This window comes from Shewanella sp. SM21 (assembly GCF_025654335.1).
In the GTDB taxonomy this organism is placed as follows: Bacteria; Pseudomonadota; Gammaproteobacteria; order Enterobacterales; family Shewanellaceae; genus Shewanella; species Shewanella oncorhynchi.
In genome coordinates, this window is record NZ_JAKKRL010000001.1 from 57672 (window position 1) to 115342 (window position 57671).

General features: G+C 46.1%; 47 protein-coding genes (1 of these 47 only partly in view). 14 read left to right on the plus strand and 33 right to left on the minus strand.

Annotated features, from left to right (window positions below; genetic code table 11):
- Positions 1 to 796 carry the 5' portion of a phenylalanine 4-monooxygenase gene (gene phhA / locus L5L94_RS00260; RefSeq protein ID WP_212600043.1) on the minus strand. The gene continues 5 nt to the left of window position 1, outside the view, so 796 of the gene's 801 nt are visible here — the first part of the coding sequence; the start codon lies at positions 794 to 796; its stop codon lies off the left edge, out of view.
- 321 nt (positions 797 to 1117) lie between these two features.
- Here phhA and galU point away from each other — a divergent pair, with 321 nt between their 5' ends.
- From galU to L5L94_RS00290, 6 genes are all read left to right on the plus strand, one after another.
- Positions 1118 to 2026, plus strand: a complete 909-nt coding sequence (gene galU, locus L5L94_RS00265) for a UTP--glucose-1-phosphate uridylyltransferase GalU (RefSeq protein ID WP_263160644.1) — start codon at positions 1118 to 1120, stop codon at positions 2024 to 2026.
- Positions 2026 to 3039, plus strand: a complete 1014-nt coding sequence (gene galE / locus L5L94_RS00270) for a UDP-glucose 4-epimerase GalE (RefSeq protein ID WP_263138117.1) — start codon at positions 2026 to 2028, stop codon at positions 3037 to 3039. The genes galU and galE overlap by 1 nt, the downstream gene beginning before the upstream one ends.
- Before the next feature lie 92 nt (positions 3040 to 3131).
- Positions 3132 to 3614, plus strand: a complete 483-nt coding sequence (napF, locus tag L5L94_RS00275) for a ferredoxin-type protein NapF (protein WP_263138116.1) — start codon at positions 3132 to 3134, stop codon at positions 3612 to 3614.
- 112 nt (positions 3615 to 3726) lie between these two features.
- Positions 3727 to 4176: a polymer-forming cytoskeletal protein gene (locus L5L94_RS00280; protein WP_263160646.1), complete on the plus strand. Its 450-nt coding sequence runs from the start codon at positions 3727 to 3729 to the stop codon at positions 4174 to 4176.
- Between the two features lie 318 nt (positions 4177 to 4494).
- Complete coding sequence (locus L5L94_RS00285) at positions 4495 to 5469, plus strand: LysR family transcriptional regulator (protein ID WP_113938944.1); 975 nt, start codon at positions 4495 to 4497, stop codon at positions 5467 to 5469.
- Between the two features lie 477 nt (positions 5470 to 5946).
- Positions 5947 to 8244: an OmcA/MtrC family decaheme c-type cytochrome gene (locus tag L5L94_RS00290; RefSeq protein WP_263138114.1), complete on the plus strand. Its 2298-nt coding sequence runs from the start codon at positions 5947 to 5949 to the stop codon at positions 8242 to 8244.
- 107 nt (positions 8245 to 8351) lie between these two features.
- On the opposite strand, the gene L5L94_RS00295 is transcribed toward L5L94_RS00290, so the two are convergent.
- From L5L94_RS00295 to L5L94_RS00330, 8 genes are all read right to left on the minus strand, one after another.
- Entirely contained in the window at positions 8352 to 9035 is a 684-nt protein-coding gene (locus L5L94_RS00295) for a DUF2982 domain-containing protein (protein WP_212600041.1), read from the minus strand.
- A gap of 71 nt (positions 9036 to 9106) precedes the next feature.
- Positions 9107 to 9808: a YdcF family protein gene (locus tag L5L94_RS00300; protein WP_263160919.1), complete on the minus strand. Its 702-nt coding sequence runs from the start codon at positions 9806 to 9808 to the stop codon at positions 9107 to 9109.
- 218 nt (positions 9809 to 10026) lie between these two features.
- On the minus strand, positions 10027 to 10944 hold the full coding sequence (mak, locus tag L5L94_RS00305; protein WP_212600040.1) for a fructokinase: 918 nt from the start codon (positions 10942 to 10944) through the stop codon (positions 10027 to 10029).
- A 61-nt stretch (positions 10945 to 11005) separates the two neighbouring features.
- Positions 11006 to 11812, minus strand: coding sequence for a 3'(2'),5'-bisphosphate nucleotidase CysQ (gene cysQ, locus L5L94_RS00310; RefSeq protein ID WP_263160647.1), 807 nt, complete (start codon positions 11810 to 11812; stop codon positions 11006 to 11008).
- Between the two features lie 357 nt (positions 11813 to 12169).
- A complete protein-coding gene (gene rfbD, locus L5L94_RS00315; protein WP_263160649.1) occupies positions 12170 to 13297 on the minus strand; it encodes a dTDP-4-dehydrorhamnose reductase in 1128 nt (375 codons plus the stop codon).
- Positions 13298 to 13303: 6 nt separating this feature from the next.
- Positions 13304 to 14068 (minus strand): phosphatase, encoded by a 765-nt coding sequence (locus L5L94_RS00320; RefSeq protein ID WP_263160650.1) that lies wholly within the window; start codon positions 14066 to 14068, stop codon positions 13304 to 13306.
- Positions 14069 to 14118: 50 nt separating this feature from the next.
- On the minus strand, positions 14119 to 17340 hold the full coding sequence (locus L5L94_RS00325; RefSeq protein WP_263160652.1) for a DEAD/DEAH box helicase: 3222 nt from the start codon (positions 17338 to 17340) through the stop codon (positions 14119 to 14121).
- A gap of 263 nt (positions 17341 to 17603) precedes the next feature.
- Positions 17604 to 19463, minus strand: a complete 1860-nt coding sequence (locus L5L94_RS00330) for a DUF885 domain-containing protein (protein ID WP_263160654.1) — start codon at positions 19461 to 19463, stop codon at positions 17604 to 17606.
- A gap of 566 nt (positions 19464 to 20029) precedes the next feature.
- On the opposite strand from L5L94_RS00330, the gene L5L94_RS00335 reads away from it, so the two are divergent.
- A complete protein-coding gene (locus tag L5L94_RS00335; RefSeq protein WP_006080998.1) occupies positions 20030 to 20239 on the plus strand; it encodes a cold-shock protein in 210 nt (69 codons plus the stop codon).
- Between the two features lie 110 nt (positions 20240 to 20349).
- On the opposite strand, the gene L5L94_RS00340 is transcribed toward L5L94_RS00335, so the two are convergent.
- Positions 20350 to 22296 carry a monovalent cation:proton antiporter family protein gene (locus tag L5L94_RS00340; protein ID WP_263160656.1) on the minus strand — a complete coding sequence of 649 codons (1947 nt, stop codon included), beginning with the start codon at positions 22294 to 22296 and terminating at the stop codon, positions 20350 to 20352.
- A 170-nt stretch (positions 22297 to 22466) separates the two neighbouring features.
- On the opposite strand from L5L94_RS00340, the gene L5L94_RS00345 reads away from it, so the two are divergent.
- Positions 22467 to 23357 carry a GGDEF domain-containing protein gene (locus tag L5L94_RS00345; protein ID WP_105249714.1) on the plus strand — a complete coding sequence of 297 codons (891 nt, stop codon included), beginning with the start codon at positions 22467 to 22469 and terminating at the stop codon, positions 23355 to 23357.
- Positions 23358 to 23497: 140 nt separating this feature from the next.
- Here the strand turns inward: L5L94_RS00345 and tilS are convergent, their stop codons facing one another.
- The 17 genes from tilS to rpsB form a co-directional block, all read right to left on the minus strand.
- Complete coding sequence (gene tilS, locus L5L94_RS00350; protein WP_263160658.1) at positions 23498 to 24937, minus strand: tRNA lysidine(34) synthetase TilS; 1440 nt, start codon at positions 24935 to 24937, stop codon at positions 23498 to 23500.
- A 41-nt stretch (positions 24938 to 24978) separates the two neighbouring features.
- Complete coding sequence (dnaE, locus tag L5L94_RS00355; RefSeq protein ID WP_263160660.1) at positions 24979 to 28452, minus strand: DNA polymerase III subunit alpha; 3474 nt, start codon at positions 28450 to 28452, stop codon at positions 24979 to 24981.
- A gap of 150 nt (positions 28453 to 28602) precedes the next feature.
- The gene (rnhB, locus tag L5L94_RS00360) at positions 28603 to 29235 is read right to left on the minus strand and encodes a ribonuclease HII (RefSeq protein WP_263160661.1); all 633 of its coding nucleotides are present in this window, start codon (positions 29233 to 29235) and stop codon (positions 28603 to 28605) included.
- Positions 29235 to 30413, minus strand: coding sequence for a lipid-A-disaccharide synthase (gene lpxB / locus L5L94_RS00365; protein WP_168823178.1), 1179 nt, complete (start codon positions 30411 to 30413; stop codon positions 29235 to 29237). Before lpxB ends, rnhB begins: the two co-directional genes overlap by 1 nt.
- Before the next feature lie 241 nt (positions 30414 to 30654).
- Positions 30655 to 31425 carry an acyl-ACP--UDP-N-acetylglucosamine O-acyltransferase gene (gene lpxA, locus L5L94_RS00370; protein ID WP_263160663.1) on the minus strand — a complete coding sequence of 257 codons (771 nt, stop codon included), beginning with the start codon at positions 31423 to 31425 and terminating at the stop codon, positions 30655 to 30657.
- Complete coding sequence (fabZ, locus tag L5L94_RS00375; RefSeq protein ID WP_006080990.1) at positions 31422 to 31886, minus strand: 3-hydroxyacyl-ACP dehydratase FabZ; 465 nt, start codon at positions 31884 to 31886, stop codon at positions 31422 to 31424. The genes lpxA and fabZ overlap by 4 nt, the downstream gene beginning before the upstream one ends.
- 31 nt (positions 31887 to 31917) lie before the next feature.
- On the minus strand, positions 31918 to 32943 hold the full coding sequence (lpxD, locus tag L5L94_RS00380; protein WP_105249717.1) for a UDP-3-O-(3-hydroxymyristoyl)glucosamine N-acyltransferase: 1026 nt from the start codon (positions 32941 to 32943) through the stop codon (positions 31918 to 31920).
- A 3-nt stretch (positions 32944 to 32946) separates the two neighbouring features.
- Entirely contained in the window at positions 32947 to 33444 is a 498-nt protein-coding gene (locus L5L94_RS00385; RefSeq protein ID WP_028760600.1) for an OmpH family outer membrane protein, read from the minus strand.
- A gap of 64 nt (positions 33445 to 33508) precedes the next feature.
- Complete coding sequence (bamA, locus tag L5L94_RS00390) at positions 33509 to 35989, minus strand: outer membrane protein assembly factor BamA (RefSeq protein ID WP_131523800.1); 2481 nt, start codon at positions 35987 to 35989, stop codon at positions 33509 to 33511.
- Positions 35990 to 36020: 31 nt separating this feature from the next.
- On the minus strand, positions 36021 to 37391 hold the full coding sequence (gene rseP, locus L5L94_RS00395; RefSeq protein ID WP_028760602.1) for a sigma E protease regulator RseP: 1371 nt from the start codon (positions 37389 to 37391) through the stop codon (positions 36021 to 36023).
- Between the two features lie 39 nt (positions 37392 to 37430).
- Positions 37431 to 38621 carry a 1-deoxy-D-xylulose-5-phosphate reductoisomerase gene (ispC, locus tag L5L94_RS00400; RefSeq protein ID WP_263160664.1) on the minus strand — a complete coding sequence of 397 codons (1191 nt, stop codon included), beginning with the start codon at positions 38619 to 38621 and terminating at the stop codon, positions 37431 to 37433.
- Between the two features lie 4 nt (positions 38622 to 38625).
- Positions 38626 to 39483, minus strand: a complete 858-nt coding sequence (locus L5L94_RS00405; RefSeq protein ID WP_263160666.1) for a phosphatidate cytidylyltransferase — start codon at positions 39481 to 39483, stop codon at positions 38626 to 38628.
- Positions 39484 to 39503: 20 nt separating this feature from the next.
- Positions 39504 to 40331: an isoprenyl transferase gene (locus tag L5L94_RS00410; RefSeq protein WP_028760605.1), complete on the minus strand. Its 828-nt coding sequence runs from the start codon at positions 40329 to 40331 to the stop codon at positions 39504 to 39506.
- 81 nt (positions 40332 to 40412) lie between these two features.
- A complete protein-coding gene (gene frr / locus L5L94_RS00415; RefSeq protein ID WP_012088724.1) occupies positions 40413 to 40970 on the minus strand; it encodes a ribosome recycling factor in 558 nt (185 codons plus the stop codon).
- Positions 40971 to 40991: 21 nt separating this feature from the next.
- Complete coding sequence (gene pyrH, locus L5L94_RS00420) at positions 40992 to 41729, minus strand: UMP kinase (RefSeq protein ID WP_006080981.1); 738 nt, start codon at positions 41727 to 41729, stop codon at positions 40992 to 40994.
- 68 nt (positions 41730 to 41797) lie between these two features.
- The gene (tsf, locus tag L5L94_RS00425; protein WP_028760606.1) at positions 41798 to 42649 is read right to left on the minus strand and encodes a translation elongation factor Ts; all 852 of its coding nucleotides are present in this window, start codon (positions 42647 to 42649) and stop codon (positions 41798 to 41800) included.
- Between the two features lie 120 nt (positions 42650 to 42769).
- On the minus strand, positions 42770 to 43498 hold the full coding sequence (rpsB, locus tag L5L94_RS00430; RefSeq protein ID WP_028760607.1) for a 30S ribosomal protein S2: 729 nt from the start codon (positions 43496 to 43498) through the stop codon (positions 42770 to 42772).
- Between the two features lie 283 nt (positions 43499 to 43781).
- Between rpsB and map the strand changes: the two genes are divergently transcribed.
- Genes map through dapD form a run of 3 tightly spaced genes read left to right on the plus strand, consistent with a single transcriptional unit; the run spans position 43782 to position 48077 of the window.
- Entirely contained in the window at positions 43782 to 44612 is an 831-nt protein-coding gene (gene map, locus L5L94_RS00435) for a type I methionyl aminopeptidase (protein ID WP_226058787.1), read from the plus strand.
- Positions 44613 to 44645: 33 nt separating this feature from the next.
- Complete coding sequence (gene glnD, locus L5L94_RS00440) at positions 44646 to 47231, plus strand: bifunctional uridylyltransferase/uridylyl-removing protein GlnD (RefSeq protein ID WP_168823186.1); 2586 nt, start codon at positions 44646 to 44648, stop codon at positions 47229 to 47231.
- A gap of 21 nt (positions 47232 to 47252) precedes the next feature.
- Positions 47253 to 48077: a 2,3,4,5-tetrahydropyridine-2,6-dicarboxylate N-succinyltransferase gene (gene dapD, locus L5L94_RS00445; RefSeq protein ID WP_028760609.1), complete on the plus strand. Its 825-nt coding sequence runs from the start codon at positions 47253 to 47255 to the stop codon at positions 48075 to 48077.
- A gap of 133 nt (positions 48078 to 48210) precedes the next feature.
- Here the strand turns inward: dapD and L5L94_RS00450 are convergent, their stop codons facing one another.
- From L5L94_RS00450 to L5L94_RS00465, 4 genes are all read right to left on the minus strand, one after another.
- Positions 48211 to 50142, minus strand: coding sequence for an HD domain-containing phosphohydrolase (locus L5L94_RS00450; protein WP_263160668.1), 1932 nt, complete (start codon positions 50140 to 50142; stop codon positions 48211 to 48213).
- Between the two features lie 172 nt (positions 50143 to 50314).
- Positions 50315 to 51181, minus strand: a complete 867-nt coding sequence (purU, locus tag L5L94_RS00455) for a formyltetrahydrofolate deformylase (RefSeq protein WP_113938988.1) — start codon at positions 51179 to 51181, stop codon at positions 50315 to 50317.
- A gap of 165 nt (positions 51182 to 51346) precedes the next feature.
- Complete coding sequence (locus tag L5L94_RS00460; protein ID WP_173245852.1) at positions 51347 to 52828, minus strand: PTS transporter subunit EIIC; 1482 nt, start codon at positions 52826 to 52828, stop codon at positions 51347 to 51349.
- Entirely contained in the window at positions 52780 to 53244 is a 465-nt protein-coding gene (locus L5L94_RS00465; protein WP_212600026.1) for a flavodoxin, read from the minus strand. The genes L5L94_RS00460 and L5L94_RS00465 overlap by 49 nt, the downstream gene beginning before the upstream one ends.
- A gap of 121 nt (positions 53245 to 53365) precedes the next feature.
- Here L5L94_RS00465 and L5L94_RS00470 point away from each other — a divergent pair, with 121 nt between their 5' ends.
- Positions 53366 to 53560, plus strand: coding sequence for a hypothetical protein (locus tag L5L94_RS00470; protein WP_105249725.1), 195 nt, complete (start codon positions 53366 to 53368; stop codon positions 53558 to 53560).
- Between the two features lie 121 nt (positions 53561 to 53681).
- On the opposite strand, the gene truC is transcribed toward L5L94_RS00470, so the two are convergent.
- A complete protein-coding gene (gene truC / locus L5L94_RS00475) occupies positions 53682 to 54527 on the minus strand; it encodes a tRNA pseudouridine(65) synthase TruC (protein WP_263160669.1) in 846 nt (281 codons plus the stop codon).
- A complete protein-coding gene (locus tag L5L94_RS00480; protein ID WP_263160670.1) occupies positions 54514 to 54834 on the minus strand; it encodes a YqcC family protein in 321 nt (106 codons plus the stop codon). The genes truC and L5L94_RS00480 overlap by 14 nt, the downstream gene beginning before the upstream one ends.
- A gap of 163 nt (positions 54835 to 54997) precedes the next feature.
- Here L5L94_RS00480 and L5L94_RS00485 point away from each other — a divergent pair, with 163 nt between their 5' ends.
- Together L5L94_RS00485 and L5L94_RS00490 are read left to right on the plus strand one after the other, a co-directional pair.
- Positions 54998 to 56011, plus strand: a complete 1014-nt coding sequence (locus L5L94_RS00485; RefSeq protein WP_263160671.1) for a DUF3549 family protein — start codon at positions 54998 to 55000, stop codon at positions 56009 to 56011.
- Positions 56008 to 56394, plus strand: coding sequence for a DUF3301 domain-containing protein (locus L5L94_RS00490; protein WP_105249728.1), 387 nt, complete (start codon positions 56008 to 56010; stop codon positions 56392 to 56394). The genes L5L94_RS00485 and L5L94_RS00490 overlap by 4 nt, the downstream gene beginning before the upstream one ends.
- The last annotated feature ends 1277 nt before the right edge of the window (positions 56395 to 57671 follow it).

Genomic DNA, 57671 nt, shown 5'->3' on the forward strand with positions numbered 1-57671 from the left:
TCGCCTTGGCTTTGGGAGGATATTTAGGAGCAAATAAACCTAACTGACGTGCCTTAGTGACATAACTCATGATGTCCATTTTGGCAATTTCATCAAGCATATCAATGTGCTCAATCACATAATAAATCGGCTGCATAATGTCGATGCGATATGGGGTTCGCAGCACATTCAATAAATCAAAAGGCTGACGTTCTGGCACGTCACTTTCCATTGCATATAAAGTTTCACCAGGTGAGCTTAAAATACCGCCACCATAGATACACAAGGGGCCATCTTTAGGCTGTAGCAAGCCAAACTCAACCGTAAACCAGTATAAACGCGCTAAAAACACCCTTTCTTCTTTGCTGGCATTTAAACCTAATTGGCCATACATATGTGAAAAATTGGCAAATGAAGGGTTGGTGAGCAAAGGGCAGTGACCAAAAATTTCATGAAAAATATCAGGCTCTTGAAGGTAATCAAACTCTTCCTTACGGCGAATGAATGTCGCCACAGGAAACTCTTTATTGGCCAGTAGTTCAAAGAAACGGCCGAAGGAAATAAGCGCAGGTACGGCTGCCGTTTTCCAGCCGGTGGTAGCTTGCAATACAGTATCAATTTCAGTAAGTTGCGGAATACGATTCTTTGGCAAAGCCAAGGCATCTAGCCCTTGCAAATACTCCTTACAGGCACGGCCAGGCAGGTTTATCGCTTGACGGGCATAAAGCTGGCTCCAAATCTCATGTTCTTCTTGCGGGTAGTTGATAAACCCTGTGTCATCAGCTCTGTGAGCGATGTACTCTGTTCCTTTCGTCATAGTCTTCACTTAGTGGCTAGCGCTCATGGAACCATAGTGATCTAAGCCTTTAAATTTGTTAACTCCCTCACACTTTATTCTTGCACCACCACTGTGACGTAAACGTAAAGCAAATATTACAAGGGTATTAAAAACGCCATGCAATTGCACATCACCCATGCTGGATGAGATGCTCTGTGCTACCTTTGCTAAAACTTACGTCGACTTCGCTGTAAAAATACTTAAATATCCTAAGTTTTCAGCGTTTCTAAATAGCTTTTCTGTGCAGGTCATTTACAATATTGGCCATTAACCGCATCTCCTTGACCTAAAAGGTTCGCAATGAAACAACATCAAATTCGTAAAGCCGTTATTCCTGTCGCAGGCCTAGGCACTCGTATGCTTCCAGCGACCAAAGCAATTCCAAAGGAAATGTTACCCGTTGTCGATAAGCCATTGATTCAATACGTAGTAAGTGAAGCTATTGCGGCTGGGATCAAAGAAATTGTACTCGTGACCCACGCCAGTAAAAACTCTATCGAAAACCATTTCGATACCAGTTTCGAATTAGAAGCCCAATTAGAACGCCGCGTTAAACGTCAGTTACTTGAAGCCGTACAATCTATTTGTCCTAAAGATGTAACAGTGATCAGCGTGCGCCAATCTCAAGCTAAAGGCTTAGGTCATGCGATTTTGTGTGCTAAATCCGTCGTCGGCGATGCACCATTTGCCGTATTGCTACCGGATGTGATCATAGATGAAGCCAGCTGTGACCTTCGTAGCGATAACTTAGCCGCTATGGTTGCCCTGTTTGATGAAACCCAAGTCGGTCAAATCATGGTGGAAGGCGTGCCACATAACGTCGTCAACCAATACGGTATTGCCGATGTGAATGGTCATGATTTACAACCGGGTGAATCTGAGCCATTAGTCGAACTAGTTGAAAAACCCTCTGTAGATGAAGCTCCTTCTAATTTAGCCGTTGTAGGCCGTTATGTGTTACCTGCCACCATTTGGCCACTACTGGCTAAAACCCCTGCGGGCGCAGGCGATGAAATTCAATTAACGGATGCGATTGCGATGTTAATGAAGCAAGAAACCGTAAATGCTTACTACATGGAAGGTAAGAGCCATGACTGTGGTAACAAGCAAGGTTATATGCGTGCTAACGTTGAATATGCCCTGCGCCACAGCGAAATCGGTGAAGATTTTGCGCACTATTTAAAAACCGTTGTAAAAGGAATTAAGTAATGACGATTTTAGTGACCGGTGGTGCTGGCTATATTGGCACCCACACAGTAGTAGAACTGCTCAATGCTGGTAATGATTTGATTGTATTGGACAACTTGTCTAATTCAAGCATAGAAGCCTTAAACCGAGTCGAGCGGATCACTGGTAAATCGGTTACTTTCTATCAAGGCGATATTCTCAATAAAGCGTTATTGCAGAAAGTGTTTAACGATCATGCTATTAATTCAGTTATCCACTTTGCAGGATTAAAAGCGGTGGGAGAATCCGTCGCAAAACCCCTGAAGTATTATGAGAATAACGTTACGGGTACGCTTATCCTTTGCCAAGTCATGGCAGAATTTAAGGTAAAAAATCTCGTGTTCAGCTCATCGGCAACAGTGTATGGCGATCCCGCAAGTTTACCGATCACCGAAGACTTTCCCACAGGGGCAACAAACCCTTATGGTCAGTCTAAGTTGATGGTTGAACATATACTGGCAGATGTACACAATGCCGATCCGAGCTGGAATATCGCCCGTCTGCGCTATTTTAATCCGGTTGGCGCCCATGCCAGTGGTTTAATCGGCGAAGATCCTAACGATATCCCTAACAACTTGATGCCCTTTATTGCGCAGGTTGCCGTGGGTAAACGCACCGCCTTGAGCGTGTTTGGTAATGATTATCCGACTCACGACGGTACCGGCGTGCGTGACTATATCCATGTCGTGGATTTAGCCAATGGCCATTTAAAAGCGCTTGCAAAATTGGCCACTAAACCTGGTCTAGTGACCTATAACTTAGGCACAGGCCAAGGATATAGTGTATTAGACATGGTTAAGGCCTTTGAAAAAGCCTGTGGTAACACCATTGCCTACCAAATTGCGCCACGTCGCCCAGGGGATATTGCCGCCTGCTACGCCGATCCAACCCACGCAAGGGAAGATCTTGGCTGGCAAGCGACTCATACCCTAGAAGATATGGCCAACAGTAGCTGGCATTGGCAATCAACCAATCCCAATGGTTATAACGGCTAATAACTTGAATGGCTTGTGGAAATCTCCCAAGCCATTTTTCTTTATCCCTCTAAATACCGTCGCTTTACATCATTAACCACCCGAGGAGCAACATGACTCAAAGTATTAATCACAGCCGTCGCAGCCTCTTTCGCCGGCGTAAAGATAATGCGATAAGGCCGCCTTGGGTACGTGATGATATCGAGTTCACCGATGTGTGTACCCGTTGTTCCGCCTGTCTTGAGGTTTGTGAAACTCACATTATCATCAAAGGTGATGGCGGATTTCCTGAAGTCTCCTTTAAGGACAATGAGTGCACATTTTGTACCCTGTGTGCTAAGGCTTGCCCTGAAAATATTTTCGATTTGACTCAAGCACCTTGGCAATACCAAGCCCATGTTCAAGAAAGCTGCTTAACCTTTCAAGGGATCTGGTGCCAAAGTTGTAAGGATGCCTGCGAACCAAGAGCCATCAGCTTTGTGCTCAGTATTGGTCAGGCTCCGAGCCCCAAAATAGACCTTGATCTTTGTACTGGATGCGGTGCCTGCGTAGCTCCTTGCCCTAGCAAAGCCATTGAGATAAAACGACCAACTTGATAGAAACACTGTAATTGCATTAACACATGCCGAGCTGTGCTTCTCCTGGATTTTAAGCTAGTATCGCGCCTCTGTTGAACTCAGTTAATCCCTTCTCGAATTAAGTTAATTTATGATGATGTTTGTAAAAAAACTGTTTTTCCCGCCTAAAAAAAGTACCTCTTTTAGCTTTATTGCTCGAGGCACTAAACTCACGGGAAATATCGAATTAACAGGCGACGTGCTTGTTGGCGGTGATATCCAAGGTCAGCTGCTTTCTGAGGCCAATATCACCATAGAACAAGGCGGTATAATTCAAGGTGAAGTAAAGTGCCATGAATTTATCGTCGATGGGCACTTCAAAGGCAGACTCATTTGTGAGCGTTTAGTGATCCAACGTAATGGTGTTGTCGACGGCGAAGTGGCAAGTACCTCAATGCAAATCCTTGAGGGTGGCCAATTTATCGGGATGCGGATTAAAGAAGATGCACCAACCATTTATTCCCATGCAATAGGCCATACCCCAACAGCAGATCCACTCAACTTACCGTCCGTGCAAAACGACGTCATAGAATCTCATTAATCCGAAATGCATCACTATCGTTTGCTCGCCGCCTTAGGTGAGCAGACTTTGACTCACTCTTTTAGCTCAATCATTCCTTATCGCTCGACGCTAAACATAGCGCCTACTCATCTAACTCTCCCCAACTCTCCCCTTTACAATGGTTAAATAATTGTTATTTTGCCGAGAGGGATCACAGTTAATCCGCATGCTGAATGTTAATCTTGGCAGTTAGTATCCATGATATTTGATCGCGGTGGTTCGGGTAATCGCAAGGACACAGAACTCCCCTAATAGCGCCGCAAAAACATTTAAGACTCATACAGGGCAAAATACAAAATGAGCAACTTATTACTAAAACAGATCTGTGAACTCGATGTTTTTACCTTGCTTGTATTTAAAAGTATTTTCGACACTGGGCACGCAAATAGCGCGGCCAAAGCGCTAGATGTTTCTGCACCCAAAATAAGCCGCTGCCTCAATGCATTACGCCTAACCTTTAACGATGAACTATTTTATCGTCGTCAACAGGGGCTTAAACCGACGCCTTTAGCAGAAAGTCTCTACGTTGCTATTTGCCAGTTTACTGAATCGGTTTATCACCTCGAACAATCTGCGATCCAGATACAAAATGCGGCCATCAATACCGACTTACCGCTGCATATCGCTGCTTGTAATGGCCTGCTAAGCTTTTTAGCGCCTCAGTTAAGTACTCCTGAACTTGCCCAAAAGCTAGGACAAATACGCTTACATAAATGGCAGGAAAATAGCGCTGAGTTGATCCACGCAGGTGCGCTTGATTTTGGGATTACGTTTGAAAGTGCTGAAAATAAAGAATTAAGTTACACCAAACTTGGCTCAATCAATGGCATTTATATCGTTGCAGCCAAGCAACACCCACTTTGGGACGTTGAGACGAATATTACCTTAGAGCAAATTTGTCGCCATCCGTTTCTATTTCAAGAACTCAAGGGCTTTAACAGTAAAATCGATCCCTTAGAATTATTTTGCCAGCGCCAAGGTATCTTACTGCCTACAGTAGAGAAAGTGATAGACAGGGAGGAATGGTATGCCCATCTATTAACCATGAAGAGTGTGGCTTTTTGTTCCAGCATTGATATGCACACAGTTAAACATATGCCCGGATTACATCTCGAGCGCCTTAGCGACACAGAGCTTAATAGACTCCACGAAACTATGATGGCGCCACATTATTATCTGATTGAGAAACCTGCAGTTCATCGGCGTTACAGCCAAAGCCAGTGTGATCTCGTCGTGCGCTCCTTACTTGCCGCACTCGAACCAGCACACTAATACAAAAATAGATTACACACTAAGTTCATCAACCTAGCTTACGTCATGGATGTTAAGTGGGTTAAGTGGGTTTACTGGGCTATGGCTTCTATTTATCAAAGGCACAATTCAATCACTTTAAAATGCCATATCGTCCCCCTATCCTCGCTCTCTTATCCCATTGCTTTTGTGCTCAAAACCTTAAGATAACGACTTAAGATTTAGGCTCTTTTAACATCGTTCATTTTGCTTAACCGAAAATGAATTCATCATTTCGACCTAAGTTTAAAGATTGAAATTGTGATACACATCATAGGCTAACAGCTTAATTTCACTATTTAAAATATCAAAATGCAAAGTTTAGAATTACCATTCACGGGTGTTAAATCATCGTTCACATATCAGATACAAATTTGCAAATACCACTTTATAAGTAGATGAATCCTCCTATATTAGAGGCACTGCACACGCAGTCTTATAGATAGAAAAAGGGACGCGATGATGAAAAACTACAATAAATCTCTACTGGCACTGGCTCTCGTCAGTACCTTAAGTCTTACCGCCTGCGGGGACGGAAGCGATGGTCAAGATGGGGCACCTGGCACACCAGGTACACCCGGAACACCAGGCACTCCCGGAACACCAGGTACACCCGGAGCCCCTGCGGGTTCCTTCGCAACGACAGCTCAATCCATTACAGATCTGGCATTCACGTTAAGTCCTGCTGACATTAAAGTGACCAGCAGTGAAGGCTTCAGTGTTAAATTTACTGTTACGGGTAAAAATGCAGGCAAAGTAGTCCCTTTCAAAGGACTGGATAAAATTGCAATTTATTCTTTAACAGCAAATGAAAACACCTCAGGTACTGGCGCGCCGATTGAGTGGCAAAATAATGCCACGGCAAATGCCGCTGGCACTTCGTTAACTTGTACTCTAAACGGCCTGAACGGAACTAAAAACGCTTGTACTTTAACCGAAGATACAGCGACGCCAGGCACTTACACAGCAACTTGGACTTATGGTGGCGCAGCGCCAATCATTAATCCAAATGATAATCCAAACGCAGTACACAGAGTCTTTTTACGTGCTTACAACATCGCCGATAGTACTGGTGTTGTCCTATCTGACAAGATTTTGTCTGTACCCGTTGATTTTATCCCTGCAACAGATGAATTAGGTGTATCGGGTAAAGACACAGTATCTAGTGCGGCATGTAAAAACTGTCACGGTGAAGTAGACGGCCATATCGCGAAGATTGAAGCCCATCATAACTACCAAGATGTTAAAAACTGCGTAACTTGTCATAACCCTGATCTCGTTCCAAGTGACGCACAACTGGCCGAAGGTTGGGTATTTGATTTTGCTCCCATGATCCATAGGATCCACGCAGGTCATCACATCAGTGACAGCTTAAGTGGCGAAGCAAAAGAATATTTCGGTGAAGTTGGTTTCCCATCTGATTTGAAAGAATGTAAATCTTGTCATGATGGTGCACCAAGTTATAACACCAATATTTATGCGCAAGCTTGTGTGGGTTGTCATATCAATGTGAACTTCACCACTGGCGAAAACCATTCAGAATTTGGTTTAGCCCAAGCTGATGATACTCAATGTAAATCTTGCCATGGCAGCGGTAGCTTAACACCTGAAGCTGTACACAGTGTCGGTAAACGCGCTGAGTATGCAAGCCTATTCAAAGTTGACTTTACCAGTGCAGCAGTAGTGACTTCAGCAACACCTGGAATGAAAACATTGACATTAAAAGCCAATGTGACCATGAATGGCGCTGCAATTCCTAACGGAACCGATTTAAAAGTGTATAACGCGACAACTAACCCTACTGGTATGTTTGTGGCTAACGGCTTATTACTGGGTAACGTAACCACTGATGGTACTGTTTATGCTTGGAGAGATGTCAAACCAACAGCAATAGCTCTTAAGCTTGAAAATGGTACGCTGGCCGATGGTGTATTAACCTTCGTAAAAGATATTCCCGATGCCCAAGCTGTTGGTACTATCTACGTCAGTTCAGAAGCCAACGTCTGTATCAAAGCAGGTAAAGTGAGTAGCTGTAATGCCACAGGACTTGAATTTGGCCCAACAAATCCAATTGGTAACACTGCTCCTGTTAAATTCTATAGCTTAGATGCTTCTGCAGTAGTTAAAGCTCGAATGACAGATCCTGCTCGAATTACCGTAGAAGAAGCAAAATGTAACGCCTGTCACGGCACCTTAGATTATATCAAGGGCACCAGACACGGAACTTACACTTTTGATCAATGTATGAACTGTCACAACGATACAACAGGTGCATCAGGCCATAAAACAGTGGTTTCTAAAGGTGAAGACGGTAGCAAAGTCATTAATCCAGAAGTCACTTTCAATAACAAAGACTTATTCACCGTCGCCCACCGCTTCCACAGTGGTAACTTTGATGTTATCGCAGGGATCTTCCGCGATGCCAATGGTGAATTAGTCGGTTATCCATCACCAGAAACTGCATGTTCTGCATGTCACAAAGATGATGCAAAACTGTTTGCGACTGACGGTGGTTTAGCCTCTGAGAAACGTTCAATCAAAGTGGGTAGCAACTACATTAGCCCAGTAGCTGAATCATGCCGTAGCTGTCACGCTCACTCTGATGCAGCGGCTGTCGCTCACTTTAGAAGCAACGGTGCTGTGGTTGAAGCTGATGCAATGACAGATCCTAACTTACCAGTAGAATCTTGCGCAACTTGTCATGCTGAAGGTAAAACCTACGGTGTAGATAAGGTACACGCAGAGGTAGCACACTAGTACCTTTGGGTTGCCCCTGCACAACCCAAACTTTAATCTCTGCAACTCATTGGGGACCCTAGGGTCCCCTTTTTTATTGCTGATGATCTTCAATTGAGATTGTAGATTTAACCAGCTGAGCGGCTACATTGTGCAATACGTTGTCTAAGTAACTTAATAAAGTCCTTAGGTTCCCTATCTAAACTGTCATGGGGAATATACAAGTGATACCCTAAACGCGTATCTAACATCACGCAGCGATGCCCAAACATAGCCAATACGCCACGATAACGATCCCCTTCTATCACTAAAGGGCCAAACTCAGCGCCGAGATAAGTTTCTAAAGTCGCTAAATCTGCATCTTGAGAGGCAGCCGTCACCAGCAAAGGTCGCTGTTCAGTTAATAATCCTGTTGCTAGACGCAGGGAAATATTATCGAGAATGGGATTTAAATGTTTCAGTTTAATGCCTAAATAAGATAACTCTATAGTATCTAAACCATTAGTCACCCGCGGAATATCGACCCGCTGAATATTATCCCAATCGATAGCCACTTTGCCGCGGCGATGAAAATAGGTCAGCCCCTTGTCATCTAGTGCTAGAGTCGTTTCCGGCTCATACACCTTGGCTAAACCGAGAATGAGTGAAATAGCGCCCAAACTAAAAAACATCAAACCGACAGCAAACAAGGCCGGCCACGTCAGAAACAGTCCCAAACCCAGCACCAGACTTAAGCCTCCCAGCCAAGTTAAGGTTAACCCATTTCGTTTCGATAAAGGACGCACAGATACTATTTCTGACTCAATTGTCATTGTTCATCTTCCTGTTAAAACTCACTATCTTTAGACTGAACTTGGCAAACCACACCCTTAACTTGCCATCTTTAACTTACGGCCTTTATCCATAACCACAAACGGCCAATGTATTCGTGAATCGCCCGTTGAGAAGCCACTAAATTATCGGCGGTTAACCGCCACCAAAAATCATCTCGGCCAATAAAATCCGTTGGGGCAGCATCGGGGTGTAAGCCTTTAGCGGCGAAAATAGCCATCGCCCTTGGCATATGAGTGGCCGATGTGACTAAGCGAAAGGGCTCCTCCCCTAACTCCCACTTTAAGTATTGCGCTTCTTCTATCGTATCGCGCGCCAGTGGAAATTGAATAATTCGGCTTTTATCAACACCTAGCTCTACCGCGGCTTTAGCCATCATTTCAGCATGGGAAAATTGAGTGAGTTCACCACCCCAGCCGCTGACGATCAACATACACTCTTGACCCAACTTAAGTTGCCGAATTCCTTCAGTTAACCTTGTAAGGGCGACGTCCGATAAGGATTGCACCGCCGTCGCTCCCGCTATATCAGCATGCCCTGAACCTAATACCATCACAAAACAAGCGCCTGCGATGGGCGTGGAATTAATCGGGTAAGCTGATTCTAACGGCCGCACTAAGGTATTCACACTCAGTTGACTGCTTAAAAACAGTAAGAGAAAAAAAGCGCAGGATACTAAGTATTTCGCCATACTGCGACGGCGCCATACTAGAAAAGAAATCAGTAATAACAATAGGATAAAGGGAATCGGCATCATCCCCTGTGAAACAACTTTCTTAACCCAAAACATGATGTCCATGCCAAGCAATCCAAAGGAGCGCAATCATAGCATCAAAATACGGGGGGAATACATCGCACATAAAGCTAGCCCAGCGTTTTACTGGGCTATTGTTTACAAGACTCTGATATCACTAGACGTTGATTTCATAGCGTAATGAGTTCACTGGTGGAGTTTATATCCTCAATAATGGATCACTTTTCCCACAACCAAGCGGCACCGCGCACTCCCGATGAACAACCGTATAGATTCTGCACCACAGGCGTATGACACTCACGTCCCACCACATAATGGGCCAGCAATGCCGGTAATCTTGGGTAAATCGCCGCGACATTCGACATTCCGCCGCCCAACACTATGGCATCGGGATCGAGCATATTGATCACATGGGCGAGTGAACGAGCGAGTCTATCCATATAACGATCAAATGCAGCAACCGCAATGGCGTCACCTTCATCGACTAATAACATAATATCGGCACCTGATTTGGCAGCAGCGCGCACGGTACCCGCTGCAGTCAAAGCCGCATTATAATCACGCACAAAGCCAGTACCTGAAATAAAGGTCTCGATACAATCGGGATTACCACAGAAGCAACGGGTGGTATTGAACTCTTCCTTAGTCATCCAAGGCAGAGGATTATGACCCCATTCACCGCCGATACCATTACCACCACCGTGAACTTTGCCGTTAATTGCCACACCCGCGCCGCAGCCAGTACCAATAATCACGCCAAACACCACAGAAGCGCCAGCGGCTGCCCCATCGACCGCCTCTGATACCGCAAAACAGTTTGCATCATTGGCAACCCGCACTTCACGCTGCAACAATTCCCCTAAATGTACATCGAGGGGCTGACCATTGATCCACGTCGAGTTAGCATTTTTGACTAAACCTGAATAGGGCGATACCACACCTGGAATACCCACGCCGACAGTGCCTTTCTCGCCAAGAGTCGCTTCCGCTTCCTTAACTAAATCAACCACCGCAGCAAGCGTGCCCTGATAGTCACGTGGCGTCGTCACACGTTTGCGAAATAACTCATTGCCCTCATCACTCAGTGCGACTAATTCTATTTTTGTTCCGCCTAAATCGACGCCCATGCGCATCATGAATTACCACTCCAGTGTTTAGCTTGCCCTTTCATCAAGTGAGATTGATGCAAGGCAATCGTTATTTTACCCAGCCAGGAGCTGTGGCAATAAAGTAAGGGTTTAAAATGTCAGGTTTTTGATTATAAGTTAATGGTTCACCTGAGTCATAACAGACAACTGTGCCGCCTGCACTTTCGAGTACAGCTTGCGCCGCTGCGGTATCCCACTCGCTGGTTGGGCCAAGTCTGGGGTACAGATCGGCACTGCCTTCAGCCAACATACAAAACTTAAGCGAGCTACCCACGCTTAAGATGTCATGCTCACCAAACTGTTGTAAATATTGCGCTAAGCCAGGGCTCAAGTGCGAGCGACTGCCGACAATCATCGGCATTTCGCGTGGCGTATTGGCGCCCAATAAGGGGCTCTCTTGACCCGCTTGTTGGCGCCATGCACCTAAATGTTTAGCGCCGTAATAATACGTATCGAGCACAGGCGCATATACTACACCTGCGATAGCAACCCCTTGATGGATAAGTGCAATATTGACGGTAAACTCGCCATTGCGCTTAATAAATTCCTTAGTGCCATCTAAAGGATCAATCAACCAATAGGTTTGCCATTGACGACGCACGTCCCACGCGATATCCGCCGCTTCCTCAGACATAATAGGAATACCGACAAACTGCTTTGCCAATGCCGCCACTATCACGTGGTGCGCGGCTAAATCGGCGGCCGTCACAGGGCTATCGTCCCCCTTATGGCTCACCGAAAAGTCATCTTGACCATAAACTGTCATAATGGCATTGCCTGCGGCTTTGGCAATCGCGACCACTTGCAGTAGATCTTGTTTGGTCAATGTCTGCGCTATTGTCGTCTTGTCTGTCACTGAAACTTCCTTAATGCATTAAATATCTTGGCATTATGCCATTGTCATCCAAGGGGAATTTAGAACAAATTCATCATACATCAAGCAAAATAGACTAAGACTCGCAGCTTAAACCGCGGCGCACAAAACCACAGATAAACAAAGTGATTACGATACTAAGGCAAGCCATTGGCGCTGAGAAGAGGCTTAAGTCCAGCTGCATTCGTATTCACAGCCTATGTTTTCATATTGATAGTCTAAAGCCGTCGCTTAAATCTGATTATTGGCGGGCTTTTTGTTTTCGAAAGCGTTAATCACTGCGATGACGTAAACGCTTAACGCCTGATTAAAACTGCCTAAACCCAAATGTGAGTCACGTTAATTGTCGTCATAATAGCGTCGCAACATGCAATTCAGTTGCTGACGCCAATCTTGCCATACGACGTTATCAGGCATAGACAGTGCGGTATTGACAGCCAAAGCGGACTGCACTTTGGCACTATTCAACACGCTATAACTCGGTCTTTTTGCCAAACTCACGCCGCGATTTAATGCTTGTTTAGCATAGTGAGCACTGGTAATCGGCTGGATAACCACAGGTTGACTTAACAGATTGAGCGCTAGGGCTTGTCGCTGGATTTCACAGGCAAACTCATACCAACTGCATTGGCCTTGAGCGCTGTAATGAAATACGCCCGAGCACTGTTGCATGACTAATTGCCAAATCACCTTAGCGAGTGCATCACTCCACGTCGGACAGCCGATTTGATCGACTATCACCTGCAATCTTGGTTGAGTGCGCATCAAGTTCAGCATGGTTTGGACAAAATTATGCCCATCTTGACCGTAGAGCCATGAGGTACGCACAATCGTTGCATCCTCGCCCAGAACCGCCAATACCTTCTGCTCGCCGAGCAACTTACTCGTACCGTAAGCAGACAACGGCTCGGGAGCATCAATTTCAACAAATGGCCTTGGTAAATGATTTGAAGCTGAGTCTGGATTTTGATACGGCTCAGCGCCAGTTTCTCTAACATCACAAACAGCATGACCACCAAACACATAATCGCTCGACACATGCAGTAGGCGCGCCCCCGACAGCCAACATTGCTGCGCCAATAACTCAGGGCCGAGTGCATTCACGCGATTCGCTTCGATTGCATCATGCTCAGCAGCATCCACTGCATTATAGGCCGCACAATTTATCACCCAGCTTGGTCGATATTGAGTAAACACGGCAGCAATATTGGCGGCATCGGTAATGTCTAACTGACTACGACTTAGCGCATAAAGCTTAAGTGGTACGACTGAGTTTGTACTTGTACTTGTACTTGTACTTGTGCTGGTATTTGGGGCTAGCTCACCAATATCGGCAGCGACTCTCAGCAAGGCTTGAGCGAGCTGACTCTTCGCACCAGTGATTAACACCACTTGAGGAGTGTTAGCGTCTGTGGCACTCGCCGCCCCGCATTGAAGTGGCGTCACTTTAGTTGCCACTATTTTCATCACTAATCAACAGCATGGCTCATCGTCACTGAATAAGGGGATCAAATCAGCAACGGTTTCATGGCCACGGGCGGCTAAAAAGGCCAAGAGTGCTGAAGGACTACGATTAAGTAATCGTGATGGCGGATAAGCCACTTCATCGATAATCGCTTGCGCCCGCGCAAAACCGCCTAAGCTAAAAGCCACGTGGGAATCAGAGCCCATAACTAAAATCGTGCCAAATTCCTTGGCCGCTTTGGCAATCGCAGTGCAATTGGCTTCGCTGCCCTTACGGGACACTTCAAAGGAGGAATTGTTAATTTCAAGCGCTACACCGTATTCGGCAGCGGCGCGGGCAACGGCTTCAATATCAATTGGATAGGCTGGATTCCCCGGATGGGTAATGATATCGACCTTGCCACTCTTAATCGCATTAATCATGGCCTCTGTGTGAGTTGCTTTATCTGACGGAGGATAGACGGGCTCATGAAATCCTGCGAGCACAATATCGAGCTGCTTTAAATAATCACCAAAGAAATCAATCTCGCCGTCGATATTTTTGATATTAGCTTCGATACCCCGCAAAATCCCGACGCCATCAACCATACGTGGCAAAACTCTTAAATTCACAAAGTGCCAAAAATGCGGCGCATCGGCCATCGCAGGCCCATGATCTGTGGTGGCAAATAGGCGAATCCCCTTCTGCTTTGCCACCGCTAAGTAGTCATGAATCGTGCTATAAGCATGGCTCGAAGCCACAGTATGGGTATGAGTGTCGACTTGGTACAGCATGGTTCACCTCAGTCAAATGATTCAATCAATTTAGGAAAACTGGCCACAATTTAGCTAAAAAGCGATAACAGTTCATCGGCACTTCCTTGCCATGTGCCCTTGCCTTTACCTTCGAGAATACTGTCCGCCAGACTTTGCTTATGCTGCTGCATTTCTTGGATTTTTTCTTCGACTGTACCTTCTGCAATCAGCTTATAGACAAACACGGGCTTATCTTGGCCGATACGATGGGCTCTATCCGTAGCCTGTTTTTCCGCCGCCGGATTCCACCAGGGATCATAGTGGATCACAGTATCCGCCGCGGTGAGATTGAGCCCAGTTCCGCCCGCTTTTAAGCTGATTAAGAACACAGGCGTATCGCCCTCTTGGAACTTATCTATCTGCGCTTGGCGCAGGCGAGTTTGTCCGGTGAGTTTACTGTAATCGAGCCCCAGGTCCACCAGCTCAGCTTCAATCAAGCTGAGCATGCTAGTGAACTGGCTGAAGATCAATATCTTACGCCCCTCTTGCACCATTTCTGGTAAGTTCTGCTTCAGCCAGTCTAACTTAGCATTATTCTTCACTTTCTGCGCTTGCTCTAACTTCACCAAGCGCGGATCACAGCAGGCTTGGCGTAGCTTAAGTAAGGCATCGAGAAACTCGATATGACTGCTACCAACGCCTTGAGTGGCAAATAAATCCCGCAGTTTTTTCTCCATCACCAGTCGAATACTCTCGTAGAGATTTCGCTGATCTTTTTCTAACTCTAAGCTCTGGGAGATTTCGGTTTTAGGGGGTAATTCACCGACCACTTCATCTTTGGTTCGGCGCAGCACAAAAGGCGCAATCCGTTGACTCAAGATTTGCGCTTGTTCCATATCCCCATAACGTTCAATTTTGTGCCTAAAGGATTTGTTAAAGAAGGCATTCGTGCCGAGTAGTCCGGGCAAACAAAAATCCATTAAAGACTTAAGTTCGCCCAAATGATTTTCAAGCGGCGTACCCGACAGGCACAATCTAAACGGCGCTTTAAGATCTTTAATCACTTGAGTCACTTTCGCCTGCGCATTTTTTATCTGCTGCGCTTCATCCAGCACGATATGTTCAAACACCTGCCGTTGATAATAGTCACTGTCACGCACGATCAGCGGATAGGTCGTCACCACAATATCAAACTCATTTAAGCGTTCGAGCAAAGGCTTGCGTAAAGCACCATGAATAACGACTAGCTTTAACGAAGGCGCAAATTTCGCGGCTTCTTTCGCCCAATTACCCACCAAGCTCGTTGGGCAAATAATTAAACTCGGTGAACAACTTGCCACCGTGGATTTTAGTTCTTGCTGCTTGAGTAAAAAAGCCAAGGTTTGAATGGTTTTACCCAGCCCCATATCATCGGCCAAAATACCGCCAAGCTGATATTCCTTTAAGAAACAGAGCCAATTCAACCCTTGCTGTTGATACTGACGTAATTCAGCATTTAAGTTGTCTGGGACTGCGACCTCTAACACACCGTTAAAATTTTCGAGCTTAGTCGCTAAACTGCGCACTCGTTCACCATTAAGCAGACGAATATCACTGTCGGCAAAATCATTTAATAGGTGGGCACGGTATTTAGGCAAAGACACGCTGTTGCCTTTGTGGCTATCGAACAGTTCTAAAATAATGCTGATCAGCGGCTTAATCACGCTGGCTTTGACTTTTAACCAATCACCATTTGGGCTTGGTAACAGTAGTTCTGCATCATCGGCGGGCTCACCGTACTGCTTAAGCCAAGTGGCAATTAAGGGCAACATAGGCACGATTTGACCATCGATATCAGCATTCAGTGACAGAGAAAACCACCCCTCTTGCGTATCATCCAGCTCAATCGCCAGCGGAGTCTCAATGACATTTAAGCTGAAATTGTCGGCAAAATGCACTTGGTAGCCCAAGGCCTCCAGGATCGGGATTTCCTGTTGAATAAAGTGCAACCAAGCATCAATCGTTTCAGGCAGTGAACCTAACCCCCAAATACTGACATAGCTGCCACTGTTTGGGATAAAAGAAGGCGCCAGCTCCACCAGTTCCAATGCCATCAGACGATTAATCGCATCCATTTCCGCATCGAGTTGACGCACGACTTGATAGGTTTTGCCTTGATGAGTGACTAAGGACAAGGGCTCGTCGGGATATTGGCCGCCGAGCACCACGTCTTGATAGACAAATTCCAACAGCACTAATGGCTGCGCCATAGCAAACTCAGGTAAATCCTGCGAGGTTAAGGTCAACCTAACTTGAAGCGGCACTTGCAGCTCGACAAAATCAATCAAAGCAGGTGTAGGTACCGTTTTCGCCGAAAAATGCTTAATCAGTTTGTGGCTCACCAGTTCAATCTGTGAGCTAGGCACTGGAGGCATCTGACTGAGTAATAACAGCTTTTCAACACTGATCTCAGTGTCCAATGCGCCCACTTTAAAATAATCTAAATCGATATAAGTCGGTGGCTCACAGGGGATAAGCTCCCAATTGTCTTTATTGGGCAGCATTAACTGCATTTGTTTATGCTCGGCATCCTTATCTAGCCAAATGAATTCAGGCTTGCTCGCTTCACCTCGGGTGAGCGGTAAACGACTCTCCTCCCAAAAACACCGCCCAGTGACGAGCATTTTTTCCAGTGCCATGGCACCTAACTGAGCTTTAAGATACAGACGCGAGGCACCATGGCGACGGGTTGACATGATGAGATTGATGATGAGCACATCTTCTGCGCCAATCCAAGCGGGCATATAATATTGCACGTCAGACAAAGCGATTTTCGAGCCTTTGTTATAGCCGCCATTCTTTGCCAACTTGCCTTTTCTTAGCTCAAGAAACACACCGTTATCATCTTTAGATAATACGTAGAGCACGCGATCGTCGTAGAGTAAATCGACATTTGAAACCATGAGATCATCACTTTCGTCTAGCAGATGTAACCACTGAGCAATACGTTGATCTTCAACGGTTCTATCACTCAGTAAACTGTAAAGTACGGCAGCAATATGTTTGCAATGCCCAGTGGCGGGACATGAACAGAAGCCATTCATGATCAACTTATGGTTCATGCTGACAAGGCGAATATCCTGCCGATAGGGCTGGGATTCCGTCCCCATGACACGACCTTCAATATGACGAAAATCGGCGTTCGCTTTAGCGCTCAACACCCGTCCTTTCATCACATAATCACGGGCGCGCATTAAGGTTGGCGGCGTGAATAATGACTCTATAGTGGTTCGAGTCAATTGGATAGGATCTTGGGGGGACAAGCGATTCATGTAAAAACCTTGAAACTAAAAATATCAACTCCGAGCAATAGCAAGCCATTGCCGCGCGACATTTATCAATAAGTTGTGTGGGATTGTATTGAAAGCCTTGGCCGAAAGCCAGAATGATAGCCACGATAGACTACCCCACCATGCCCGCAGGATAAAAATAACAAACTTATCCGCAGACATGGAATTGGCCTCACTTGGATGTAAGTAATTGATAAATAATGCTTTACTATTAATATCCAAGCATTAACTGTTACCGCCAAACGCTAAATTTTCGCTTTAGCGTCAGTGGCTTTAGCCCCAGCACTTTTTTTATCAGCAATGTAGCGGTCGACCAGTGTTTCTAAGATATCCAAAGGAACTGCACCATTCTTCAGAACTACATCGTGGAAATCCCTGAGATCGAACTTATCACCTAAGGCCAACTTGGCTTTTTCGCGCAGTTCGAGAATTTTCATCATGCCAACTTTATAAGCCGTCGCTTGACCTGGCATAACGATATAACGCTCAATCTCAGCCGTGACATCGCGATCGGACATGCCAGTATTTTTCTTCATATAGTCAATCGCTTGCTCGCGAGTCCAACGACTATGATGAATACCCGTATCCACCACTAGACGCACAGCGCGGAACAACTCAGCCTGCAGACGACCGATATTATCAAAGGGATCCTTTTGAAAACCGAGCTCCCAAGCCAAACGTTCGCTATATAAAGCCCAACCTTCAATGTACGCCGTAAAAGGCGCCATCTTACGAATAAGTGGCATACCTTCTAACTCCATCGCCACCGCAATTTGGAAATGATGCCCAGGGATCCCCTCGTGGTAGGCTAAAGTGCGCATACCGTATTTAGGCGTGGCCTTGATGTCATATAAATTGGCATAGAAACGCCCTGGACGACTACCGTCAATCGCGGGCTGCTGATAATAGGCACCCGGTGCCGTTTTCTCTTTAAACTCAGGAATACGCACCACTTCCATGCCCGCTTCGGGTCGAATACGGAAGGCATCACCGAGTCCCGCATTCACTTCATCAAGAATCGCTTGATAATCGACGAGGATTTGCGCCCTACCCGCATCACTATCCTCGTAGTAAAACTTAGGATCGGCGGCTAATGCTTCAATCGCGACCGAGAAACCTTGGCTCACATCGTAACCTTCAGCGGCTAAAATAGTCATGATTTCATTTTGAATGCGATCTACCTCAGCGAGCCCTTTGGCATGGATTTCATCCGCAGTGTAATTAGTGGTCGTAAAGAACTTCAGCAGTTGCTCATAGGCAAGGGAGCCATTAGGCAGCGCCCAATAACCATCATCCGTCCCAGCTTTGGCTTGTAGCTGGGTAAAATAATCAATAAATAATTGATACGCTGGATGCACGTAACCTTTAATGTCCGCTTCCGCCGCTGCCAATAACCGTGCTTGCTCATCGGCACTGATATCCGTGTCAGCCAATTTGGTTTTAAATGAACTGTATAGGATATTGTCTTGCACTGGCATCGCGACAAACTCATTCATCTCGGTCAGAACACGCTCAATCACAAACTTTGGCGGGATAATCCCCTTAGCCTCACGAATTTTTAAGCCTTCGAGAGTTTGCGCAAACTTAAGTTTCACCTTTTGTAAACGCGACAGATAGTTTTCAGCATCGCCCACAGAATGCACTTGGTGCTGCGCCTGCATAAAGCTGGGGTAACCGTTTTGCACGCCAAACAATTGATTCAGCGGATAGTTATGGTAACGATAGGGCTCAGAGACCAATGCGAAATCGGCAAGATATAGGGCAATATCCTTGGAGATACGTTGATTTTCATCTAAATCCGCATCGGAATAGCTCAATAGGGTTTCACGCAGATCTCGCACTTGCGCGAAAGTCTTATCCATCGCCTCTGGACTATCGTCATCCAACTCGGCGTTATGGCCTGTAATCCCTACCGATTCTAAGAAACCCAATGAGGTTAAGGTCTCAGGGCTTTCGAAAGCCATCTTGACCACACTGCGGTCTAGAAATGCGCGAAAGAAAAACGGCTTTTTCGCAAACCATTCATGGGCGGCCAGCGCCACTAATAACAGCACTAAGACTAAGCTGCCGAGTCCAATCCGTTTTAGTACTGTTTTCAACGTCATTCTCCATTCTTATTATATTCAATCTAAAGTTATCGCCCTGAATCCATAGCTCAAGCACGTTTTTATTGAATGACGAGAATACCATCAACCACAAATAAGCAACAATTTAATAACGTAACAGATCGTGACAGAATTCTTACCTAAGCATACAAGCCGCATTTAAACCTCATGGAACGGATTGAAAGGTTAATCGCAAGTCAGTCTGGCAAACATAAAAAATATTTTCACACTAGACAACAATCAAAAATACAACATAATCGATTGAATATTAATAGTTATCTCTAATTCCGCACTCAATAAGTCGCAAAAAAGCAGTTTCAATATGAGAGGTATTTAAAAATAAAACTATACAAACCCCTAGAGTATGTTACTCTGCACTCCGGCCTGTGATTCAGACCTATTTATAAGCAATATTATGTATTTGAAAACCTTCGCTACGCCTGTAATATTTTTTTTGCTGTCATGAAGCTTTCCACTCATAACTTATCATCAATGTAAATAATTCTATTTCTGGCTAACATACCGCATAATTGCGAATTATTTGTTTGAAAATTTTGGAGACATTCATGTCTAAAACTACTGGTGTAGTTAAATGGTTTAACGAAGATAAAGGTTTTGGTTTTATTTCTCCTGACAATGGTGGCGCTGACGCATTCGTTCATTTCCGCGCAATCGTTTCAGAAGGCTTTAAAACTCTTGCTGAAGGTCAAAAGGTTTCTTTTGACATCGAACAAGGCCAAAAAGGTCCTCAAGCTGCGAACGTAGTTATTCTGTAATTAGACTTTGTCTAATTTAAGTTAACAAGTTCCAGACAAAAATGCCGACACTATGTCGGCATTTTTATATCTGCATTTTCATCCATCTCAAAAGAGTGACCCTCAGGCCTTTAGCCATGTAGGAGCTTAGCCTCAGCTTTCTCAAGTCGCCGTGGTTTACCCACTATCAGTAAGATATCCCCTGCACGAAAAACCCAGTCCTGCTCAGGATGTTCCACTTCAGCGCCATTGCGACGAATCGCCCTTAACTCTACTTTCAGTGTTTCCCACAGGATATCGGCAACGGTTTTACCAATCGCATCAGCCCCACGCGGTAATGCCACCGCATGCAATGACTCTAAAGTAAAATCAGTTTCTGTGCCGGAAAAGAAGCCGTGTAAAAATTGATAATGATTGCGCCGCTCAGATTCTAGCCGTTTTAGGATCCGTGCCAATGGCACACCACATTGGTGTAGTACCTGCGATACTAACATCAAGCTCCCCTCTAAAGACTCAGGGATCACTTGATTAGCTCCCGCCTTTTTAAGCAAGTCTAGATCGCTGTCGTCTTTGGTTCTAACTAAAATTTTAACCTCCGGTGCCAATAACTTACATAAAGGTAAGACTTCTTCTAAACTACGTGACTCACAAAAAGTGATAACGATCATCTTGGCCTGTTTAACGCCCATTTGTTTTAAAATTGCCCGTTTACACACATCACCGAAATAAATAGGTTCGCCCGCACGACGCGCTTCAGTGACGCGCGTTGGATCGAGATCCAATACCAGATAAGGTACAGCTTCAGTTTTTAAAAAACGGGCAATGGTTTGTCCTACTCGGCCGTAACCAAAAATCATCACCAGCTCATGATCATCCATCATCAATGGCACAGCTTCATCCACATGCTTTGCCTGACGGATCCCCAGCGCCCACTTAGCAATATCCACACTATGACGAACTAACCAAGGAGCTATTGCCATGGAAAGCACGGCGACCATGACTAATACGGTACTGATCTCATTATTTAAAAGTTGATAGTTGACCGCTAAAGCCAATACCACAAAACTGAACTCCCCCACTTGAGCTAAGCTCATTGCCGTACTCATCGCAATTCGAAAAGGCTCGCCTACTAATCTTAAAATGCCATGAATGATCAGCGCCTTACCTAGTACAACGGCGACTAAGATCAGCAATATCTGCCACCAGAAACGCATCACTAAGGTAAAGTCCAGCATCATGCCAATGGAGATGAAAAACAGCCACATCAATAGATCGCGAAACGGTCGTATATCCGCCTCAAGCTGGCGACGGTACTGGCTTTCTCCCAGCAGCATACCCGCCATAAATGCCCCCAGTGCCATGGATAATCCTAGCCACTGAGTAAAAGCCCCTGTGACAAGCGCAACGACTAAGGTCGATAATACAAACAGCTCATTGGAGCGAGAACGCGCAACCTCATCAAATATCCGTGGCAGTGCCCACTTACCAAACGCCATTAAGAGGAAAAAGGCCAAAATGCCTTTGAGCAAGGCAAAGGCGATGTCCGCGACCATCAAAGGTTCGCCGCCATTGGCCAGTAATGGCAATAGGATCAACAACGGCACAACCGCTAAATCTTGGAATAAAAGCACGCTGACGGAGAGTTCGCCGTGGCGGCGCCTCAGCCATCCCTGTTCATTGAGCAATTTAAGGACAATAGCAGTAGATGACAACGCGATGGCAGCACCGATAACCAAGGCTTCAACCCAATTCAGGCCGCACAATAGGGCCGCGCCCATGGTCAACAAGGTTGTGATCACCATCTGTGCACTGCCTAAGCCAAATACGGTGCGGCGCATGGCCCACAGCCGCGGCACAGAGAACTCTAACCCTAAGGTAAACATCAGCAGCACAACGCCAAGTTCGGCAACAGATTGCATTTGATGCTGGGTAAACCAGTGAAAACCACTCGGGCCACTCACTACCCCTGTGAGTAAATAAGCCAGAATTGCGGGTAAGCCCAAACGGCGCAGCACAGCAATGGCCACAATGGCAATCACGAGCATAAGTAGTATTTGGATTAAGAAGCTATGTTCCATTGGGGCTATGACTCCTGTCAAAATGCTGACGTGTCAAAAAATCTAACTCTCAGTTTTAAGCTTAACTGAATGACTAACAAAGACAAATTTTATTAAAAAATATTGCGGCACGGTATTTGCTTAGACTAGGTTAGAGATGTATCGCACTAACATTTGCTGGAGTGATGATTATGGACTTTGGCCTAGCGACCGAGCTGTATCCCGACGAATATCGCTATCAAACAGAACATTATAGTCCCAATGATAATCCATTGGACTTGATACAAGTGATCCAACAACTGCATGCCAGTTTAGATCCTAGGACAGTCTTTGCCTGCTATGGCAAAGTGCTGGGACAACACTTGCCGATCCAAGGCGTGCGCTTAACCTATGGCGAGCACAAATTCAGCTGGGGCAAACGTTATGGTATCAGCGTCAAACGACAGCTCATGTGTGCAGGAATGCCATTAACGATTCAGTACCAACTGGTGACGCCATTTACGCCATCACAAACCTCAAACTTACAGGATATTGAACCGCTGTTATTGCAACCTTTATTAAATGCGTTGCAATATCAAGAAATGTCGATGCAAGCTATGTTTGACTCGCTCACTGGCTTAGGCAATCGCCATTATTACAGTCAGAGTCTCAGTAATGCGACCGCCAGAGCCCATCGAAAACAAGGAGCAGTCGCTCTCATAGTGCTCGATCTTGATAACTTTAAACAACTTAATGATAAATTCGGCCATAAATGTGGTGACTATATTCTGAAGGAATTTGGTGACATCATTCGTGCAACCATACGCAACACAGATCAAGCCTTCCGGATTGGTGGTGATGAATTCGTCATTATTGTCCAAGGCAATATTCATGCGGCAGGCTTGTTATGTGAACGGATTGTCTCGGTAATCAATCAGCACAGTAGTTTCAATCAATTTGGGGTGAGCTGTAGTTTAGGGGCGGCAGAATCACACGATACCATTGAAGCCGAACAACTTTATGAACTCGCCGATAAGGCGCTTTATCAAGCCAAAGCCGCCGGACGTAACTGCTATAAACTCAGCCAAAATCAATTAGTTTAACACGCGCAGGGATGCCAAATGAAATGCGATAACTCACTCGCAGCGCGTACCCCATAAAGGTCTAAATCAAACTGACGCGCTGCGTTCCACTCTCCTCTCGCTTTCCTAGAACACGCCAATATTCCAAGATTAACTCTCGACTAGAATTCCTTTGCTTCCTCAACAAACACCTGTAAACCAAGTCCATTCGACTCAACAATAAAGCCCTTTTCAACCCACAGTCCAATTGCCATCACCAGTTGCTCGCCATAAAACACAAACCCCACCTTTTCGCGTACCCAAGGCGGAATGGCAAACTCTTGCCACAGTTTCTTTAATTCTCGCCCCTTACCCCGAGAATGCGGGTGGCAGCGAAATTGTCCCGCAAGTTGATAACGCACACTGACCACTTCATCAGGCCAAGGTAAGCGGACTCTGGGACCTTGTTCTGTCACTATCAGCCTAATCTGCTCACCATTCGCTAAGTCCGCAGGCGACACGACTAATTCGGTACTATCTCCCTGTAATAAAGAAATAAAGTCATGCTGTGGCAAGGTCCAACTCACAGGCTGAGTGTGACGTTTGTAAGTTTGATACTTGAATAAATAGACTTGATTAGCAAAGCGGCGGATTTCACACTCACCCACTCGAATATGCACTTTAGCATCGTCTTTCGCGTTAAGAAGCTGAGTGATGATTTGCTTAAGCTGCACCTTTGAGGGCAAAGCAAAACCTTGGGATTCAATAAAGCCACGTAAGAGTAACGCTTGCCAGTCGGCTGACTGTTCAGCAAAACCATCGAGCTTGAATACATTTTGAGTATGGTAAGGCGCTTGGGTTAACCATAAAGGTAAACGTTCACTCACCTGTAAATCCAGCGTCGCCTGTTGTTCGGCGCACAATGCCGCACTTCGACTCGCAGTTGTCGCAATACTCGGCCAACGCGCTTTTAAGCGGGGAATAATTTCTAAGCGTAAAAAATTTCGATCGTACTTATCGTCTTGATTACTTTCATCTTCAATATGCACTAAGCCCTGCTGTTTTGCGTAGGCTTCAATCTGCTCACGGCTGATATCCAATAACGGCCGCAATTGTTTGCCTTGTGCTAATGCTTGTACTTGCCCCATGGCCGCCAGCCCTTTCGGGCCTTGACCACGTTTCAGCGCCAGTAAAATAGTCTCAAGCTGATCGTCTTCATGGTGAGCTGTCAGCAACACATCATTGGCACTTAAATGCCGCTCAATCGCCTGATAACGCACTTTGCGCGCTTCAGCTTCAAGGCTCAATCTTGGCCCACGATTAACCGTGACTCGCTCAACCGTCACGGGCAGGTCGTAATGCTGGCCCCGCTCAAGGCAATGCTGTGCCCAAGCCTCAGCGTTATCACTTAGGCCATGGTGTACATACACTAGCTGATAATTAAACTCCGGATGTGTCCGTGCAAACTGGCTTAAACCAAAGGCCAAGACTTCAGAATCAACCCCACCACTGTAAGCCAGTACTAACTTGCTGTCAGGCGCTAAGGATTGCGCAGCCAAAAAATCACAGATATGCGCGCTGAGATCGCCAGCAGTCAATGCTTCGTCACGCTTAGCCGACATAAGTTAACTTCATCTGTTTACACCTAAGACATTCGCCAACATTAGAATAAAATTCTCACCTTGTTTGGCCCGAGTAACGATTCGAGCGAGAGCATCAAGTCATCGGTCGGATTCACTCGCCAAGCATCGGCTAACCTAAACTGACCTTTGGCTTGAGCTTGAGTGTAATTGATCACCACAGGCACAGCACCGTTACGCCACGGGCTTAGGGCTTGCTCGAAAGTGTCTAACGCCGATGGCGTTAACTCGCTGCCATCCATATCAATTTCCAGCGCCTTGGCAAAGTGGCTGCGCGCCTCACTGATATCAATGATGTTACGCGCCGTCATGCGGTTGCCGCCGGCAAAATCATCGTAACTCACCTCACCTTCACAAATGAGGATGCGGTCTTTCTCCAGCAGATGATTAAATTTTTCAAAGGCTTCGGTAAACAACATGATTTCAAGACGTGCGCTCTTATCATCGAGTGTCAACAGGCCCATTTTCGAGCCGCGCTTGGTCAGCATCACTCGCGTTGCCACCACTAACCCCGCAGCCTTAGCGGTTTTACCCCGTTCGGTGGGATGCACATCTTTCAAACGACCGGACGTGTAATGCTTAAGCTCTTTTAAATATTGATTGATCGGATGACCGGTCAAATACAAGCCTAAGGTTTCGCGCTCGCCTTCGAGCCAAATTTTATCTGGCCATGGGGTACATTCGACAAACTGCTGCTTACTGTCTTCGGGTTCACTGTTGAGCAAACCAAACATATCGTGTTGGCCAATCGCCTCGGCTTTGGCATGTTGATCGGCGGCGCGAATCGCTTCGGGCAAGGTTGCCATCATAGACGCACGATGCGGCCCAAGAGTATCGAGTGCACCCGCGCAGATCAGCTTTTCAATCACGCGCTTATTGAGCTTTTTCAAATCGATACGGGCACAGAAATCGAATAAATCCACGAAGGGGCCATCTTTACGCGCCTCTAAAATCGATTCAACTGGACCTTCACCCACGCCTTTAATGGCGCCAATGCCATAAACAATGCGCAAATCATCATCGACGGTAAATTTGAACAAGCCTTTGTTCACATCCGGAGGAATGAGCGGTAATCCCATACGCTCGCATTCATCGACCAAAGTCACAATTTTATCTGTGTTGTCCATATCGGCCGACATTACCGCCGCCATAAACTGCGAAGGATAATGGGTTTTTAGCCATAAGGTCTGATAAGACACAAGCGCATAGGCGGCTGAGTGAGATTTGTTAAAACCGTAGCCGGCGAACTTTTCCACTAAGTCGAAGATCTTCATCGACAAGTCGCCGTCGACGCCGTTATTGATTGCGCCCTCTTTAAAGATACTGCGCTGCTTGGCCATCTCTTCGGGCTTTTTCTTACCCATAGCACGGCGCAACATGTCGGCGCCGCCAAGGGTGTAACCCGATAACACCTGTGCAATCTGCATCACTTGCTCTTGATACAGAATAATACCGTAGGTCGGCGATAGCAGTTCTTTTAGTGATTCATGCTGGTACTGTGAATCGGGATAAGACACTTCTTCGCGCCCATGCTTACGCTCGATGAAGTTATCTACCATGCCCGATTGCAAAGGCCCAGGGCGGAACAATGCCACCAGTGCGATCATGTCTTCAAAACAGTCGGGCTGCAGACGTTTAATCAAATCCTTCATACCGCGGGATTCCAACTGGAATACCGCTGTGGTTTCATATTTTTGCAACAAGCGGAAAGATGCAGCATCCGTTAACGGAATCGCTTCGATACGCACAGGTGGGCGACCGTTTTTGACCTCGACCTTGTTCACCATCTCCAGTGCCCAGTCGATAATGGTCAAAGTACGTAAACCCAAAAAGTCGAATTTAACTAAACCTGCGGTTTCGACGTCGTTTTTATCGAATTGTGTTACTGGGTTTTTACCTTCAGCATCGCAATAGAGCGGCGCAAAATCGGTAATTTTTGTCGGTGCAATCACCACACCACCCGCGTGTTTACCGGCGTTACGCGTCACACCTTCGAGCTTGCGACACATGTCGATCAGATCTTTTACGTCTTCATCGGCATCATAGGATTCTTGCAGGGCTGGCTCGACCTCAAACGCTTTTGCCAGCGTCATCCCAGGTTCTGGTGGAATGAGTTTAGAAATTCGGTCAACGAAGCCATAGGGATGACCCAGCACGCGGCCAACGTCGCGAATAACCGCTTTTGCCGCCATAGTTCCGAAGGTGATGATTTGCGATACCGCTTCGCGGCCGTACAATTCGGCCACATGGTCGATCACTTCATCACGTCTATCCATGCAAAAGTCGACGTCAAAGTCGGGCATAGAAACCCGCTCAGGGTTGAGGAATCGCTCGAACAGTAAGTCAAATTCCAATGGGTCTAAGTCGGTAATCTTAAGCGCATAGGCCACGAGTGAACCCGCGCCCGAGCCCCGACCAGGCCCTACTGGAATACCGTTATCTTTACCCCATTGGATGAACTCCATTACGATCAAGAAGTAACCGGGGAACCCCATCTGGTTGATCACTTTAAGTTCAATGTCGAGGCGCTCATCGTATTCGCCGCGTTTCTCGGCGCGCACCTCAGGATCAGGGAACAAAAACTCGAGCCGCTCTTCAAGGCCCTTCTTCGAACAATCGACCAGAAAGTCTTCGATGGACATATCGCCCGTCGGGAAGTTGGGCAGGAAATATTCGTACAAACGGATCGTTACATTACAGCGTTTAGCGATTTCGACACTGTTCGCCAACGCCGCAGGAATGTCGGCGAATAGTTCACACATTTCCTCTTCGCTACGCAAATACTGCTGTTCACTGTATTTTTTAGGTCGGCGAGGATCGGCAAGGGTAAAGCCATCGTGAATTGCCACCCGAATTTCGTGGGCATCAAAATCTTCGGGTTTAAGAAACACCACCTGATTAGTGGCCACCACAGGGATGCCCTTCTCCTGCGCTAAGGCCACAGCCATATGCAGATAACGCTCTTCATCGGGGCGACCTGTGCGGATAAGTTCGAGGAAATAACGGTCAGTGAAATGAGTTTGATAAAACTCACATAAAGATTCAACCTGAGTGCTATTACCCTTGAGGAGCGCCTTACCCAGATCGCCCTCTTTAGCGCCTGATAACAGCAAAATGCCTTCGTTATAAGTGAGTAACCACTCTTGGTCGATCACCACACGCCCAGCCACTTGGCCACGCAAATAGGCTTGACTGATGATTTGGGTCAGATTCTGATAACCGACATTGTTCATCGCAATGATGGTTAAGGCGCATAATTCGCCTTCGAATCCTGGCACTTGCATCCAAAAATCGGCACCAATAATCGGCTTGATCCCCGCACCATGGCAACCACTGTAAAACTTCACCAAACCACAAAAGTTATTTTGGTCAGTCAAGGCGACCGCGGCCATTCCCTGCGCTTCCACCTGCGCCAAAATAGGCTTGACCTTGGCCACGCCATCGGTCATAGAGAAGTCACTGTGGACACGAAGATGCACAAAACGAGGATCGGACATAATTAGGATTATCTTTGAATAGCAGGTTAACAATAACTAGAAAGCAGACTAACAAAGTCACGCAGCCAGAGCCAGTGACTTTGCTGGATAACGGGAACTTATACCCAAACAACCTGAAACTCGTATCTTCAGGTAGCTTGGGAGCACAGCTTACAGTCCCAGTAATGCCTTGACGGGTTTGAAACTTTTACGATATTGGTCAAATACCCCATGTTCGGCGATGGCCTCAAAATGCACCTTAGTCGGATAGCCCTTATGCTTAGCAAAACCGTATTGCGGATAAGCAGCATCGAGCACATCCATCTCACGATCCCGCGTCACTTTGGCGATAATCGATGCGGCACTAATACTGGCAATTAAACCATCACCTTTAATGATGCTGTGACTGGTAAGCGAGACGCCATTATGGGCAACAAATGCCGGACTGCGATTGCCATCGACTAACACCAACGCAGGCGCAATCTTAAGCCCTGCAACCGCGCGCTGCATTGCCAACATAGTGGCATGCAAGATATTAAGCGTATCGATTTCAGCAGGACTTGCGCGGCCCACGTGATAACACAGGGCTTTTTCACAAATCTCATCAAACAAAGCTTCGCGACGCTTCTCACTGAGTTTCTTGGAATCATTCAGACCACTGATGGGCTTGTTTGGATCTAAAATCACAGCCGCAGTCACTACATCGCCGACTAATGGCCCACGGCCGACTTCATCCACACCAGCAATTAATCCCGTCGAAAAGGCCAGCAAATCGGCGTCGGTTAAACTTTTAAAAGTTGCCACTAGTTAGCCTCCAGTGATTTAGCATGACTTGGTTTAGGCTCAACCAGTGCCATTACCGCTTCAGCGGCTTTTAAGCTCGCATCACGGCGTAACACTTGGTGCAGGGCATCAAACTCAGCTTTGAGCGGCGTAAAATCTCGATTTAACTCGACTGTGACCGCCGCAGCTATTTTCTCTGGCGTGCAATCTTCTTGAATGAGCTCAGGGACGAGATCTTTTCCAGCCAGTAGATTCGGTAAAGAAAAACGCTCGACCTGCATCATGCGCTTAGCAATCCAATAGGTCATAGGGCTAACACGATAAGCCACCACCATTGGACGCTTGACCAACATGGCTTCTAACGTCGCGGTGCCAGATGCTAATAAAATGCCATCGGCAGCCGCCATGACTTCGCGCGACTGACCTTCGACCATATGAATTTCGAGATCCGGTGCAAAATCCTTCAGCGCTTGCTCAAATTGCTCACGGCGTTTTTGATTGACCAGTGGCGTCACAAAACGTATATCAGGGAAGTTCTGTTTAATCAGTAAAGCCGCCTTTACGAAAGGCTCGGCCAATTGCTTTAACTCGCCACCACGGGATCCCGGTAGAATCGCTAAATATTCTGCATCGGCATCGAGTTCAAGTAACTGGCGCGCCGCCGCTTTATCGCTTCGCAACGGAATATCATCCGCTAAGGTATGACCCACAAAGGTACAAGGTACTTGATGCTTGTCATAAAAAGCTTTCTCAAATGGCAATAGCGACAACACCATATGGGTCGCCTTCGCGATTTTGAATATACGTTTTGGGCGCCATGCCCACACGGATGGGCTCACATAATGGACGGTTTTAATACCGCGCGCTTTGAGTTTAAGCTCGAGGCCTATATTAAAATCCGGTGCATCTATGCCAATAAAACAATCGGGCTTAAGCGCGGTGATCTCTCTAATCAAGGATGACCGCACTTTTAATAAGCGAGGTAGACGAGATAACACTTCAACGATTCCCATCACTGCGAGTTCTTCCATCGCAAACAGGGATTTGAAGCCTAGGGCTTCCATGCGGGGTCCACCGATACCGACAAAGCGCGCATCGGGATGGGTCTTTTGCAGCGCAGCCATTAAACCTGCACCTAAAATATCGCCTGAGAGTTCTCCGGCAACCATGGCAAACACTAATGGAGTTTTATTGCTCATAAACCAATCACGTCTCATGAATTAATGGCATTGGATGAAGAGGTAAACCGCACCTAAAATGCATCGTTCCAAGCCTACACTTATGTTAAGTTAATGATTCAATTAATGACTAAGCTCATTTATGGTCGAATGCATTGATGAATAAACGCATTTTTAACGGCTACGTCTACCACAAAAAAGGCTTAAACCAATAATACAAAAGGGCATATAAATGCCCTTTTGTTGTCATGTGGTCATCAAGTTAGCGAATAATGCCGCGACTCGATGACTTTACAAACTCAAGCAGTAATTTGACTTGCTCATCGTTCTGCGCATCTTCAGCTAATGCTTCAATCGCTTCTTCTACCGTTAAGCTGCTACGATATAACGTTTTATAAGCACGACGCACGGCTAACTGGCTTTCTTTAGAAAAACCGCGACGCTTCATACCTTCGCTGTTTAAGCCGCGAGGCACTGTCGGTTGACCCGCTGCCATCACAAAAGGAGGCACATCCTGCAAAACTAAAGAACAACCGGCAGTAAACGCATGGGCACCAATATGCACAAACTGATGTACGCCTGTCATACCGCCTAAAATCGCCCAGTCACCGACGTGCACGTGACCTGCAATAGATGCGTTATTCGCCATGATGACATTATCGCCGACCACACAGTCATGGGCGATATGCACATAGTTCATAAACAGGTTATTCGACCCAATACGGGTTTCACTGTTATCTTGAACTGTACCGCGGTGAATGGTCACGTTTTCACGGATGACGTTATTGTCGCCAATGATCAGTCGTGTCAGCTCGCCAGCGTACTTTTTGTCTTGGCATTCTTCACCAACGGAGGCGAATTGAAAAATACGATTCCCTTTGCCGATAATCGTTGGACCTTTGACCACCACATGGGAACTCAACCAACAATCATCACCAATTTCGACGCCCGCACCGATATAGGTCCAAGGGCCAATAGTGACGTTATTGCCAATTTTTGCATCGGGATGCACAAACGCTAATGTATCTATCACTGACTAATCTCTCTGCGGGCACACATGATTTCAGCGGAACAAACCACTTCACCATCCACTTTGGCCTCACCGTAGAAAACGCCAATCCCGCGGCGCTCTTTAATCATTTTGACATCAAAATGAATTTGATCTCCTGGCTCAACCACACGTCTAAAACGCGCATTATCGATACCAGCAAAGTAATACAACACACCTGGTGGTGGTACATCACTACTCATCGTTTTAAAGGCTAACAGGCCAGTTGCCTGCGCCATCGCTTCTAAAATAAGCACACCTGGCATCACAGGTTGTATCGGGAAATGTCCCTGAAAAAATGGCTCATTTATTGAAACGTTTTTGATCGCCTGCAGACTAACACCAGGAGTGTAATCAAGCACACGATCGATCAATAGGAATGGATATCTATGGGGTAGATATTTAAGTATTTCTTTAATATCCATAGTGTTCATTTGATTAGACACGAACCGAGTTCCTCAAATTGCCTTGGGGCAATTAATCTGGTGTTTTTAAATTTTTTTCCAACGTTTTAACACGCTGGAACAGTTCATCTAACTGACGGAAACGAACTGTATTTTTACGCCAAAGTTTATTGTCCATTGCCACGGTGGCAGAAGAGTATAAACCAGGCTCACGCATATTAGTGGTGATATTGGTAGCACCAGACACATGCACACCATCGGCAATGCTCAAATGACCTGCGATGGCACAGCTACCGCCAATAATACAATATTTACCAATAGTGACACTGCCAGCAACAGTAGTACTGCCTGCAATAGCAGTATTTTCGCCGATTATATCGTTATGGGCAATTTGCACTTGGTTATCAATAATCACACCGTCGTGGATCTCTGTATGGCCTAATGCCCCACGATCTACCGTTGAATTAGCACCAATCTCAACCCGATCGCCAATACGCACGCCACCTGTCTGCGGAATTTTAATCCACTGACCACGTTCGTTAGCATAACCAAAACCATCTGAGCCTAATACGGCACCCGAATGGATAATACAATCCTGTCCTAAATGCACATCATGATAGACGGTGACATTAGCCCACAAACGTGTTTTTGAGCCAATAACCACATCTTGTCCCAGCACAACACCGGCACCAATCTGCACATTTTCACCTAAAATGACGTTCGCACCAATCACAGCATTCGCGCCAATAGCGACACCTTCCCCTAAATGGGCTGAAGGATCAATTTGTGCCGAAGGATGGATACCCACCGCCGCTTTGGGTGTAGTGTCCAAATACTGAGCAACACGAGCAAAACCGACATATGGATCTTTTACAATTAACGCAGTACCTTGATAATCCTGCGCATCTTTAGCTGACAATAACACCGCACTCGCTTGAGTTGCCTCAAGCTGAGAGCGGTATTTACTGTTGGCTAAAAAAGAGATCTGACCCGCCTTGGCATTTTCTAAGGTCGCCACACTATTAATAATTAGCGTTTCGTCGCCTTGGATATCACCGTCTAATAACAGGCATAGCTCTTTTAAAGTCACACTATTCATCTATTACTTGCCTTTGCTTAAGGCTTCAACCACTTTGCCACTGATGTCAGCGTTAGGCTTAACATAAATGACAGCACCACGTTGTAATACCAAATCATATTGGTCTTTTTCAGCGATAGTGTTGATGGCTTTTTGCACTTTAACTAACAGTTTATTTTGCTCTTCACCTTGGCGACGACGTAGGTCTTCATCCAATGCTTTGCCTTTTAACTGATATTCAGATTTTAGCGATTCCATTTTACGAACCAGCTCAGTTTTTTGTGCATCGTTCATTAACGCACCATCACGTTGCTGCTTCTCCATCAGAGAACGCATTTCTTCTTGCATTTTTTGGACATCAGCTACGCGATCACCAAACTCTTTCTTCAGAGATTGAGAGATCTGTTCACGTTGTGGGAGCTGTTCAAACACAGCGCCCATATCCACTACGGCAATTTTCTCAGCATGTGCCACTAACGGCGCGCCTAACAAAACTAACGTCATCAGCGCGCAATTTACCATCTTGTTCAAAATAAACTCCTTGTTACCTTGTTATTGTCAGCAAAACTTGCCGAGTGTATGCCTTTTAAAAAGTTTTGCCAATATTGAAAGAGAAGATCTCCGTTTGGTCACCTTCATATTCTTTAAGCGGCCACGCCAAGCTGAACACCATAGGTCCCATAGGTGATAACCATTGAACACTCAAGCCCCAAGAGGCGCGCAGGCGAGCTGGATCACTATAGTCTTGTAACTTAGCAAACTCGTCCGCCGGAAGTGTTTGATATGACTCGTAATCAAACTCAGTATCCCAGACGTTACCCGCATCGACGAAGAAACTAGTACGAACTGAGTTAGTGTAAGCCTCATCCAGGAATGGGGTTGGTACAATCAACTCCATACTTGCCGTTGCAAGGGCATTACCACCGATAGAGCGGCCAGAACTGACTTGGATACTATTAGGATCGCCAGGCAAGCTACAGCCATCGCCCGATGGATCCGGTGCACACGGCTCACTACCTCGATAGAGATAGAATGAACGTGGACCTACAGAGTTCGACTTAAAGCCACGTAGCGAGCTACTACCACCTGAGTAATAGTTTTCCCAGAAAGGCAGAATTTGGTCATTATCATTAAATTGACCATAACCGTTACCATAACCTAATCGACCACGGGCCAAGAGCACAACGCTCTGACTGCGGTTAACAGGGAAATAGTAGTTAGTGTCAAAGTCTGTCTTAAAATACTGTAAATCAGACCCTGGCGAAGTCATTTTGCCGTTCAGACGCTGGGACGAGCCATCTGTTGGGAAAGTGCCACGGTTCAAGGTGCTACGATACCAGCCCAGGCTGAGTTCGAAGTTATCGAAACTTAAGTCCGCATTTGGATCGTCATCACGATAGATGTTATAGAAACGCAGCGCCTGCTCATAAGCTGAGATCTCAGAAATCGTGTTGTGACGATAGCCAATACCACCATTGATACGGTTGTATTCGTTAATCGGGAAACCCGAGTTAAGCGCCACACCATACGAACTGTTTTTATAGCGTTCTAAGTTAGCTTCATTGGCATCAAACTCACTCCAATAAACGCTCCCGCCTAAACTCACACCGTCTTTTGTCCAGTACGGATCGGTATAGGATAAGTTAACGTTTTTAGAGTACTTGTTGGTGCTCAAGCTAATACCCGCTTGATTACCTGTACCTAAGAAGTTGTTTTGTTGTACACCAAACTGCAAGCTCAGGCCTGATTCAGTACCATAACCGACACCCGCGTTAAATGAGCCCGACGGCTGCTCTTTCACTTTAACCGCAACATCGACTAAATCATCGGTACCTGGCACTTGAATGGTTTCAGTGTCAACGGTTTCGAAGAAGCCCAAACGGTTAAGACGCGCTTTAGATTGCTCAACTTGCGCTGAGTTTAACCAAGCGCCTTCCATCTGACGCAGCTCACGGCGCATCACTTCATCTTTAGTCACTGTGTTACCAGTGAAGTTAATCGCCCGTACGTAAACACGTTTACCCGGTTTAACATTGATGTTTAAGGTGACTTCTTTAGTCTTATCATCAATTTCAGGGTAGGTTTTCACTTCAGGGTAAGCATAACCGAAGCGGCCTAAATACTTGCTGTACATTTCTTCGGTGAAAGTCACGTCACCGCCGTTGTACATATCACCCGCTTTGATTGGCAGAATTGATTTCATCAACTCTTCACGACCCATCAAATCACCCGTCAGGTTTACTTCTTTAACTTTATATTTCTCACCTTCATCTACGTTGATGGTGATATATAAACCTTTACGGTCAGGCGTCATAGCCACTTGAGTCGAGGTGACTTCGAAGCGGATATAACCTTTATTGTGATAATAGGTTTTGATGGTCTCGAGATCGGCCTGCAGTTTTTGCTTCTGATAACGACGCTCACCAAACAGATCCCACCAAGCCACATAATCTTTAAGTTCCAACATGCCGATCAGTTCAGCATCGGTGAACTCTTTGTTACCGACCACGTTAATTTGGCGGATTTCGGCCGCTAAACCTTCGGTAAACTTAAATTTCAGCTCAACCCGATTACGGGGTAAGTTAATCACTTGGGCTTCCACTTTCGCGCCGTATTTACCCACGCCGTAGTAGAAATCCTGCAGACCCTTTTCAATACCAGTCAACATAGTACGATCGAGCGACTCACCGACTTTAACGCCAGAACCGTCCAGACTTTCCTGTAACTGTTCGTCTTTAATGTCTTTGTTGCCATCGAATGTCACGGCACTGATAGTTGGACGTTCAGTGACTTTCACCACTAATACACCGCCATCTCGGCTCACGGAGACATTTTCAAAGTTAGTCGATGCATACAAGCTTTTAATCGCTTGCTGGATTCTTAACTGGTCAACAGTGTCACCTACTTTTACTGGTAAGCTTAACAAGGCAGCACCGAGTGCAACTCGTTGCAAACCTTCAACTTGGATGTCGGTCACTTCAAACGGTTGGAAAGTATCTGCCAACACAGTCCCTGAAAACGACGCACCGACGAATAACATCGAGGCAAAAAGTTTATTCAATCTCATAGAGCACTTCTAATTATTAGTCTGTCCTTGCTCAGAGTCGGGCAAAATCATTGAAAAGCGCAACGCTCATCAACATCAGCAGTATTGCTGCCCCAAATCTGAATCCTATTTCCTGCACCTTTTCAGGTACAGGTTTACCAGTTATTACTTCAATAAAGTAATACAGCAGGTGTCCCCCATCGAGCACAGGTAAAGGCAGCAAGTTAATGATGCCTAAATTGACGCTGATGAGCGCGAGGAACCCGAGAAAATAGACCAAGCCATAGTTTGCACTACTGCCCGCACCCTGTGCGATCGAAATGGGTCCACTCAGGTTTTTCACCGACACATCGCCGGTAAATAATTTGCCAATCATCTTAAAGCTCACAGCAACAAGTTGCCATGTTTTATCCGCTGCTATGCCGAAAGAATCGATTGGTCCATATTCAAGTTGTAAACGCATATTGTCTGGCCATTGTGCTTGGGTTGGGCTCACCCCGAGCATACCTATCTCTTGGCCATCGGCATTTTTACTGCTTAAGGGTGTCACTGCCACATTAAACTGTTCGCCATTGCGACGCACAGTTAAACTCACAGGCACATTGGCAGAATGTTGAATAATGTCAACAAAAGCCTGCCAATCGGTATAATTTTTACCATTTATTGCGACTAAGGTGTCACCGACTTTTAGCTCACTATTCGCAGCGGCACTGTCAGGACTAATCGCAGCAATGGTGGGGACGATTTCGGGACGATAAATCCCTAACCCTAATGCCGTAATCGGGGATTCTTTTTCAGGATCAAAACGCCAATTACGCGTATCTAAGGTGTAAGACCGCGCACTAGAATCCAAACCTTGCAAACCATTCAATGGCGTTAGTGATACACTCAGACTTTCATCACCTATGTGGCCGACTAAAGCTAAATTCACTTCTTCCCAGTTACGCACAGCCTGACCGGAAATGGCCGTTATTTGCATTGGCTCTGTGATTTGAATTTGCGCAGCAGCAGTCCCGGGGGTCGTCGAAGTGATCACAGGCTTAAGTGATGGCACACCAATCAGATACATAAAATACAGGGCAACGATGGCAAAAATAAAGTTAGCAATTGGACCTGCGGCCACAATCGCAATACGTTGCCATACGGTTTTACGATTGAACGCTTGATCTTTTAATTCATCGGGAACGTCTTCAACACGCTCATCAAGCATTTTGACATAGCCGCCAAGGGGGATCATGGCTAACACATATTCAGTGCCGTCTTTACCAACACGGCGCCAAATAGCCTTACCAAAACCAATGGAGAAACGTTCGACTTTCACGCCACAACGTCGCGCGATATAGAAATGGCCGTATTCGTGGGCAGTAATTAACAGACCCAGTGCAACGATGAAAGAACCTAAGTTCCATAAAAAATCTAACATCCCACTCCTTACGTTATAAATTTCATCACTCAGCTATAGCTAAGCGATGCTTGCTAATGTCTCACGCGCATAGACGCGGGTTTGCGCATCTAAGGCTAAAATATCTTCTATGCTGCCCATAGGACGTTTAGGCACAGTGACTAAACAAGCCTCATTCACTTTTGCAATTTGCGTAAAACCAATTTGCCCCTGCAAGAATGCTTCAACAGCGACCTCATTGGCAGCATTTAATACGGTTGTTGCCTCTTGACCTTGGGCACACGCCTCCATAGCCAAAGCCAAACAGGGGAAACGTTCAAAATCAGGTTCATAAAAGCTTAACTGTCCGACTTTGAAAAAATCTAAAGGTTCAACGCCCGAATGAATTCTTTGCGGATAAGCCATGCAATGGGCAATCGGTGTGCGCATATCTGGGTTACCCATTTGGGCGATAACCGAACCATCACGGTACTGCACCATAGAGTGGATCACGCTTTGCGGATGAATAACCACCTTCAGTTGCTCAGCCTGAGTGTTAAATAACCACCGCGCCTCAATGAACTCTAAACCCTTATTCATCATAGTGGCGGAGTCGACAGAGATTTTAGGTCCCATGGACCAATTAGGATGTTTACAGGCTTGGGCAGGCGTCATGGCAGCAAGTGTCGCAAGATCCGACCGCAGGAAAGGTCCGCCAGAACCTGTTAACAAAATATGGGATATACCCGACGCAGCTAAATCGCAACGGCCGAGGTTAGCCTGCACTTCTAGGGGTAAACATTGAAAGATAGCATTATGCTCACTGTCCACGGGCAAGAGCACAGCACCAGAGCGCTTAGTCGCCTCAATAAACAACTCACCCGACATGACTAAAGCTTCTTTATTGGCCAGTAATACTCGCTTTCCCGCCTTCACGGCTTCAAGGGTTGGTACTAGCCCTGCCGCCCCGACAATCGCTGCCATTACGGTATCCACTTCGGCAGCCGTCACTAAACCGAGTAAATCGTTCATGCCAGTAGTGACTTGGATATTGAGCGCAGCGGGTAAAACGGCGCGTAACTGTTTCGCAGCCTCTTCATCCACCATATGCGCGACTTTCGGTTTATGGACTACACACAAAGCCAGCATCTTATCAACGCTCGCATTAGCCACCAATCCATAGATGCTATAAGCCAATGGATTAGCCGAAATCACGCTTAAGGTACTAGCACCAATTGAACCGGTAGCACCCAAAATCACCATATTTTGCATAGCGTTACATCCAGAATGCAATGTAGATCAGGGTAAACACCGGCAAGGCTGCAGTCAGGCTGTCGATGCGGTCGAGCACGCCGCCGTGACCGGGCAAAATAGTGCCAGAATCTTTAATACAGGCCGCACGCTTAAACATACTCTCAGATAAATCGCCCAGCGCTGACACTAAAGCAACAAATAAAGTCACTGCCACAACTAAACCCAGTTCTTGCTCTGGCGAATAATACATAACACCTGCAACCACGAGCATAGTCGTCACTAAACCACCGAGTAGGCCTTCCAAGGTTTTAGCAGGGCTCACGGCAGGCATCAGTTTCGTTTTACCTATCGCTTTACCGACGAAGTAAGCCCCAGAATCAGCGGCCCACACAATCAACATCACTAACAGTACTAACACTGGGCCGTAATAGGGAGAAGTTTGTGAGCTAATGGATTTGAGCGCGATAAGAGCAACAAAGCAAGGCACTAAGGTTAACTGTCCAAACATGGACTTAAACATAGGATTCTTTTGCCAGAACTTAGCGCTTTTAGGATAAGTTATCACTAATAATAGTGATGCTAACCACCAGAATGCACCAATATAGAGAATGGCCAAATAGATAGGATGTAACTGATGGCTTAACCAAACTGCATCAATTGGCACAATCAGATTAATTGCCACCAATAGGATGCCGACTGTGAAGGTAAAGCTCCACTGAGTGACATCACACTGATTATCGATAATTCTTCCCCATTCCTTTGCTGCAATAAGGAAGACGGCAACTAAGGCCCAGGCGAAATAGCTGGCAGGGAGCAAAAATATCGCCCCTAAAACTAATGGAACTAACCAAGTTGCTGTTATTATTCGTTGTTTTAGCAAAAAAAATCCCTCATGAGGTTTTACAATGCACGCATCTCATCAATCTGACTTCCAGTCAGACCAAAACGGCGCTGGCGACTTGCAAAAATGGCTATCGCTTCATGAAAAGCCTGTTCATCGAAATCAGGCCAAAGGGTGTCGGTAAACACCAATTCTGCATAGGCCGCCTGCCACAGCACAAAATTGCTGATGCGACAGTCCCCGCCCGTGCGGATCATTAAATCAACTTCACTCTGATTTTGCATGCACAAATGTGCACTTAAGGCTTCTTCGGTGAACTGACTGCTGGTCATTTCGCCAGTTTCGACCTTTTCCGCTAATTTTTGTGCTGCTTGAAGTATGTCCCAACGGCCACCATAGTTAGCCGCAACATTCAGAACCAAGCCAGTATTGCGAGATGTCTTCTCTTGAGCAGCAGCAATTTGTTTCTGTAATCGCGCCGAAAAGCGGCTGATATCGCCAATAATGTTGAGCTTAACCTGATTCTTATCCAGCAATTTAATTTCGCGCTGTAATACGGTAAAAAACAACTCCATCAGCAAGCTGACTTCTTTATCGGGTCTACGCCAATTCTCGCTAGAAAATGCGAATAAGGTTAGCGATTCAATCCCTAATTGGCTTGCCGTGCTTACGGCTCTTCTAACGGCCTTAACACCAGCCTTATGTCCCATCACTCGTGGTTTACCTTGGGTTTGTGCCCAACGCCCATTGCCATCCATGATAATAGCAACATGCTTAGGTAACGACTGTTTCACGAGTTCGGGTAATTGTCCCGGCAAGGTCGTTTGAGTGTATAAATCACTCTCACTCGTCCTAGGGTGCGGATCAAGTTCCACTGTGGATGACATCTAATACAGCCCTTTAAAATAGACAAACGCCGTGTAGTATACCCCTACACGGCGCATCAACTCTAGCTTATCGAACTGAGATTAGACTTCCATCAACTCAATTTCTTTGGCCGCTAAAATCTCATCGACCTTTTTAATGTGAGCATCGGTGAACTTTTGCACTTCTTCTTCACTGCGACGCACATCATCTTCAGTACAAGCTTTGGCTTTTTCAAGCTTTTTCACTTCAGAAATCGCATCACGACGCACGTTACGGATAGCAATACGACCGTTTTCAGCTTCGTTACGCACCACTTTGATGAAGTCTTTACGACGTTCTTCAGTCAACGCGGGTAATGGAATACGTAATGTCGCGCCAGCTGACATAGGGTTCAGACCTAAATCAGAGCTCATAATAGCCTTCTCAACGGCTTGGATAGCACTACGGTCAAACACAGTCACAGACAGAGTGCGTGAATCTTCAACACCCACGTTAGCCACTTGGTTTAGTGGCGTCATAGTGCCGTAGTAAGAGACTTGAATGGAATCCAGCAGGCTTGGGTGGGCACGACCGGTACGCACTTTTGCCATTTGGTTTTTAGTCGCGTCAACGCATTTACCCATACGCTCTTGCGCATCTTTCTTAATGTTCTCAATCACGTTAAATGTCCTTCTTGGTCATTAAATAACTTTTTTCGCTCTGATCAGCGTGCCTTCTTCTTCACCCATGATAACGCGGCGTAGAGCGCCAGGCTTGTTCATGTTGAAGACTAAAATAGGCATGTCGTGATCACGCGCCATAGTAAAGGCGGCTAAGTCCATTACTTTTAATTCTTTTTCCAGAATTTCCGCATAAGTCACTTCATCATACTTAACGGCGTCTGGGTTCTTCATTGGATCTTCGGAGTATACACCGTCGACTTTAGTGCCTTTCAATACGACTTCAGCTTCGATTTCAATGCCGCGTAAACAGGCCGCAGAATCGGTCGTGCAGAAAGGATTACCTGTACCGGCAGCAAAAATAACCACTCGGCCAGATTTTAGCAAGCTGATCGCTTCAGCCCAATTGTAATCATCACACACACCCTTTAACGGGATAGCTGACATCAGACGAGCATTAACATAGGCACGGTGCAGGGCGTCTCGCATTGCCAAGCCGTTCATAACCGTTGCCAGCATACCCATGTGATCGCCCACCACACGGTTCATGCCTGCTTTTGCTAGGCCTTCACCGCGAAACAGATTACCACCACCAATAACCACACCCACCTGAATACCCAGCTCAACCAGCTCTTTCACTTCCTGAGCCATGCGATCTAATACTTTAGGGTCGATGCCGAAGCCTTCGTCGCCCATCAGTGCTTCGCCACTTAATTTAAGAAGAATGCGTCTAAATGCGGGTTTTGGATTGGTGCTCATAATTTTTATCCTGGTCATAACAAGACCGCAGCTATTGCCGCGGTCTTGGGGGTATTTAGCGTTGGCGATTAAGCCTTTTTAGAAGCAGCGATTTGAGCAGCAACTTCAGCCGCGAAATCTTCTTCTTTCTTCTCAATACCTTCACCCACTTCTAAACGAATGAAGTTAGTGACTTTAGCGCCTTTCTCTTTCAGAATTTCGCCAACAGTTTTCTTTGGTTCCATGATGTAAGCTTGACCAGTCAGAGAAATCTCACCGGTGAACTTCTTCATACGACCAAGAACCATCTTCTCAGCGATCTCTGCCGATTTGCCTTCGTTCATTGACATTTCGATTTGCAGAGCTTGTTCTCTTGCAACGATTTCTGCAGGAACATCTTCTGGGTTCACGTATTCAGGCTTAGAAGCAGCAACGTGCATTGCGATGTGCTTTAAGGTTTCTTCGTCAGCTTCACCGGCAACAACAACGCCAATGCGCTCACCGTGACGGTATGAAGATAGGTTTGCACCATCGATGTACTCAACACGACGAATGTTGATGTTTTCACCGATTTTAGTTACCAATGCAACGCGTGCATCTTCGAACTGTGCTTTTAAATCTTCAAGAGTCACTTTAGATGCTGCAGCAGCATCTAATACTGCGTTCGCGAATGCTAAGAAGTTTGAATCTTTAGCAACGAAGTCAGTTTGACAGTTAACTTCTAATAGCGCAGCGAAACCTTCGCCATTCTTGATCAGAATTGTACCGTCAGCAGCGATGTTACCCGCTTTTTTAGCAGCTTTAGCAGCGCCAGACTTACGCATGTTGTCAATTGCTAACTCCATGTCGCCGTTAGCTTCTGTCAGAGCGTTTTTACAATCCATCATGCCTGCGCCAGTACGGTCGCGCAGTTCTTTAACTTGGGCAGCAGTAATTGCCATTGTTAAATCCTCTATAAAAAATCGACTAATTTGCAGATATAAAACAGGGGCCGAATGGCCCCTGTTAACCAATCAAAAATCTTGGTTAATAAGGGTGATGATAATCATCCCGCCTTATTATTATTCGGCTTCTACGAAACCGTCTTGCTCAGCTTGAACAGCCAAATCTTGACCACGGCCAGCTTTTGCAGCAGCAGCAACAGAAGAAGTGTACAGGCGGATAGCACGCATAGCGTCGTCGTTACCAGGAACGATGTAGTTAACACCATCTGGCGCAGAGTTAGTATCAACAACTGCAACAACAGGGATACCCAGGTTGTTAGCTTCTTTAATAGCGATATGCTCATGGTCAGCACCAATGACGAATAATACGTCTGGCAGGCCGCCCATGTTTTTAATACCACCTAAAGATTTTTCCAGCTTTTCAAGCTCACGAGTACGCATCAGCGCTTCTTTCTTGGTCAGCTTGTCGAAAGTACCGTCTACTGATTGGCTTTCCAGTTCTTTCAGACGTTTGATTGACTGACGAACGGTTTTCCAGTTAGTCAGCATACCGCCTAACCAGCGGTGATCAACATAGTACTGGTCACAAGACAGAGCAGCTTCTTTGATCGCTTCGCCAGCAGCACGTTTAGTACCAACGAATAATACTTTACCTTTCTTTGAAGCTACGTTGCTGATGAAAGCTAGCGCTTCATTGAACATTGGCACAGTATGCTCAAGGTTGATGATGTGAACACCGTTGCGAGCACCGAAAATGAATGGCTTCATTTTTGGGTTCCAGTAACGGGTTTGGTGACCGAAGTGGACACCGGCCTGAAGCATATCGCGCATTGAAACTGTAGTCATTTCTATTACCTTAAAATTTAGGGGGTTAGACCTCCACGTATCCCATGTCTTCGACCCCTTATATAACAACTGAGGGCACCCCGAAGAATGTGTCGACACGTGTGTGATTTAGTATTTAGACAAATAGCCATGTATAATGGCCGCCATCTTTAGTCTTGCAAGTATCAAAGCAGCGCAAAAGCTGGCTTAGACAATTCATCAAGACTTAAACATAACGGCGCGCTTTATACCATAAATAGCCCTAAAGCACAAATTTTTGCATTAGGTTGCGTGGCCAACAGACATTAAAGACACAAGAGAAAACGCAATGAGTATAGTCATCAAGACCGCTGAAGAAATTGAAAAAATGCGTGCTGCGGGCAAACTAGCCGCACAGGTATTAGAAATGATCGCGCCGCATGTTAAACCGGGCGTGACCACCAATGAGCTCAATGACCTCTGCGCCAAATATACCGAAGAGCAAGGTGCGATTTCGGCGCCGCTTAACTACCATGGTTTTCCCAAATCCATTTGTACTTCTGTAAACCATGTGATTTGCCACGGCATTCCAAACGACAACCCACCATTGAAAGAAGGCGATATCCTCAATATCGACATCACAGTGATTAAAGACGGTTATCACGGCGATACCTCGATGATGTTTTTAATCGGTGAGGTGAGCGCGAAGGACAAACGTCTGTGCCGCATCGCGCAAGAAAGCCTGTATTTAGCTATTCGTAAGGTTCGTCCAGGTTTAAAACTGGGTGAAATTGGCAATACTATCGAAAAATTCATCAAAGCAAGTAAAACAGGCCTTGAGAAATATTCCATCGTGCAAGATTATTGTGGCCACGGTATTGGATCGGGTTTCCATGAAGAGCCTCAGGTCATGCACTACCGTAACGGCGATAACACAGTATTACGCCCAGGCATGTGTTTCACCATTGAACCTATGATCAATGCTGGTCGCCACACGACCATACTCGATCGCGATGATAAGTGGACGGTAACGACCTCCGATGGTAAAAATTCAGCCCAGTGGGAACATACCTTACTGGTGACTGAAAAAGGGGTTGAAGTACTTACCCTGCGTGAGGATGAAGATTTCCCACGCATCATCAATCACGAGCGATAGGCCACACTAACAAACATAAAAACAAGGGACTCGATGAATATAGCTCTGCTCGCTAAACAATCATTAATCGAACAGAATCAGATTCTTTTGGCCAGTTTTAAGGCTAAAACCCCGATTGAAGAGCTCGTCACGCAGCGCTGTCAATTTGTCGATGCCCTTGTTAAGCAAGCTTGGGAACAGCACGGTCTAAGGGAATATGATATTGCCCTGATTGCCGTGGGCGGCTATGGCCGTGGGGAGCTGCATCCCCACTCAGATGTCGATTTACTGTTCCTGTTTAATGATATTTTGTCACCCGCCGCCGAAGCGGCACTCAGTCAGTTTATTGCCTTTCTGTGGGATGCCAATCTGGAAATCGGCCACAGTGTCCGTACGTTAAACGACACGATTATCCTCGGCCGAGAAGACATCACCATAGCCACCAATCTGTTAGAGGCACGATTGCTCGAAGGGCCCGAATTTTTATTCGATCAACTTTATGATGCGATTCGTCAGAGTGACTTTTGGACTTCAAGCGATTTTTTTATCGCAAAACGGGATGAGCAAAATGCTCGCCATGCCAGAGCCAGTGCCTTCGATTTAGAACCCAATATCAAGAGTTGTCCCGGTGGTCTTAGGGATATTCAAACCATTGCTTGGGTAGCCATGCGTCACTTTGGTGCCGCTCGCCTCGAAGAATTAGTCCAATACGACTTTTTAGAGCCTGGTGAACTAGAAGAGCTGCTCGAATGTCAGCACTTTTTGTGGAAGCTACGCTTTGCCCTGCACATGGTGGTCGGTCGCGATGAAAACCGCTTACTGTTTGATGTGCAGCGCCAAGTTGCCGAGCTTATGGGTTATGAAGACGCCACCCAGCTTGCCGTTGAGCAGATGATGAAACGCTACTATCGCACGGTACGCCGAGTGATGGAGCTAAACGAAATGTTGCTGCAGCTGTTTAAACGGGCAACACTGGGGCACACAAAAGCTTTAGAAATTCAATCGATAGATAAACACTACCAGCGCCGCGGCACTTTTATCGAAGCGCTAAGCGATGATCTTTTCGATAGCGGCGAAGAAATTGTCCGGCTGTTTTTGTTAGTCGCTAAAAACTCCAACATCAAAGGTATTTACGCACCAACACTGCGTTCACTGCGCCGAGCAAGACGCGCCCAACCGCAAGCCTTGCAAGAAAACCCGCTTTGTCGCCAAGCCTTTATGGAAATTCTGCGACACCCTCGCGGCATTGTTGCTTTGTCTTTAATGCATAAACACGGCGTGTTATCGGCCTATTTACCCGCATGGCGAAATATTGAAGGCCAGATGCAGTTCGACCTGTTCCACGCCTATACGGTCGATGAACACACCCACAGATTACTGCTCAATATCGAGCGTTTTTCCCAAGCCGAACAAAAGGAAGAATTTCCCTTAGGCTCGATTCTCATCAACCAACTGCCTAAAAAAGGTTTACTCGTATTAGGCGCTATCTTCCATGATATCGCCAAAGGCCGCGGTGGCGATCACAGTAAACTTGGCAGCAGCGATGCCCTCGCCTTTTGTAAGCTGCACGGGTTAAACGATCACGATGGCCGTCTAGTCGCTTGGCTGGTTGAAAATCATCTGGTGATGTCTGTCACCGCCCAGCGCCGTGATATTTCCGATCCCGATGTGGTGGCCGACTTTGCCAATAAAGTCCGCGATGCCGTGCATTTAAGTTATCTGTATTGCTTAACGGTCGCTGATATCTGCGCCACCAACGAAAAAACCTGGAACAACTGGAAAGGCTCACTGCTGCGCGATTTGTACTTTTCGACCCAAAGAGTGCTCGCCCGCGGTAAAGAAAAACCCGTCGATATTCGTGCCAGAGTGCGTGAATACCAAGCCAAGGCAAAAAAAGAGCTGCTGCGCCGCGGATTGAAAGAGAAAGATCTCGATGCCCTGTGGCAACGTTTTAAGGCAGATTACTTTTTACGCCACCAGCCAAATCAAGTCGCGTGGCACGCCGAAGCGATTTTAAAGCACAAACAACAGGATGAGCCTTTAGTCTTAGTGTCCAAACACACCACCCGTGGTGGTACTGAGCTATTTGTCTATTGCCAAGACAGACCTAAATTGTTCGCAACTGTGATGGCGGTACTCGACAATAAAAATATCAACGTCCATGATGCCAACATCATGACGTCAAAAGATAATTATGCCCTCGATACCTTTGTGATCTTAGAGCAAGATGGTGAGCCCGTTAGCCAGCTTTCACGCATCCAAAGTATCCGTAAGGCGCTTGAGAAAGCCCTGTCGAGCGACAGTCCAAAACTACCGCGCTTTAGAAAACTATCGCGCAAAATGAAACCTTTTAATGTGCCGACACAAGTGAGTTTCCTCGAAAGCAGTCGTCATGGTACAAGTATGATGGAGCTTATCGCCTTAGATTCTCCAGGATTACTGGCAAAAGTCGGGGATATCTTTTACCGTTGCAACACAACATTACTCGCGGCCAAAATCACCACCATTGGTGAGCGAGCCGAAGACTTTTTTATGCTGCAGACCAATGACGGCTTGCAACTTAACGAAACCCAAGAGAATACCCTCAGGGACGCTTTAATCAGTGCCCTGAGTGCAAAGAATATCGAATCAGTTAATTAACGAGACCAGTGGGAGAAGTAAATGGAGGCTTTACGCCAACGTATTGAGGCGGCTTTTGAAGCACGCGCCGACATCACACCAAGCACAGTTGACGCCGGTGTGCGCAGCGATGTGCAAAATGTCATCAATATGCTCGATAAAGGTGAAGTCCGTGTCGCCGAGAAAATCGACGGACAATGGCATGTGCACCAATGGCTGAAAAAGGCGGTATTACTGTCCTTCCGTATTTTCGATAACGTGGTTATCGATGGCGCCGAAACCAAATACTTCGACAAAGTGCCGTTAAAATTTGCCGAATATGATGAAGCCCGCTTTAAAGCGGAAGCCATTCGTGTAGTGCCTTCGGCGACAGTACGTAAAGGCTCATTCATAGGTAAAAATACCGTGTTGATGCCATCCTATGTGAACTTAGGTGCCTATGTTGATGAAGGCACTATGGTTGACACTTGGGCGACCGTTGGCTCATGTGCACAAATCGGTAAAAACGTGCATTTATCTGGCGGCGTAGGTATTGGTGGCGTACTTGAGCCATTGCAAGCGGGCCCGACCATCATCGAAGATAACTGCTTTATCGGTGCACGTTCTGAGATTGTTGAAGGCGTTGTGGTTGAAGAAGGCTCAGTGATTTCCATGGGCGTGTATATCGGCCAAAGCACTCGAATTTACGATCGCGAAACTGGCGAAGTGCATTACGGTCGTGTACCAGCAGGCTCTGTTGTTGTTTCTGGCAACCTGCCATCAGCCTGTGGCAAATACAGCCTCTATGCCGCTATTATCGTTAAGAAAGTCGATGCAAAAACCCGCAGTAAAGTGGGTATCAACGAATTACTGCGTATTGTTGATTAACAGTCACTGCATTTGTTCGATAACATGAGTTCCATAAAAAGATGCCTAAGGGCATCTTTTTTATTATCAGAACTATTTAACCTACGATTAAGCGATTACTGCCCAGCTTTATAATAACTATCTAATAAAGCAATTAAATCAAACGCTCTACTTCACGAAATGCATTTCTCGTCATGGCAATGGCCCGCCAGCCGATAATCCCCAATGGCTGCTGCGCTTTGTTCACCACCACAAGATATTCTGAATCCAAAAGATTCAACTGCAATAAGGCATCCTCCGATGTGGCCACCTCACTGATAATAGGCACTGAATGCTGCATGATCTGATGGGCTTTTTTATGTAAAGATGCCCTATCCTGTTCACGCTCAGCCGCAGTGCCAAGTAATGGGCTAAACCAATGTTCCAGTAAGCGACTCGTGATCACCCCAAGTATCTTATGTTGCTCATCCAATACCACGGCCACCTTAGCATGGGCAGTCGTAAGTAAACGCTTAATATCAACTAACTCATGGTCGAGTGAAATCGTGACTAAAGGTTCAAGCGGCGCAGCACCAATATGATCGCTAATACTCAACTCTCGATTAATCAAAATCGCTAAACAAGTTTCGACTATCTCAGGGTCAAAAAGTGTCCCTTTACCCGCACGCAGCACTTCAGTCATTTTCTCCAGCCCTAACGATGGGCGATAAGGCCTGTGGGACAATATCGAATCGGCAACATCGGCGACGGCAATAATTTTCGCTTCATATAAAATGGCCTTATCCTTTAAGCCCGCGGGATAACCTGAGCCATCGAGCCGCTCATGATGCTGTAAAATCATCTCTTTAATGGGCCAAGGAAACTCCACATCCTCAATAATTTCAGCACCATGTAATGGGTGAGTCTGAATTAATGCGTATTCTTCTTTTGAAAGTTTTGACGGTTTTGTCAAGATCTGCGATGGAATCGCTAACTTGCCGATATCATGGACTAAGGCACCAATCTTCAACCCTTCTAAACGCAGCGGGTCTAAACCTAATTTCTCACCAATCAAATAACTTAATTGCGCCACCGACTTTTGATGCCCTGCGGTATAGGCATCTTTCAGTTCTAATGCCTCAGAAATAGCACTAATAAGCTGGGTTAACGATTGAGATAATTGCTCTTTTTGCGCTTTAATGATTTTGGACTGGCGGGATACCGCTCGCAATGTGCGTGGTAGTACAATGCTGTGCCATAAAATGCTGGCAAAAGTCAGTAATGATCTCGCATCATTACGACTATAAGGCTCGTTACGGTCGACCACGCACAGCATGCCCACTAAGCGACTGCGAAATAAAATCGGCACCGCCAAGTAACGCCCTCCAAGTAGCAGTTTATCTAAGGGCAAATCCCCTAAGCGCCTTTGGGAGTCGGTTTGGTTTTGGATGATCAGCTTATAATCTCGCACACATTCGAGCCATACGCGGCTTTCAAGTTCTGACACTTGGGTATTATCTTCAACAAAATCGGCTTGATTAGCCTCTGCGTGGGGATACTCAGAACGCGCGGCGAGTGTGAGTGTTTTTAACTTTTCGTTATGCAACAGAATAAAGCCATATCGACTGCCAGTGAGCGACATCGCCTTAGAAACTGCAACTTTAAATACTTCTTCTTGGGAGGATTTAATCACATCTTCAATGTGTTGCAGCCAAGCATCGCTGGCTTGAATCGCTCGACGATAATCCGAGTGCAACTCCTTCATCTGCGGATCTTCAAAATTGATGTCGGATAGAATCAAGTACCATCCCATTTCAGGCAAAGAATGCAGCGCGAGATGCACACGTATGCCGCGATGATCTTGTAATTGAAAACCTATTTCTTGGCCGCGTCGCCTCACTATATCGGCGCATAGTTCAGCATTAAAAGCACTAAACAATTGGCTAATCGGTTGATTAATGATTTGCGCCGCAGAGCGTTTGCAACGGCTGTAAAAGGCTTGGCTCATCCGTAGCACACAAAACTGCTCATCTAGCTGTGCCCAAGATAAATTCAAACTATCGGGCAAGTCTTTCATTCCAACGATAAGGCTTTGACGAGTTGACATCCAGCACTCCGACCTGTGATTCGAGCATGGCCAACACACTATACCGCTATGTTCACCCCAATGTGAGCACTATAAAATCTCCAATAAACATAATGATAGCTGATTTCATGACAGACGCGGGTTAAAATAAACGCCGCAGAATGTCATGCCATTGCCACGACTCACCTACATCTTAGAAAACGATCGTTTTATTGCCGTACACGACCACTTGTTCGTTGAGCACTAATTGTAGCGCTTTACTCAATACACTCTTTTCAACATCGCGCCCAGCACGCGCCATTTCTAAGGCGCTATAACTGTGGTCGACGGGAATCACGTCTTGCTTGATGATCGGCCCTTCATCGAGGCAATTATTCACAAAATGCGCCGTCGCACCGATAATTTTCACCCCGCGCTCCCAAGCCTGACGATAGGGTGCTGCGCCGATAAAGGCAGGTAAAAAAGAATGGTGAATGTTGATGATGCGATTAGGATATTGCGCCACAAAATCTGGAGTTAGCACCCGCATGTACTTAGCCAACACCAGATAATCTGGCTCATATTGCGATACCGCGGCCAACAGTACTTGCTCGTGTTGAATTCGGTCCAAGCCTTCGTGGCTCACCAGATGAAAGGGGATGTTAAACTTCTCTGCCAATTCACGTAGTGCATCATGGTTACCCACCACAGCGGCAATCTCGACACTTAAACCACCGTAATAGGCTTTCATTAACAAATCGCCTAAACAGTGCGCTTCCTTTGTGACTAACACCACAATACGTTTTTTACCTGCGCTAACTAACGTCATATGATTTTGCGTAGGCAGTACGTCACGCAGATCCTGCAATAACTGTTCGCTGTTAAAAATGCCCTCTAACTCAGTTCGCATAAAGAAACGCCCTTGGGCATTATCCACAAACTCACTGTTTTTGATGATATTCAGTTTATGAGTAAAACAAACACTGGTGATTTTAGCGATGAGGCCTTGGGCATCAGCGCAATCCGTCAGTAAGATTTTACGCTCTATGGATGGCGAAGTATTACCGCGAGTTTCAGTCATTTGTTGCAAAGTTGGCTCTCCTATATTGTCCCTACATCGAGTTTGCCATAGCAAATCATGCTGAACAGTATGAAAACCCTATAATGCGAAAATAAAAATGACATTTCAGAGGCTTGAATCAATAAAATGTAAAAATTAAGCAGTTAATTTTGTAAAAACACAATCCTAGCGGCGAGTATCTAAGTAACGCTGCAACACTTTACGCAGGGTTTCGGCCTTAGTGCCGTAAACCACCTGCACACCTTTGCCCATAACGATCACGCCCTTAGCGCCCAACTGACTCAAACGCACCTTATTGACTAACTCAGGCTTGTGTACGCTCAAGCGTAACCGTGTCAAACAAGCATTAAGTTCAACGATATTTTCACGCCCGCCGAGCGCCGCAATAATCGCCCGTAAACTTTCTTTGGGTCCTTTACTGTCGTTATGCTCAAGCCTACCGGGAGTTTTCAAATTAAAGGCTAAAATACTCAGCCTAAACAACAGGTAATATATTATGGCGGTTAAAGGCCCAAGGAAAATAAACCAGCTGGCATTACGGGACAATGGAAATAGCAGCGTAAAGTCCACCAACCCTTGGGAGAATACTATGCTGTGGTGAATATCCAGCATAATACAGACAAAATAAGCGAGCCCAGTGAGTAAGGCGTGAATAATAAATAGAATCGGCGCCACAAACATAAAAGCAAATTCGATAGGTTCAGTCACCCCAGTTAACCAACTTGCCGCCCCCGCCGAGAGCATAATGCCCGCCACGCGATTCCGCTCAGAGGGGTCAGCGCAGCGCCACATTGCCAGTGCAGCAGCCGGTAATCCCCACATTTTAATCAGATAACCACCGGCAAGGTTTCCAGCCTGCGGATCGCCCGCTAAATAGCGCGCCACCTCACCACGAACGACTTCATGCCCCAATAACTGATATTGGCCCACCTCTAAGTAAAAAGGCGCATTCCAAATATGATGTAAGCCAAGGGGAATAAGTAACCGCTCTAATGCGCCATAAACGCCAAAGGCGATGGCCGGTTTTTGATAAACCGCCCAGTCGGATACGCGCTCAATCAATAAAGCTAATGGTGGCCACACATGGGCGAGTACATAACCTAGGCTCATTGCTAGGGGAATAATAAGTAAAGATGCACTGCGACGTCCCTCGAAGAAAGAGAAAATCGCAGGCAAGCGAATATATTGACTCCAACGGACTGCGAGGCAAGTGATACCACCGAGCATCATGCCACCTGCAATCCCAGTATCTAAGGTATCCATTCCTAATAAAGGTTGGGTTGGAAGTCGATACAAATCGGCCAGTGCGGCTAACGTCGCCGTCATCACCCCATAACCAAACACTGCCGAAAAGGCGGCAATGCCTTGATCGCGACAAAAACCAATAGCGACAGCCACGGCAAATAACATCGGCATAATGGCGAAAATGAGTTTGCCCACCGCCAGCATCAGCACTGTCAGCTCTTCGGGCATAAAAGGAATTGGACTAACGGTTAAGCCGAGCATAACCCCAGCGGCGGGTAAAATGGCAATAGGAATAAGCAGCGCTTGGCTTAAGCGCTGGGCAAATTTAAACCACTGTAGATTGACGAAACTACCTAAGCGACGAGCTCGGTTTTGACGACTTGATTCCAGCGTTTTAGCCATTTTATCGCTTCAACCTCAGGTTCCATGGTTTCACAGGCATCAATTTCAAGTAATTCCACCAACGGCTTAGCGCCAAGTTCACTCAAGAGTGCATTTACAGACTTACCTGCACCGCAGAAAGTCTCATAACTTGAATCACCTAGAGCTATCACACTGTATCTAAGCTCAGGTAAATAGGGTGCTAGATGTTTAAGATTATGGTACCAAGACTGAATATCATCGGGTAAGTCCCCTTGTCCGGTCGTCGAAGTCACCACCACTAACAATTCATCCTGAGGAGGAATAAAGCTTGCTACCTCATTAGGTTGCCACAATGTGACATCATAACCTAAAACTTGCATTTCTTTCTCTAGGGTTTCAGCGGCAAATTGTGCACTACCATATACAGTGCCAAACACCAGATTCACCTTTTTCATGATACACTCCACATCGCGTTGCAAACCTTATTAGGCTGACCTTACTTTATTGTTCAGCGTATGAGCAAGCTAAGGCGCAAATTTTTTATAAATCAAGCCATTGAGCGTGAGAAAATATCTAATGCGACAGTCCACCCGCCAAAAACACCTCAAGCAGCACCACAAAACAACCCATATTCGGCGTAAAAACTATTTCCACTCCGCCCAGCAAAATCTCATATCGCCACTTGCACTCACGTCTGGATTCTCAACCTTAGCCGTCATGATGCAAGAGCTGCGGCCACAAACAGCACAAACGCCACAACTCCTCGATTAAGCAATCCACCTCGTTTTAAATTCGATGACTTTAGTTTCAATAACAAAGCAAAGTGAATGCACTTAATTTTATTCACGCGGCTAAGTTGATATCACCATATCAAGCATTGGCCGCTTGCTGTTCACGCCTCTTGGGCGATGAATAACTCTGCTTGCTGACTCAAGGTCGCCTCATCCCAACCTAGCTCGGCAAACACGGTTTCCCACTCAGGCTCGAGCTCGGTTTCTATGCTGAGCCGAGTTTGAGTTATAGGGTGTGTAAAGGTGAGTTTTTTTGCGATAAGCCACAGGCGATTAATACCGAAATGCTCACGAAAAAATGCATTTTGCTTACCATCGCCATGGGTGGTATCACCGACGATGGGGTGGCGTAAATGCGCCATGTGTCTTCTGAGCTGATGCTTACGCCCCGTTTTAGGACTCAAGCGTACCAGTGCGAAACGGCTAGTGGGATATCGACCTGACGGATACGGAATTTCAGTATTGAGTAACGGCTCATACGCCGTCACAGCCTCCTGCGCCGCTTTATTAGGATCGGCATTCTTATCGCCTAATTCATCCAACTCAACCTTAAGCGCATAGTCTAAAATACCGCTCTCATGCATATTACCGCGCACTAAAGCCAGATATTGTTTTTCAACCGTATGGGAGGCAAATTGCTCACACAGAGCATTGGCCACTTCACTACTCTTGGCAAACAAGAGCACGCCGGATGTCGGCCTGTCGAGACGATGTACAGGAAACACATGGCAGCCCACTAAGTCACGGGTCAGCTGCATGGCAAAAAATCGCTCCCGACGCGCTAAATAACTGCGGTGGACCAATAAGCCTGCGGGTTTATGAATTGCCACTAAGTGCTCATCTTCATAAAGAATTTCAATCTCAGGCGCCTGCTCTTCTAAATCATCCTCTTGGGATACATTCACTGCATTTTCAGGCGTTTCAAGCCAGATATCATCTTGATTCATTTAACAACATATCCAATTCATTCAATAGGCTAATTAAAGTTTGGCGCGGGGGTATATCCAGCCAAACATGTTCAGCCATAGGCGCTATCGCAATTTGCGTCGGCAATGGCGCACCCGTTTCGATTAAAGTCTGCATTCTAGGCAGTAAAATAAACTGCAACCACTGCTCAAGGGGCATAAGATCACAGGCAAAAGGTGCTGTGCTTGCCATTGCAGCGGCAGAAGGCGCTTGCTCAGACCACAACTCGGCCGCTTGCAGCGCGTAGGTAATTTGAACCAATTTAGCTTGGGTTTGACTGTATAACATAGCTTTCAGATCCATTCTCATATTAGCCCTGTGTGATTCGAAAACTTCCCACAATTCACTGGCCGAATAGGTCGATTAAAGTGCCGCAATCATACCATCCAGACGCACTTCCCCCTATAATGGCGCCAATTTATTGAGCCTCTTTGATTGATATGGCAGCCAAATGACTGAAATTACAACTTTAAGCCAGTTTTTAACCACAGCCAAAACCCAGTTCCAAGTGTATGATCTTGGCCGTAGGGTGCAACATATTGATATGCTCGCGTTTCACCAAATCGAATCTCTGTCAGCCCCTTATCCTTATCCCATTCAAGGGCATGCACAATTTGCTATTGTCTTTTGGGATGCTAGCCAGCAGCACTTTATTTGGTTTCTAAAACTGGCGTTAGATGAGCAAGGATTACTGTCGCCCGCGCCTCGCTCACAATTTATCGAAATGATATTAGCGGCACTAGGGCAAGATCCCACTCAGCCGCTCAGTGATGAGCAGCAAGAACGACTCGCAAATAATCCCTTTAATTTCAAGCCAAGCCAGGAAAAACTGGCCGTATTTAACGCACTCGTTCGTAAACAACTTGGCCAACGCGCTTCATCACAATACGAGTTTGCCGTGCAATATCTGTCAGGCCAAGTTGCCCCATCACAATGGCAACATATTGGGATGCAAGGCATAGCCGATGTGTGTGTACACGCAAAAGAATTTGATCATGAGCAGCACTTGGTATCGAGTTTTAATACAGCCGCCATTGAAGTGCAAATCGCCCTATGCCAATGTCTTGAACACTTACTGATTAGCGACACTCTCGCCGATAAGATTCTCGCGAAACTTCAAGACGCAGCGCCAGAACACCAAGCCTATTTCCTTCGCGCTTTGGCTTCTAGCGCCAAACACAGCCAAAAAGCGTTTGCGCATCTACACGGCCAATCCTCTTTAGATACCAATGCCCTCATCAGCATTGCCGGACGTAACTGGTCGGTATTAAAACAAGATTCAAGTCGCAGTCTTTACTTAGAAGCTTTAGCACTGCAGCCCCAAGCCTTTTTTAATCAGGTCTTTGCTGATATTGTGGCTATTCCTAGTTTGCGCAATCAACTACTAGGCGAATTAAGAAATCCCAATCGAAGTGTTCAACTATCACAAGCCATAGGTGGTTTGTTTAAGGCAGCTAGCAAATGATGTCAGATTTACTGTTAATTATTGGCCTCGTCGTGATTGCCGCATTCTTTTGGCAACTACGCCAAATGGCAGAGTTGAGCCGTATTTTTGCCGAAAAAGAATGTTGGCGACAAAAAGTTCAACTGTTAGCCATTGCCATGGAAACTGCCCGCCCAAGTATTGGCGGCACCACGGGAATTTGTTGGAAGGCGAAATATTTATTTGAATTCAGCACCGACGGCATTAACCAATACCGTGGCCATATTTGGATGCAAGGCAAGAAAATTCAAAAGATTGAATGGCCTATCTTCCCTGAGCCCGAATGGCATGAAGCCCCAACGTCACAGGGTAAGTTTGGCGGGTGTGGTACGCAAAGTGGTTGTAACTCAGGCAAATGCCATTAAGCTTTTATCGACAATGTTGGCTCAAATAAAATGTGAGCCAACATAGAGAGCAAGACATCATTCTTTTTTATCGTAAATACGGCTAAAAAATAGCTCACTGAAAAAGCTAAAAAAGAAAGGGCGCGGCCCTAAAGCCACGCCCTCCTATTCTCTGTTAAGCTATCCCGCTATTTTTGTGCTCCCTGCACCATCCATGCGTCAATCTGCGTCCTGCTTCATCCCTGCTCAATCCTTGAGGTCCTTGTACTCATGTACTTCCCTATCTCTTGGTCATCCAGTCCCAAGCTTGCTCTTTCCTGAGCGGTTCCATCATCATCCATGAAACGGGTATTGCATCCATTCAATTGCACTCCCTGTGCCATTGCCATCCTATGCAATGAGTCTATCAATCCTTGATAGTCTCCCTTCCTTGGTATTGGCTCTCTTTCATCCTGAAAGGCCTATATCCCTATCTTTCCTTAAGTCACATTCCTTAGTCACTGTTCGATCATCCTGATCGCAAACATCCTGTTGCCCGTAACTCCTTCTACAAGATGAATTCTACGCCAACCAACAAAAGTACTCATTGTGGATTATTTAAAATGTTAACGAAGATGGTGAGTTCAACTGATAAGAAACAGACTAACTTACTGATGTAAATAAAAATAATAACCAGCCACAAGACGTAACCACCCTTTTGACTTACAAATTACTTACATACTTGTGAGAGATCTCTTACACGGAGGATGGCAATTCGAATCAAAAGTAAGCAAAGCGCTAGATGTTCTCCCCTGAAGGACTTATGCATAAACCGCTATCGCTCGAAATTCGACAAGCATTCGGCGCATGACCAAAACACAGTCAACACAGAGTAAATCATTGGGCAATAAGAGAAGTAAGACTGGTAAACATGTTTTACGGCAAGATGTCTTTAAGCAGCGTTAAGATAAAGTCTGTGTGAATAGCGTTATAGCGTGAATAGTGTTATAGCTTGGCAAAGCCAGATTAATGCGGAAAATGAACCAAAGAAAAGGGCGCAACTAAAGTGCGCCCCATTTATCCTTTGTAAGCCGTCCTGCTCGATTTGTGCTCCCTGCACCATCCATGCGTCTACTTGCGTCCTGCGTCGTCCCTGTAATTCCTTTTCGTCCCTGTGTATCAAACTTACGTGAGATAACACTCAGTCCCTTGACCTGTAAATCCTTTTTACAGAGCCTGTCACTTCCTATGACGTATTCCTATTGCATCCTGCAAAATTTATTTTCCATAGATTAGTACAAGCTGTTCACCCTTATACT

Excerpts from the sequence above, each read along its gene's own strand:
- L5L94_RS00345 (WP_105249714.1), top strand. The coding sequence starts at position 22,467 with ATGGACTTTGGCCTAGCGACCGAGCTGTATCCCGACGAATATCGCTAT.
- pyrH (WP_006080981.1), bottom strand. The coding sequence starts at position 41,729 with ATGAGCACCAATCCAAAACCCGCATTTAGACGCATTCTTCTTAAATTA.
- L5L94_RS00490 (WP_105249728.1), top strand. The coding sequence starts at position 56,008 with ATGATGTCAGATTTACTGTTAATTATTGGCCTCGTCGTGATTGCCGCA.
- L5L94_RS00385 (WP_028760600.1), bottom strand. The coding sequence starts at position 33,444 with ATGGTAAATTGCGCGCTGATGACGTTAGTTTTGTTAGGCGCGCCGTTA.
- L5L94_RS00335 (WP_006080998.1), top strand. The coding sequence starts at position 20,030 with ATGTCTAAAACTACTGGTGTAGTTAAATGGTTTAACGAAGATAAAGGT.
- lpxB (WP_168823178.1), bottom strand. The coding sequence starts at position 30,413 with ATGAGCAATAAAACTCCATTAGTGTTTGCCATGGTTGCCGGAGAACTC.
- galU (WP_263160644.1), top strand. The coding sequence starts at position 1,118 with ATGAAACAACATCAAATTCGTAAAGCCGTTATTCCTGTCGCAGGCCTA.
- rfbD (WP_263160649.1), bottom strand. The coding sequence starts at position 13,297 with ATGAAAATAGTGGCAACTAAAGTGACGCCACTTCAATGCGGGGCGGCG.
- L5L94_RS00450 (WP_263160668.1), bottom strand. The coding sequence starts at position 50,142 with ATGTCAACTCGTCAAAGCCTTATCGTTGGAATGAAAGACTTGCCCGAT.
- bamA (WP_131523800.1), bottom strand. The coding sequence starts at position 35,989 with ATGAGATTGAATAAACTTTTTGCCTCGATGTTATTCGTCGGTGCGTCG.
- L5L94_RS00480 (WP_263160670.1), bottom strand. The coding sequence starts at position 54,834 with ATGTTATACAGTCAAACCCAAGCTAAATTGGTTCAAATTACCTACGCG.
- ispC (WP_263160664.1), bottom strand. The coding sequence starts at position 38,621 with ATGCAAAATATGGTGATTTTGGGTGCTACCGGTTCAATTGGTGCTAGT.
- mak (WP_212600040.1), bottom strand. The coding sequence starts at position 10,944 with ATGATGCGCATGGGCGTCGATTTAGGCGGAACAAAAATAGAATTAGTC.
- L5L94_RS00410 (WP_028760605.1), bottom strand. The coding sequence starts at position 40,331 with ATGTCATCCACAGTGGAACTTGATCCGCACCCTAGGACGAGTGAGAGT.
- L5L94_RS00325 (WP_263160652.1), bottom strand. The coding sequence starts at position 17,340 with ATGAATCGCTTGTCCCCCCAAGATCCTATCCAATTGACTCGAACCACT.
- L5L94_RS00330 (WP_263160654.1), bottom strand. The coding sequence starts at position 19,463 with ATGACGTTGAAAACAGTACTAAAACGGATTGGACTCGGCAGCTTAGTC.
- L5L94_RS00280 (WP_263160646.1), top strand. The coding sequence starts at position 3,727 with ATGATGATGTTTGTAAAAAAACTGTTTTTCCCGCCTAAAAAAAGTACC.
- tilS (WP_263160658.1), bottom strand. The coding sequence starts at position 24,937 with ATGTCGGCTAAGCGTGACGAAGCATTGACTGCTGGCGATCTCAGCGCG.
- truC (WP_263160669.1), bottom strand. The coding sequence starts at position 54,527 with ATGAATCAAGATGATATCTGGCTTGAAACGCCTGAAAATGCAGTGAAT.
- tsf (WP_028760606.1), bottom strand. The coding sequence starts at position 42,649 with ATGGCAATTACTGCTGCCCAAGTTAAAGAACTGCGCGACCGTACTGGC.
- L5L94_RS00290 (WP_263138114.1), top strand. The coding sequence starts at position 5,947 with ATGATGAAAAACTACAATAAATCTCTACTGGCACTGGCTCTCGTCAGT.
- lpxD (WP_105249717.1), bottom strand. The coding sequence starts at position 32,943 with ATGAATAGTGTGACTTTAAAAGAGCTATGCCTGTTATTAGACGGTGAT.
- L5L94_RS00285 (WP_113938944.1), top strand. The coding sequence starts at position 4,495 with ATGAGCAACTTATTACTAAAACAGATCTGTGAACTCGATGTTTTTACC.
- dnaE (WP_263160660.1), bottom strand. The coding sequence starts at position 28,452 with ATGTCCGATCCTCGTTTTGTGCATCTTCGTGTCCACAGTGACTTCTCT.
- L5L94_RS00465 (WP_212600026.1), bottom strand. The coding sequence starts at position 53,244 with ATGAAAAAGGTGAATCTGGTGTTTGGCACTGTATATGGTAGTGCACAA.
- glnD (WP_168823186.1), top strand. The coding sequence starts at position 44,646 with ATGAATATAGCTCTGCTCGCTAAACAATCATTAATCGAACAGAATCAG.
- purU (WP_113938988.1), bottom strand. The coding sequence starts at position 51,181 with ATGACTGAAACTCGCGGTAATACTTCGCCATCCATAGAGCGTAAAATC.
- L5L94_RS00340 (WP_263160656.1), bottom strand. The coding sequence starts at position 22,296 with ATGGAACATAGCTTCTTAATCCAAATACTACTTATGCTCGTGATTGCC.
- rpsB (WP_028760607.1), bottom strand. The coding sequence starts at position 43,498 with ATGACTACAGTTTCAATGCGCGATATGCTTCAGGCCGGTGTCCACTTC.
- napF (WP_263138116.1), top strand. The coding sequence starts at position 3,132 with ATGACTCAAAGTATTAATCACAGCCGTCGCAGCCTCTTTCGCCGGCGT.
- L5L94_RS00295 (WP_212600041.1), bottom strand. The coding sequence starts at position 9,035 with ATGACAATTGAGTCAGAAATAGTATCTGTGCGTCCTTTATCGAAACGA.
- L5L94_RS00460 (WP_173245852.1), bottom strand. The coding sequence starts at position 52,828 with ATGGCTAAAACGCTGGAATCAAGTCGTCAAAACCGAGCTCGTCGCTTA.
- dapD (WP_028760609.1), top strand. The coding sequence starts at position 47,253 with ATGGAGGCTTTACGCCAACGTATTGAGGCGGCTTTTGAAGCACGCGCC.
- L5L94_RS00320 (WP_263160650.1), bottom strand. The coding sequence starts at position 14,068 with ATGCTGTACCAAGTCGACACTCATACCCATACTGTGGCTTCGAGCCAT.
- L5L94_RS00470 (WP_105249725.1), top strand. The coding sequence starts at position 53,366 with ATGCGACAGTCCACCCGCCAAAAACACCTCAAGCAGCACCACAAAACA.
- L5L94_RS00300 (WP_263160919.1), bottom strand. The coding sequence starts at position 9,808 with ATGCCGATTCCCTTTATCCTATTGTTATTACTGATTTCTTTTCTAGTA.
- galE (WP_263138117.1), top strand. The coding sequence starts at position 2,026 with ATGACGATTTTAGTGACCGGTGGTGCTGGCTATATTGGCACCCACACA.
- L5L94_RS00485 (WP_263160671.1), top strand. The coding sequence starts at position 54,998 with ATGACTGAAATTACAACTTTAAGCCAGTTTTTAACCACAGCCAAAACC.
- rseP (WP_028760602.1), bottom strand. The coding sequence starts at position 37,391 with ATGTTAGATTTTTTATGGAACTTAGGTTCTTTCATCGTTGCACTGGGT.